This window comes from Litchfieldia stipae, from assembly GCF_014837155.1.
Taxonomy (GTDB): domain Bacteria; phylum Bacillota; class Bacilli; order Bacillales; family Bacillaceae_L; genus Litchfieldia.
Map to the genome: position 1 here is coordinate 1 of NZ_JACYHA010000027.1, position 45,385 is coordinate 45,385.

At 36.1% G+C, this 45,385-nt stretch carries 39 protein-coding genes and 4 tRNA genes; 34 read left to right on the forward strand and 9 right to left on the reverse strand.

Annotated elements, in window-relative coordinates:
- Nucleotides 1–301: 301 nt before the first annotated feature.
- From F7888_RS20090 to dnaA, 8 genes are all read right to left on the reverse strand, one after another.
- Nucleotides 302–1,375, reverse strand: a complete 1,074-nt coding sequence (locus F7888_RS20090) for an HD-GYP domain-containing protein (RefSeq protein WP_191782771.1) — start codon at nt 1,373–1,375, stop codon at nt 302–304.
- Nucleotides 1,376–1,458: 83 nt separating this feature from the next.
- Complete coding sequence (gyrA, locus tag F7888_RS20095) at nt 1,459–3,993, reverse strand: DNA gyrase subunit A (protein ID WP_191782773.1); 2,535 nt, start codon at nt 3,991–3,993, stop codon at nt 1,459–1,461.
- A gap of 117 nt (nt 3,994–4,110) precedes the next feature.
- Entirely contained in the window at nt 4,111–6,039 is a 1,929-nt protein-coding gene (gyrB, locus tag F7888_RS20100) for a DNA topoisomerase (ATP-hydrolyzing) subunit B (protein ID WP_191782775.1), read from the reverse strand.
- 48 nt (nt 6,040–6,087) lie between these two features.
- Entirely contained in the window at nt 6,088–6,363 is a 276-nt protein-coding gene (gene remB / locus F7888_RS20105; protein ID WP_191782777.1) for an extracellular matrix regulator RemB, read from the reverse strand.
- A gap of 12 nt (nt 6,364–6,375) precedes the next feature.
- On the reverse strand, nt 6,376–7,494 hold the full coding sequence (gene recF, locus F7888_RS20110) for a DNA replication/repair protein RecF (RefSeq protein ID WP_191782779.1): 1,119 nt from the start codon (nt 7,492–7,494) through the stop codon (nt 6,376–6,378).
- A gap of 128 nt (nt 7,495–7,622) precedes the next feature.
- On the reverse strand, nt 7,623–7,838 hold the full coding sequence (gene yaaA / locus F7888_RS20115; protein WP_191782781.1) for a S4 domain-containing protein YaaA: 216 nt from the start codon (nt 7,836–7,838) through the stop codon (nt 7,623–7,625).
- Nucleotides 7,839–7,941: 103 nt separating this feature from the next.
- Nucleotides 7,942–9,078 (reverse strand): DNA polymerase III subunit beta, encoded by a 1,137-nt coding sequence (gene dnaN / locus F7888_RS20120; RefSeq protein WP_191782784.1) that lies wholly within the window; start codon nt 9,076–9,078, stop codon nt 7,942–7,944.
- A 215-nt stretch (nt 9,079–9,293) separates the two neighbouring features.
- Nucleotides 9,294–10,640, reverse strand: coding sequence for a chromosomal replication initiator protein DnaA (gene dnaA, locus F7888_RS20125; RefSeq protein WP_191782785.1), 1,347 nt, complete (start codon nt 10,638–10,640; stop codon nt 9,294–9,296).
- Nucleotides 10,641–11,319: 679 nt separating this feature from the next.
- Here dnaA and rpmH point away from each other — a divergent pair.
- The 11 genes from rpmH (at nt 11,320) to F7888_RS20180 (ending at nt 22,084) form a co-directional block, all read left to right on the forward strand.
- Nucleotides 11,320–11,454 carry a 50S ribosomal protein L34 gene (gene rpmH / locus F7888_RS20130; RefSeq protein ID WP_090853918.1) on the forward strand — a complete coding sequence of 45 codons (135 nt, stop codon included), beginning with the start codon at nt 11,320–11,322 and terminating at the stop codon, nt 11,452–11,454.
- A gap of 153 nt (nt 11,455–11,607) precedes the next feature.
- On the forward strand, nt 11,608–11,955 hold the full coding sequence (rnpA, locus tag F7888_RS20135) for a ribonuclease P protein component (protein ID WP_191782787.1): 348 nt from the start codon (nt 11,608–11,610) through the stop codon (nt 11,953–11,955).
- A 188-nt stretch (nt 11,956–12,143) separates the two neighbouring features.
- Nucleotides 12,144–12,926: a YidC family membrane integrase SpoIIIJ gene (gene spoIIIJ / locus F7888_RS20140; RefSeq protein WP_191782789.1), complete on the forward strand. Its 783-nt coding sequence runs from the start codon at nt 12,144–12,146 to the stop codon at nt 12,924–12,926.
- Nucleotides 12,923–13,543, forward strand: a complete 621-nt coding sequence (jag, locus tag F7888_RS20145) for an RNA-binding cell elongation regulator Jag/EloR (protein WP_191782791.1) — start codon at nt 12,923–12,925, stop codon at nt 13,541–13,543. The genes spoIIIJ and jag overlap by 4 nt, the downstream gene beginning before the upstream one ends.
- Before the next feature lie 400 nt (nt 13,544–13,943).
- Complete coding sequence (gene mnmE / locus F7888_RS20150) at nt 13,944–15,329, forward strand: tRNA uridine-5-carboxymethylaminomethyl(34) synthesis GTPase MnmE (protein WP_191782793.1); 1,386 nt, start codon at nt 13,944–13,946, stop codon at nt 15,327–15,329.
- 121 nt (nt 15,330–15,450) lie between these two features.
- Complete coding sequence (mnmG, locus tag F7888_RS20155; RefSeq protein ID WP_191782794.1) at nt 15,451–17,340, forward strand: tRNA uridine-5-carboxymethylaminomethyl(34) synthesis enzyme MnmG; 1,890 nt, start codon at nt 15,451–15,453, stop codon at nt 17,338–17,340.
- A 21-nt stretch (nt 17,341–17,361) separates the two neighbouring features.
- The gene (gene rsmG / locus F7888_RS20160) at nt 17,362–18,078 is read left to right on the forward strand and encodes a 16S rRNA (guanine(527)-N(7))-methyltransferase RsmG (protein WP_191782796.1); all 717 of its coding nucleotides are present in this window, start codon (nt 17,362–17,364) and stop codon (nt 18,076–18,078) included.
- A 247-nt stretch (nt 18,079–18,325) separates the two neighbouring features.
- Entirely contained in the window at nt 18,326–19,219 is an 894-nt protein-coding gene (gene noc / locus F7888_RS20165) for a nucleoid occlusion protein (RefSeq protein WP_191782798.1), read from the forward strand.
- A gap of 500 nt (nt 19,220–19,719) precedes the next feature.
- Complete coding sequence (locus F7888_RS20170) at nt 19,720–20,481, forward strand: ParA family protein (protein ID WP_191782800.1); 762 nt, start codon at nt 19,720–19,722, stop codon at nt 20,479–20,481.
- On the forward strand, nt 20,474–21,331 hold the full coding sequence (locus F7888_RS20175; protein ID WP_191782802.1) for a ParB/RepB/Spo0J family partition protein: 858 nt from the start codon (nt 20,474–20,476) through the stop codon (nt 21,329–21,331). Before F7888_RS20170 ends, F7888_RS20175 begins: the two co-directional genes overlap by 8 nt.
- 18 nt (nt 21,332–21,349) lie before the next feature.
- The gene (locus F7888_RS20180; RefSeq protein ID WP_191782804.1) at nt 21,350–22,084 is read left to right on the forward strand and encodes a DUF554 domain-containing protein; all 735 of its coding nucleotides are present in this window, start codon (nt 21,350–21,352) and stop codon (nt 22,082–22,084) included.
- A 75-nt stretch (nt 22,085–22,159) separates the two neighbouring features.
- Here F7888_RS20180 and yyaC read toward each other — a convergent pair whose 3' ends face one another.
- Complete coding sequence (gene yyaC, locus F7888_RS20185) at nt 22,160–22,786, reverse strand: spore protease YyaC (RefSeq protein ID WP_191782806.1); 627 nt, start codon at nt 22,784–22,786, stop codon at nt 22,160–22,162.
- Between the two features lie 132 nt (nt 22,787–22,918).
- On the opposite strand from yyaC, the gene F7888_RS20190 reads away from it, so the two are divergent.
- The 23 genes from F7888_RS20190 to F7888_RS20300 all read left to right on the forward strand — a co-directional run bounded on the left by F7888_RS20190 (nt 22,919) and on the right by F7888_RS20300 (nt 45,081).
- Nucleotides 22,919–23,938 (forward strand): YkvI family membrane protein, encoded by a 1,020-nt coding sequence (locus tag F7888_RS20190; protein WP_191782808.1) that lies wholly within the window; start codon nt 22,919–22,921, stop codon nt 23,936–23,938.
- 55 nt (nt 23,939–23,993) lie between these two features.
- Nucleotides 23,994–24,890 carry a mechanosensitive ion channel family protein gene (locus tag F7888_RS20195; RefSeq protein WP_191782844.1) on the forward strand — a complete coding sequence of 299 codons (897 nt, stop codon included), beginning with the start codon at nt 23,994–23,996 and terminating at the stop codon, nt 24,888–24,890.
- A gap of 4 nt (nt 24,891–24,894) precedes the next feature.
- Complete coding sequence (locus F7888_RS20200) at nt 24,895–25,092, forward strand: DUF951 domain-containing protein (protein WP_191782811.1); 198 nt, start codon at nt 24,895–24,897, stop codon at nt 25,090–25,092.
- Nucleotides 25,093–25,160: 68 nt separating this feature from the next.
- Nucleotides 25,161–27,212: a molybdopterin-dependent oxidoreductase gene (locus tag F7888_RS20205; RefSeq protein WP_191782813.1), complete on the forward strand. Its 2,052-nt coding sequence runs from the start codon at nt 25,161–25,163 to the stop codon at nt 27,210–27,212.
- A gap of 218 nt (nt 27,213–27,430) precedes the next feature.
- Complete coding sequence (gene ychF / locus F7888_RS20210) at nt 27,431–28,531, forward strand: redox-regulated ATPase YchF (protein WP_191782816.1); 1,101 nt, start codon at nt 27,431–27,433, stop codon at nt 28,529–28,531.
- A 193-nt stretch (nt 28,532–28,724) separates the two neighbouring features.
- Nucleotides 28,725–29,012: a 30S ribosomal protein S6 gene (gene rpsF / locus F7888_RS20215; protein WP_191782818.1), complete on the forward strand. Its 288-nt coding sequence runs from the start codon at nt 28,725–28,727 to the stop codon at nt 29,010–29,012.
- A 56-nt stretch (nt 29,013–29,068) separates the two neighbouring features.
- The gene (gene ssb / locus F7888_RS20220) at nt 29,069–29,608 is read left to right on the forward strand and encodes a single-stranded DNA-binding protein (RefSeq protein WP_191782820.1); all 540 of its coding nucleotides are present in this window, start codon (nt 29,069–29,071) and stop codon (nt 29,606–29,608) included.
- Between the two features lie 36 nt (nt 29,609–29,644).
- Nucleotides 29,645–29,884, forward strand: a complete 240-nt coding sequence (gene rpsR, locus F7888_RS20225; RefSeq protein WP_191782822.1) for a 30S ribosomal protein S18 — start codon at nt 29,645–29,647, stop codon at nt 29,882–29,884.
- Nucleotides 29,885–30,117: 233 nt separating this feature from the next.
- On the forward strand, nt 30,118–31,032 hold the full coding sequence (locus F7888_RS20230) for a YybS family protein (protein WP_191782824.1): 915 nt from the start codon (nt 30,118–30,120) through the stop codon (nt 31,030–31,032).
- A gap of 26 nt (nt 31,033–31,058) precedes the next feature.
- Nucleotides 31,059–33,032 (forward strand): DHH family phosphoesterase, encoded by a 1,974-nt coding sequence (locus F7888_RS20235; RefSeq protein ID WP_191782826.1) that lies wholly within the window; start codon nt 31,059–31,061, stop codon nt 33,030–33,032.
- Nucleotides 33,029–33,475 carry a 50S ribosomal protein L9 gene (rplI, locus tag F7888_RS20240; RefSeq protein ID WP_191782828.1) on the forward strand — a complete coding sequence of 149 codons (447 nt, stop codon included), beginning with the start codon at nt 33,029–33,031 and terminating at the stop codon, nt 33,473–33,475. The genes F7888_RS20235 and rplI overlap by 4 nt, the downstream gene beginning before the upstream one ends.
- A 173-nt stretch (nt 33,476–33,648) precedes the next feature.
- On the forward strand, nt 33,649–35,013 hold the full coding sequence (gene dnaB, locus F7888_RS20245; protein WP_191782830.1) for a replicative DNA helicase: 1,365 nt from the start codon (nt 33,649–33,651) through the stop codon (nt 35,011–35,013).
- 314 nt (nt 35,014–35,327) lie between these two features.
- Complete coding sequence (locus tag F7888_RS20250) at nt 35,328–36,617, forward strand: adenylosuccinate synthase (RefSeq protein ID WP_191782832.1); 1,290 nt, start codon at nt 35,328–35,330, stop codon at nt 36,615–36,617.
- Between the two features lie 377 nt (nt 36,618–36,994).
- Nucleotides 36,995–37,070: transfer RNA gene (locus F7888_RS20255), tRNA-Lys, on the forward strand.
- Nucleotides 37,071–37,084: 14 nt separating this feature from the next.
- Nucleotides 37,085–37,159 (forward strand) — tRNA-Glu (locus F7888_RS20260).
- Between the two features lie 32 nt (nt 37,160–37,191).
- Nucleotides 37,192–37,267, forward strand: a tRNA-Asp gene (locus F7888_RS20265).
- A gap of 108 nt (nt 37,268–37,375) precedes the next feature.
- Nucleotides 37,376–37,448, forward strand: a tRNA-Phe gene (locus tag F7888_RS20270).
- Between the two features lie 537 nt (nt 37,449–37,985).
- Nucleotides 37,986–39,434: a M23 family metallopeptidase gene (locus tag F7888_RS20275; RefSeq protein WP_318246333.1), complete on the forward strand. Its 1,449-nt coding sequence runs from the start codon at nt 37,986–37,988 to the stop codon at nt 39,432–39,434.
- 228 nt (nt 39,435–39,662) lie between these two features.
- Nucleotides 39,663–40,367 carry a response regulator YycF gene (yycF, locus tag F7888_RS20280; protein WP_191782834.1) on the forward strand — a complete coding sequence of 235 codons (705 nt, stop codon included), beginning with the start codon at nt 39,663–39,665 and terminating at the stop codon, nt 40,365–40,367.
- A gap of 9 nt (nt 40,368–40,376) precedes the next feature.
- A complete protein-coding gene (gene walK / locus F7888_RS20285) occupies nt 40,377–42,197 on the forward strand; it encodes a cell wall metabolism sensor histidine kinase WalK (RefSeq protein ID WP_191782836.1) in 1,821 nt (606 codons plus the stop codon).
- Nucleotides 42,194–43,516 (forward strand): YycH family regulatory protein, encoded by a 1,323-nt coding sequence (locus F7888_RS20290; RefSeq protein WP_191782838.1) that lies wholly within the window; start codon nt 42,194–42,196, stop codon nt 43,514–43,516. The genes walK and F7888_RS20290 overlap by 4 nt, the downstream gene beginning before the upstream one ends.
- Nucleotides 43,503–44,279 carry a two-component system regulatory protein YycI gene (locus F7888_RS20295; protein ID WP_191782840.1) on the forward strand — a complete coding sequence of 259 codons (777 nt, stop codon included), beginning with the start codon at nt 43,503–43,505 and terminating at the stop codon, nt 44,277–44,279. Before F7888_RS20290 ends, F7888_RS20295 begins: the two co-directional genes overlap by 14 nt.
- A 7-nt stretch (nt 44,280–44,286) precedes the next feature.
- Nucleotides 44,287–45,081, forward strand: coding sequence for an MBL fold metallo-hydrolase (locus tag F7888_RS20300; protein WP_191782842.1), 795 nt, complete (start codon nt 44,287–44,289; stop codon nt 45,079–45,081).
- The last annotated feature ends 304 nt before the right edge of the window (nt 45,082–45,385 follow it).

Sequence of the window (45,385 nt, forward strand, 5' to 3'; positions counted from 1 at the left end):
GTTCATCCTGAGCCAGGATCAAACTCTCCAAAAAGAGTATTGATTGCTCAATAATTTGTTACTTGATAAAACGTTGACGCTTGTTTATTGTGTTCAGTTTTCAAAGAACTTTTAATGTCGTCTCGTTGAAGCGACTTTATTAATATACCATGTAACCCATTCGTTCGTCAACACTTTTTTATCAAAATGTTTTGTTATGAAAATTGCTGACTCGAAATAGTATACCAGATTATATCATTACTTATCAAGTGAAAAATTAAAAAAGAGAGAATAGAATTTATCTTTCTCTCATTACTAATTATTAATTAATAATTCGTTCTATATGTAGATCTTTCCTTTTCAATAATTGAATGTAACTACCATTAATATCAACCATTGGTCTTGTCGGGTATCGATCATCAATAAAGATTACTTTAGCTATTTGGTTATTTGACAGAATTACTTCAGTTCCAATTGATAGTTTAGCAACCTCATGAGTTAATAAATTGACCAATTGAACATCAAATTTCCCAAATAAATCTTGAGCTATCTCTTCAATGACAACAAAGGGTGATTTCTTCTGACGATAAGCTTTATCACAACACATCGCGTGATATACATCCGCAAGAGCAACAATCTTTCCAAACGGATGAAGCTGTTCTCCAGAGATTTTTAGAAAATAGCCTGAACCATCTATTCTTTCATGATGTTGAAGTACGGCTAGCTTCGCACTTTCTTTTAAGAGTGATAATTTTTCTAACATTTTATAACTTAACACTGGGTGTTGTTTTAATTCATTGTACTCAGCAGAAGATAAATTTCCTCCATTATGAAGAATTTTTGGATCAATTTTAGCCATACCACAGTCAGCCAAAAAGCCCGCAATAGCTAATTGATTATAATCACCTTGCTTATAGTGTAATTTCTTTCCTAGATAAGCGGAAATAATTCCAACTGAAACAGAATGATGATACATATAATCCTCTGGTGTTGAATAACGATGTAAATCAAAAATTTGATGGGGTTCTTTAAAAGCAATCTCAATTAAAGGTACAATGAGAGACCGAATTTTGCTTATATCAATAGGTACACCAGCTTGCCAATTTGAAAAAAGTAATTTATATTCCTTAACTGTATTTATGTAAACCTCATAAAACGAACTATTATCAAGCTTTTTCACATCAGTCGGATCCTCAACCACTTCTTCAGGTAAAAAGGGAAGTCCAGATTCAAGAAATGGTTCAACATAGACATCTCGAATTAAAAAAGCTTTTAATACTTGAAGAGTTTGAGCTGATAATACGGTACTTGATTGAATGATAGGTTTATTGGAGAGCGAAGTTACACTCTCTTTTAGAATACATCCCTCTACTAATTGGTTTATCTTTACTCTCATATGTCATACTACCCCTTTGAAGACCTTTAGTTATAGGACTATTTTACCAAAAAAAGGAACACTATTAAAGTGTTCCTTCATGATTATTCATTCTCTTTATCATTTTCTTCTAATTCTACATTTTCTACTGTTTCTTCTGAGGTAATAATATTTCCTTCTTCGTCCGTTACATCTTCATCATGCTCTTCTTCTTTTTGTACTTTCGCAACCGTCGCAACAAATTCATTTTCCCCAAGGCGAATAAGTTTGACACCTTGTGTGTTACGGCCTAGCTGTGAAATATCCTCAACTGCCATACGAATAAGGACACCAGCACCTGTAATTAACATTAAATCATTTTCAGTAGCTGTTACAGCTTTTACCGCAACAACTTCTCCATTGTTTTCTGTTATTTTCGATGTGATTAATCCTTTACCACCACGGCTTTGTACACGGTACTCACTCTCAGGTGTTCGTTTTCCATAACCCTTCTTCGTTACGATTAATACGTCGACACCTTCTTCAAGTATTTCCATTCCAACAACTTCATCACTGTCGTCTAATGTAATACCCTTAACACCCGCTGCTGTTCGACCCATTGATCTAACATCAGTTTCGTGGAATCGAATTAACATCCCATTTTGTGTACCAATAATAATATCCTTCGTGCCATCAGTTAATTTCACAGAAATTAATTCATCATTATCACGTAAGCCTACGGCAATTAGACCGCTTGTACGAATATTAGCAAATGATGATAATGGAGAACGTTTAGAAATCCCTTGCTTCGTTGTAAAGAACAAGAACCAGTCATCAGCAAATTCAGATACAGGGATTATTGCATTTACCCATTCATCCTTATCGATCTCAAGTAAATTAATAATTGGAATCCCTTTTGCTGTTCTGCTGTATTCCGGAATTTCGTAACCCTTCGAACGATATACTTTCCCTTTATTTGTAAAGAATAGAATGGTATCATGCGTTGAAGTAGTTAATAGGTGTTCAACGAAGTCATCTTCGTTTGTCCCCATTCCCTGAATTCCACGTCCACCTCTTTTTTGACTACGATAAGTGGAAACTGGTAATCGTTTAATGTAGCCATTATGAGTGAGTGTTACGACAATGTTTTCTTGCGGAATAAGATCCTCGTCTTCAATCAACTCAAGACCACCTGCAACAATTTCAGTACGACGAACATCATTGAATCGCTCTTTCACTTCTAGTAGCTCTTCTCTAATGATCTCAAGTACCTTTTCTTCATCAGCTAGAATTGCTCTTAATTCAGCAATTAACTGAACAAGTCCTTGATATTCTTCTTCAATCTTTTCACGCTCTAAGCCTGTTAATCTTTGAAGTCTCATATCTAAAATTGCTTGAGCTTGTTTTTCAGATAATCCAAATCTAGTCATTAAGCCTTCTCTAGCAATTTCAGTTGTTTGAGAAGCTCGGATTAATGCAATTACTTCATCCAAATGATCAAGAGCAATACGTAATCCTTCTAGAATGTGGGCTCTTGCTTCTGCTTTACGAAGTTCAAAAGCAGTTCTACGTTTAATAACAACCTTTTGATGCTCAAGATAATGATATAGACATTGTTTAAGATTAAGTACTTTAGGTTGTCCATCTACTAAAGCTAATAGATTTATCCCGAAGCTCGTTTGAAGAGCAGTTTGCTTATAAAGGTTATTTAATAAGACATTTGCATTAGCATCTTTACGGACCTCCATTACGATACGCATACCGTTTCGGTCAGACTCGTCACGTAAATCTGTAATGCCATCTATCTTCTTATCTCTTACTAATTCAGCAATCTTCTCAATTAATTTAGCTTTATTTACTTGGTATGGAAGTTCGTTAACAATGATAACTTCTTTCCCATTGCTTTTTTCTTCAATTTCTATCTTCGCTCGTAAAATAATCGAACCTCTACCGGTTTCATATGCTTTACGTATCCCACTTCTACCTAATAATAGACCAGCAGTTGGGAAATCCGGTCCAGGGATTAGTTCCATTAATTCTGGGATTGTAATATCTGGATTTTTACTTAATGCAAGAACTCCGTCAATTACTTCTCCTAGCTGATGTGGTGGAATATTTGTCGCCATTCCAACAGCAATTCCCGCAGCTCCATTAACTAAGAGATTAGGGAAACGTGATGGAAGAACAATTGGTTCTCTTTCAGAACCATCATAGTTATCTTGATAATCAATTGTGTCTTTATTAATATCACGGATAAGCTCCATTGATATTTTTGACATACGAGCTTCCGTATAACGCATCGCCGCTGCTGCATCTCCATCGACAGATCCGAAGTTTCCGTGTCCATCAACTAGCATATAGCGATAGTTAAAGTCCTGAGCCATACGAACCATTGTGTCATAAACAGCAGAGTCTCCATGTGGATGGTACTTACCGATTACTTCACCAACAATACGTGCTGACTTCTTGTAAGCTTTATCGGAAGTCATTCCTAAATCATTCATTGCATATAGAATACGACGATGTACGGGCTTAAGTCCGTCTCTTACATCAGGAAGTGCTCTGGCAACGATAACACTCATTGCGTAATCTAAGAATGACGCCTTCATTTCTTGACTTATATTAATTTCAGTAACTTGAGAACCTTGTGTCTCAGACATTCAAAAACCTCCCTAACTAGGGTCAAAAGATATGAATCTATATTTGCTAAATCATGTATCTGCATGATGTAACTAAGGGGATCCCCTTAGCTCAACTGCATAAAACAAACGTTTCTTTTAAATATCTAAATTCTTAACGTAACTTGCATTTTCTTCAATAAAGTTACGTCTTGGCTCAACTTTATCTCCCATTAACATTTCAAAGGTTTCATCTGCTTCAATCGCATCTCTTAAGCTAACTTGAAGCATTGAACGTCCTTCAGGATTCATTGTTGTTTCCCAAAGCTGTTCTGGATTCATCTCTCCAAGACCCTTATAACGCTGAATACCAGGCTTAGGTTGGCTAGGTAACTCCTGCAGTGCTGTTTCAAGTTGACGATCATTATAAGCATATTGAATTTTTTTCCCTTGTTGAATCTTATAAAGAGGTGGTTGAGCAATATACACATAACCACTTTCAATAATTTGACGCATATAACGATAAAAGAATGTTAACAATAGTGTACGAATATGTGCACCATCGACATCCGCATCCGTCATAATCACAACTTTATGATAACGTGCTTTAGAAATATCAAAGTCATCTCCGATTCCGGTTCCTAAAGCCGTAATCATCGCACGAATTTCATTATTAGATAAAATCTTATCAAGGCGTGCTTTTTCTACGTTAATAATTTTTCCTCTAAGTGGTAAAATTGCTTGGAAATGACGATCTCGACCTTGTTTAGCTGATCCTCCAGCTGAATCACCCTCAACAATATAAATTTCACTTATTGCAGGATCTTTAGACGAACAGTCAGCTAATTTCCCAGGTAAGCTTGACACTTCTAGTGCGCTTTTACGTCGAGTCAATTCACGGGCCTTTTTCGCTGCAAGTCTTGCACGAGATGCCATGACACCTTTTTCAACAATTTTCTTAGCCACTGAAGGATTTTCTAATAAAAACATTTCAAACTTCTCTGAGAAAACAGATTCAGTTACCGTACGTGCTTCACTGTTTCCAAGCTTTGTTTTTGTTTGTCCTTCAAATTGTGGATCAGGGTGTTTAACAGAAATAATAGCAGTCAAACCTTCACGAACATCATCACCAGTAAGGTTGGAATCATTTTCTTTGAAAATATGATGCTTTCTAGCATAGTCATTAATTATTCTTGTCAATGCTGTTTTGAAGCCAAACTCATGTGTTCCACCTTCATGAGTATGAATATTATTAGCAAATGAATAGAGATTACTTGTATAGCTATCATTGTACTGTAGAGCAATCTCAACAGAGATCCCTTCGCGCTCACCCTCTACAAAGACTGGTTCCTCATGGATGACTTCTCTTGAGCGATTTAAATGCTCAACATAAGACTTAATCCCGCCTTCGTAATGGTATTCCTTACGTTTATTTTCTTCACGCTTATCTTCAATTGTAATTTTGACACCACGTGTTAAGAATGCGAGCTCACGTAAACGATTTGCTAAAATATCAAATTCATATACTAATGTTTCAGTAAAAATTTCACCATCTGGAACAAAATGAATCGTTGTTCCTGTTTTATCTGTTTCACCAATTACTTCTAAATCAGCAGCTGGAACACCACGTTCAAATTTTTGATAGTGGATTTTTCCATCACGATGGACATAAACCTCAAGGATTGTTGACAATGCATTAACAACTGACGCACCAACACCGTGTAGACCACCAGAAACTTTGTATCCACCACCATCAAATTTTCCACCTGCATGAAGGACCGTTAAGATAACTTCTACAGCAGGACGTCCCATTTTTTCATGAATACCAACAGGAATCCCACGTCCATTATCTGTAACCGTGATGCTATTATCTGCTTCGATTACGACATTTACTTCGTCACAATGTCCCGCTAATGCTTCATCGATACTGTTATCGACAATCTCCCATACTAAATGGTGAAGTCCTTTTGAGCTTGTTGAACCTATATACATCCCTGGACGTTTTCTTACGGCTTCTAAGCCTTCAAGAACTTGAATCTGATTTTCATCATACGCTTGTTGATTTACATTGGTTTGATCTAACGCCATAAATATCACCTACATTCTTTATTGACAAAGCTATGAAACAACTAATGATTATGCCTTCGTAACTTCTTCTTCAACCACTGATTCGATATCTAAAGGAAGCTGTGAACGTTTCTTTAATGTGCTTGAAGATAATGGAGAAAAATAAATCTTTTCAACAGTCACCACTACTGATTTATAGTCAACTGCCGTTAATTCAACAATTGGTTGTGCCTGTTTTTCCAAGAATTCACTTATAATAGAGGAAGATTTAACTAATTGACGGTCAAGTATAGCCACTACATCTTTGGAATGAATAATGACATTCTCTCCTATGTGAATGAACATACATGTTTCACCTCATTTAAGCTTTGTCATTTCACCTTCTGTTACGTTATAAGTTGCTGCTTGCTTCAATGTTTCATGATTAATTCCTTCTACACTTGTGGTTGTCACAAACGTTTGGACCTTGCCTTGAATTGTATTCAAGAGATGTGATTGTCTATAATCATCTAACTCTGAGAGCACATCATCAAGTAACAAGATTGGATATTCACCAATTTCAGACTGAATTAACTCAATTTCCGCTAGTTTCAATGAGAGGGCGGTCGTTCGTTGTTGCCCTTGTGAACCAAAGGTTTGAACATCTCTTCCATTCACAAAAAACGATAAATCGTCTCTATGAGGTCCAGCTAGGGTAACTCCACGTTCAATTTCCCGTTCTCTTATTTTAGCAAACTTCTCTTCATATACTTCTATCATTTTCGACAATTCAATACCTTCTGATACATCAACTGAAGGGTTATATTGAATTTTTAATGATTCTAGCCCTCTACTGATTCCATGATGAATCGGTTCAGCCCAATCCTGTAAGAGTTTCAAAAACTCATATCGCTTAATAACAATTTTTGAAGCTACTTCAATTAATTGAAAAGTAAGTACATCAAGCATCGTTTTATCATGTTGTTTTTTTGTTTGGAGCTGCTTTAAATAATGATTTCGCTGTTGAAGAATTTTGTTAAATTGATTTAGATCATGTAAATAAACAGCTGATACCTGCCCAATTTCCATATCAATAAATCTTCTACGGATCCCTGGACTGCCTTTTACTAGATTTAAATCTTCTGGAGCAAACATAACGATATTCATGCTCCCTATATATTGACTAAGTCTTGGTTGTTCTAAATGATTACTTTTCGCTTTTTTACCTTTTTTGGAAATGACTAGCTGTAACGATAGAGGTCCATTTCGTTTTTGAAGCCTACCCTCTATTTTACCATACTCTTCGTCCCAGCGAATAAGATCTTTATCATTTGATGTACGATGTGATTTTGCCATGGCTAATACATAGATTGATTCCATCACATTCGTTTTACCTTGGGCGTTTTCACCCAATATTACATTCACTTTATTTTCAAACTGCATCTCAAGATTAGAATAATTACGGTAATTCTTTAACTTGATATCTTCAATAAACAAAGGGATTCACCCACTTTTTTGGAAATCTTGGAATATCCAAGACGAAAGGCAAATGATACTCGTCATGGAGGAAGAGTAAATTTGCCTTAAGTACATAATTCTATCATACCTTATTTCTAAATGAGAAATTAGGATTTAATAATAAACGATCCAAACTCTGGAATTTCCACAATGTCATTAGGAACTAACTTTTTACCTCGTCGGTTTTCAAATTCACCATTCACGAAAATTTCATGTTCACTTAAAAACCATTTAGCCATTCCACCTGTTGAAATCACATCAGCTAATTTTAAAAATTGCCCTAATGTTATATAGTCTGTGGAAATTTGAATTTCTTTTGACAAAAGAATTCACCATCTTTCTTTATTTTACTAAAAAAATGAAAAAGAGAAAAGAAAGCTACCAGGTTTCTTTCCCTAGTAGCATAAACTAAAGTTACATCACAAATTAAAATGTTCGAACTGGAAGAATCAGTTGAAGAATAGACTCATCATGGAGTGTACGAATTAAAAATGGTCTCATTGCTCCGGTAAAACTTACACGAATTTCTGATCCTTCAAGTGCTTTTAATGCATCTAACATATATTTTGCACTAAATGATATTTTCAATTCTTCGCCTTCAATTGACTCTGTTTGAACTTCTTCAACTACTTTACCAATTTCAGGAGAGGTTGAGGAAACTTCAATCACATTGTCTGGATTTGTAGAAAGCTTTACAACATTATTTCGACCTTCTTTTGCAAGTAAAGAGGCGCGATCAATTGATTGTAAGAACAGTTTTGTTGAAACAATGACCTCTGTCTTACTTTCATTAGGAATTAATCGAGAGGTATCAGGGTAATTCCCATCTAGTAAACGAGAGTAGAATAGTAAGTGCTTTGTTTTGAATAATACTTGGTTCTCTGTAATAACGATATCAACCAATTCAGTATTATCATCTAGAATTTTACTAAGTTCATTTAAACTTTTCCCTGGAATAACGACATTGTACGTATCTTGTACTGCTGTTTCGATCATAGCTTTTCTTAAAGCTAGTCGATGACTATCTGTTGCAATACAGGTTAATTCGCCATTTTCCACCTTCCAGTTTACACCTGTCAAGATGGGTCTAGTTTCAGAAGTAGAAACAGCAAACACTGTTTGTCGAATCATGTTTTTTAATAAATCAGTTGAGATTTTTATCACATTATTTTCTTCAATTTGAGGTAATTGTGGATATTCATTAGCATCTAAACCATTTAAATTAAATTCCGCACGTCCTGAGCGAATAATTGTTAATAATTGGTTTTCAACTTCAATTTCCACTGAATCACTAGGTAATTTTTTAACAATTTCACTAAAGAAACGAGCTTGAAGAACAATACTACCAGGTTGTTTGATCTCAACAATCTCACTTCCATCTTCTTCTGCAGGAATGAAGGATTCAATCGAAATATCAGAATCACTTCCTGTTAAAGTAACACCCTCTCTAGTCGCAACAATTTTAATCCCAGTAAGAATTGGAATTGTTGTTCTGGATGATACAGCCTTCATCACGTCTTGAACACTTTGAACAAGATTGTCTTTTTGTATGATAAATTTCATGATTAATCCTCCTATTAAAAAAGCTCAGATTCATGCCAATTTTTCTAAGCATATATAGTTATTTAAAAGAATAAAAGATAGTAGAAGTAATAGTAGGGCCTGTTAGTATGTGGATAAGTTAGATTTCTTAAAGGAAAGACAGCCTATCCACATGTGGACAGACTGTGTATAACAGACAGTAAGTTATCAACACTATTAAGGTTCTACTTTTTTAGTTAACTCTTTAGTAGTGAATGTATTTCTTTAAGTTGGTTTTGCAATTGTGAGTCTGTTTGCAATAATTTCGAGATTTTCTCATGAGCATGAATGACTGTCGTATGATCTCGACCACCGAACTCTTCTCCAATCTTTGGAAGGGAGAAATCTGTCAATTCACGTGCTAGATACATGGCAATTTGGCGAGGAAAAGCAACAGATTTTGTTCGCTTTTTCGCCTTGAAATCTTCTAACTTCACACTATAATGTTGTCCAACAGTTTTTTGAATATCAAAGATAGTGATGACCTTTGGTTTTGAACTCGGAATAATATCTTTTAATGCTTCTGCCGCTAAATCAGCATTGATATCTTTATTGATTAAGGACGAATAAGCGACAACTCTTATAAGTGCACCCTCAAGCTCACGAATATTTGTGTCGATTTGATTCGCAATATATAGCATCACTTCATTTGGGATATCTAATCCTTCAGCTTTTGCCTTTTTTCTCAGAATGGCAATTCTTGTTTCCAAATCTGGAGGAGTGATATCAGTGATTAGTCCCCATTCAAAGCGGGATCTTAAACGATCCTCAAGTGTTGGTATTTCTTTTGGTGGACGATCACTTGAAATGACAATTTGTTTGCTTTCCTCATGAAGCGTATTAAACGTATGGAAAAATTCTTCCTGTGTTTGTTCTTTCCCAGCTAGAAATTGAATATCATCTATTAGTAAGACATCAACACTTCGGTATTTATTCCGAAAATCGACAGCTTTGTTATCACGAATGGAGTTAATAAATTCATTTGTAAATTTCTCAGAGGATAAATAAACAACTTTTGCGCTTGGGTTATGATCTATCACATAATGACCAATTGCATGCATTAAGTGGGTTTTTCCTAATCCAACGCCCCCATATATAAACAGTGGATTATAGGCTTTTGCTGGAGCTTCGGCAACTGCAAGTGAAGCTGCGTGAGCAAAACGGTTACCAGAACCGATAACGAACGTATCAAATGTATATTTTGGGTTTAACATATTTTGCTGCAATTCAATTGGATCATCTTGTTTAAGGATCTTTTTTTCAGGTGCCTTAAATTCAAAATCTTCTTCTAACTGATTTTGAGGAATAATAAATTTAATGCTTAGTTCTTCACCAGTCAGACTATAAATTGTTTCAGCTATTAGATGTAAATATCGAGATTCTAACCAGTCACGGGCAAATTCATTTGGTGCAGTAATTATTAATGTATCGTTTTGAAGTGCATGTGCTTTCGTTGACTTTAGCCATGTTTCAAAACTTGGTTTACTTAATTTTTTCTCAATTTCTTTTAATGCCTTAGACCATAAGTCTGCAATATTCTCCAAATGTATCCCTCCTTTTAAGCAAGATTAGCTGAAATTCTTGTTGTGTTTAAGTTTTGTACAACTATAAAATCAATGAATGCATGCCATTTTATAAATATACATTAGGTATAAAATGTGCATAATATATATTATAGTAGAAAAGCATCTTTTCGACAGAATTCACATATTGTGGACAAATTGTTATAAACATCTTTGGAAAAGTGTCCACATTTTATCCACAGGTTGTGGATAATGAAAAATAGGACAAGAAGTTATGAAGAGTGAAAACACAAATATGATATCAAATATTCCCTTGTAAATCAATGGTTTTTAATAAGTTATCCACAATTACTATCCCTTGTGGAAAAAAGATTTCCACAATACTATATAATGTGTGAAGGCTGTCGATAACTTTTGGAAAAGGAGATTTTTGTCGGAAAAAGTTGTCCACAGTCTGAGGGGGGATAAATTAATTTGAAGAACATGTCCTTTGAAGAAACCTTTGTATAGGAGAAACTTACTTATATAATAATATGTTATTACCTCACAATTTATGTTTGATTCTGGGGCTGATCTGAGGTTGTTTTTAGTGTATCCAAAATATAGCACCTAAATAAGGTTGACATTTTACTATGATTTTCTCTATAATTATCTAGACTGTCTTTGAATGATTGTAAATTCCCAAGGGGGGTGTCATATAATGAAAAGAACGTATCAACCAAATAATCGTAAACACAGCAAAGTACATGGTTTCCGTAAGCGCATGAGCACAAAAAATGGACGTCAAGTTCTAGCTCGTCGTCGTCGTAAAGGAAGAAAAGTATTATCAGCATAGACCACTGAAATGTCAGTGGTCTTTTTTCTAGTTTTAAGACAATATGAAAAACAATTATTTTCTTTCATATAAAGGTTTATATAAATCGAGGATATGACTATACTGAAAATAAAATGCGAACTTAAGATGTTACGAAATGTTGGAGTGTTTTTAATGAAAAAGGAATACAGAATAAAAAAGAATAAAGAATTCCAGGATGTATTTCAACATGGGAAATCGACTGCTAACCGTCAATTTGTTGTCTATGTGTTAGAAAAGCAGGATGTAAATCATTTTCGAATTGGTTTATCTGTTAGTAAGAAAATCGGTAATGCAGTTGTTCGGAATCGAATTAAACGATTGATAAGACAGTTCTTTTTAGAACATAAGGATGTTGTAGATCAGCATAAAGATTATGTAATTATCGCTAGAAAACCTGTAGCTGAAATGGATTATGTTGAGGTAAAGGGTAGCTTGCAGCATGTCTTAAAAAGAGCAAAAGTTCTATCAAGGTCGAGATAATTTAGAATGTTCACTTTTTCCACGTAAGAAACCAATGCTATTTTTCATAAATATGATAAAATAGATGTGATATATTTTCATTTTGGGGTCAAAAAATAAATATATACTAATGTATAGTAGAAACATGAATGATCCAGTGAAAATTAGAAAAGCAATACCTACAATACTTACATTAGGAGGAAATACGGTTGAAAAGGCGAATACTACTATTTGGTACATTAATCGTTCTATTAATGATTATGACGGGATGTACCGAAATAAATGAAGAAATAACAAAAGATAGTGAAGGAATTTGGAATCAATACTTTGTATATCCACTATCTTGGCTAATTACATATGTAGCTGTGAGCTTAGGTGATAATTATGGATTATCAATCATTATTGTTACATTAATTATCCGTCTAGCTATTCTACCTTTAATGATTAAACAAACGAGAAGTTCAAAGGCAATGCAAGCGCTACAACCAGAAATGCAGGCATTAAAAGAAAAATATAGTTCAAAAGATCAGAAAACACAGCAGAAATTACAACAAGAAACGATGCAGCTCTTCCAAAAACATGGGGTTAATCCTCTAGCTGGATGTTTACCTCTAATTGTTCAAATGCCAATCTTAATTGGTTTCTATCATGCAATCATGAGAACAAGAGAAATCGCAGAACATAATTTCCTATGGTTTGATTTAGGTGAAAAGGATCCTTACTTTTTACTTCCTATCATTGCAGGGGTTACAACGTTTATCCAACAGAAAATGATGATGGCTGGAAATGCAAATCAAAATCCACAAATGGCAATGATGTTATGGTTAATGCCAATCATGATCGTGATCTTTGCAATTACCTTCCCAGCTGCTCTTTCATTATACTGGGTAGTAGGTAACTTATTTATGATCGTTCAAACTTACTTTATTAAAGGTCCAGAGCTCAAAGAAGCAGCAGCTGCTGGAAAAGCGGGAGGAGCCAAAAAGAAGTGAAACAAATAACTGCTACAGGGCAATCCGTCGATGAAGCAGTGGAATCAGCTTTAGCTCAGTTAAATACAACAAAAGACCGCACAGAAATCGTAATCATTGATGAAGGAAAAAAGGGGATCTTCGGAATATTTGGTTCAAAGCCAGCTGTTGTGAAGGTAACGTTAAAGCCAGATCCAGTTGAAGAAACCGCAGCTTTTCTTCAGAAAACAGTTGATTCCATGGGTGTTACAGCAACTATTGAAATTAGTAGAAATGGAAAGAATGTTACATTTAATCTTTCTGGTGAAAAATTAGCCATTCTCATCGGAAAACGTGGACAAACATTAAATTCCTTACAATACTTAACGCAATTAGTGATGAATCGTTACTCAAATCAATATCTTAATGTCATGATTGATGCAGAGAATTATCGAGGTCGCAGGGAGGAAACTCTTACTCAGCTTGCCGAGCGATTAGCTGCTAAAGCTGTTCGGACGAGACAAGATGTTCCACTAGAGCCAATGCCATCTTATGAACGTAAAGTGATTCATACAGCTCTTATCAATAATAAAAAAGTGAAGACATTCTCTTCTGGAACTGATCCGAATCGTCACATCGTTATATCACCAAATCGTTAAAGCTAACTCAACTAGAGAGTTAGCTTTTTTTTGTGCTTTTTTTAAATCTCCCACTGTCCTCCTCAGGTGGAATTGTAGGTCATATGTCCTAAACCTTATTCTTTTCTATTATAAATCCGTAACGACTCCAGCATGAAAGGCTTCGCTGTAATTAAAAATATTGTTATTCACATGTGGATAAGTTAAAATTGATAACATAAAACAAAAATGAGCGTGAACGTTATCTGTGTGGATAATTAGGTAATAATAGCATTAAAGATGTTATTCACAGCGTTGGTATGTTAAAATGGATTGCTTGTGGAAAAGTAAGCAAAGCCATGTTTAAAACAAGTTGTTAGCTAAAGGCTAAATAGATAGAAGTAAATGTAAGACTGGTAACAAAAGAGGTGAAGGTGAATAGATGGAATTCGATACAATAAGTGCGATCTCAACTCCGATGGGAGAGGGAGCAATCGCAATCGTACGTTTAAGTGGTGAGGAAGCAATTGAAATTGCTGATCGAATATTTATAGCGAAGTCTGGTAAGAGGCTAAGGGAGATGAAGACTCATACGATTCATTATGGGAATATCGTTGATCCTAAGACAGAGGAAGTAGTAGAGGAAGTCATGATTTCCTTAATGAGAGGACCAAAGACGTTTACGAGAGAAGATGTAGTAGAAATCAATTGTCATGGTGGATTGGTTTCAGTCAATCGTGTACTCCAATTAGTGTTAATAAATGGTGCGAGATTAGCAGAGCCTGGTGAGTTTACAAAAAGAGCATTTTTAAATGGAAGAATAGATTTATCACAGGCAGAAGCTGTCATGGATTTAATCCGTGCAAAAACAGATCGAGCGATGAATGTAGCTATTGGACAAATGGAAGGTCGCTTATCCAATTTAATTCGAGGTTTACGTCAAGAGCTACTTGAAATCTTAGCACATATCGAAGTGAATATTGATTATCCTGAATACGATGATGTGGAAGAAATGACACATCAATTGTTAGTTCCTAAGGTTCTTAATGTAAAGAAGGAAATTAATACGTTATTACAAACATCAAGTCAGGGGAAAATCTTACGTGAAGGGCTATCAACTGTAATAGTAGGACGTCCGAATGTTGGAAAATCCTCATTACTTAATAGTCTTGTTCATGAAAATAAAGCAATTGTTACTGATATTCCTGGTACAACAAGAGATGTTATTGAAGAATATGTTAATGTTCGTGGTGTTCCTTTAAGACTTGTAGATACTGCTGGTATTAGAGAAACAGAAGATATTGTTGAGCGAATTGGTGTAGAAAAATCTAGAGAAGTTTTAAAAAGTGCCGACCTTATTTTATTAGTTTTAAATAATAATGAAGAACTATCAATAGAAGATGTTCGTATATTTGAAGCAATAGCTGGCATGGATGCGATTATTATTATCAATAAGACGGATTTAGCTACGAAAATTAGTCTTGATCAGGTGAAAGAATTAGCGGGTAATCAGCCGGTTGTTACAACATCCTTGTTACAAGAAGAAGGCATTGAAGAGCTAGAAGAAGCGATTTCATCCCTATTTTTTTCAGGTTCAATTGAAGCTGGTGATTTAACATATGTATCAAACTCTAGACATATCGCACTCTTAAATCAAGCTAATCATGCAATTGATGAGGCCTTACAAGGGATTGATCAGAACCTTCCAATTGATATGGTCCAAATTGATTTAACAAGAACATGGGAATTACTTGGTGAGATTATTGGTGATGCGGTTCATGAAAGTCTGATAAACCAGTTGTTTTCTCAGTTCTGTTTAGGAAAATAAGCATTAGAAATTCATTTTTAAGTATATAGGCTGAACGAATTATCCTTGTCATTCTAAATGGTTTTTGTTAATACGAGTGATGCAAGGTTTACTTTAGCAGCCTGAATAAGGAGGTTCAAATATGAGTTATAAAGCTGGCTCATATGATGTAATCGTGATTGGAGCAGGGCACGCGGGTTGTGAAGCGGGTCTTTCAGCTGCAAGAATGGGTGCTAGCACTCTTATGATTACGATTAATTTAGATATGGTGGCATTTATGCCATGTAACCCTTCGGTCGGTGGACCAGCAAAGGGGATTGTTGTTCGAGAAATCGATGCCTTAGGCGGAGAAATGGGTAAGAATATCGATAAAACCCATATTCAAATGAGAATGTTGAATACTGGGAAAGGTCCAGCTGTCCGCGCTCTACGTGCACAGGCTGATAAATTTTCTTACCAACATGAAATGAAGAAGACCCTTGAAAATCAGGAAAACTTAACACTTTTACAAGGGATGGTTGAGCGCTTAATTGTTGAAGATGGTGTTTGTAAGGGCGTAGTAACACAAACTGGTGCGACCTATGAAGCCAAAACCGTTGTCATTACGACAGGTACCTTCTTAAGAGGCGAGATTATTTTAGGAGAGCTGAAATACTCAAGTGGACCTAATAATCAACAGCCTTCTGTGAGATTATCAGAGCACTTAGAAGAGCTTGGTTTTGATTTAGTTCGTTTTAAGACAGGAACACCTCCACGTGTTCATAGTGATACGATTGACTATAGTAAAACAGAAATTCAACCTGGTGATGATGTTCCAAGAGCATTTTCTTATGAAACAACTAAATTTATCACTGACCAGCTTCCTTGTTGGTTAACTTACACCAGTGAAGAAACCCATCAAATTATTGATCAGAACTTGCATCGTTCACCGATGTACTCTGGTATGATTAAAGGAACTGGACCAAGATATTGTCCATCTATTGAAGACAAAGTAGTTCGTTTTAGTGATAAACCTCGCCATCAAATTTTCTTAGAGCCTGAAGGCAGAAATACACAAGAGGTCTATGTACAAGGGCTTTCCACAAGTCTACCAGAAGAGGTGCAGCACAAAATTCTAGCATCGATTCCAGGACTTGAGAAAGTTCAATTAATGCGCGCAGGCTATGCTATTGAGTATGATGCTATTGTCCCAACACAGCTTTGGCCAACATTAGAAACAAAGAAAATTGCTAATCTATACACTGCTGGCCAAATTAATGGTACTTCTGGTTATGAAGAAGCTGCCGGACAGGGCATGATGGCTGGTATAAATGCTGGTAGACGTGCTCTAGGCAAAGAAGAAGTCATTCTTAGTCGATCAGAAGCTTATATCGGGGTGCTAATTGATGATCTTGTAACGAAAGGGACAAATGAACCATATCGATTACTAACATCACGTGCAGAATACCGTTTATTACTTCGTCATGACAATGCTGATTTAAGATTAACTGAAAAAGGGTATGAAATTGGATTAATTAGTGAAGAAAGATATCGTCAATTCCTAAATAAAAAGCAAGCAGTAGAGGATGAGAAAATCCGCTTAGCTTCTATTATTATTAAACCAACAGAGAAGGTTCAAGAAATTATTAAATCTGTTGGTGGAAGTGAATTAAAAGATGGGATAAAAGGAATTGATCTTCTCAAGAGACCAGAGATGCTCTATCATCATATCCATCAAATGATTCCAGCTGAATCAGAGATTGATGCAGATGTAGCAGAGCAAGTCGAAATTCAAGTGAAATATCAAGGTTATATTGAAAAATCACTTCAGCAGGTTGAAAAGCTGAAAAAAATGGAGAATAAAAAAATTCCTGAAAACATTGATTATGATGCTATTACAGGACTTGCGACCGAAGCAAGACAGAAATTAAAAGAAGTTCGCCCTTTATCAGTTGCACAAGCGTCAAGAATATCTGGAGTTAACCCAGCAGATGTATCAATTCTTCTTGTTTATATTGAACAAGGAAAAATCGCAAGGGTCTCTAATCAATAAGGTGCTACGAAAGGAAGTACGATGGATACATTACTTTTTACAAAAGAACTTGGGGAGAGGGGAATTACTCTTTCTCCACGTCAAATAGAGCAATTTGAGCAATATTTTCATTTGTTAGTTGAGTGGAATGAGAAAATGAATCTCACAGCAATAACGGACAAGCCTGACGTATACTTAAAGCATTTTTTCGATTCTATAACAGCTGCATTTTACTATGATTTTTCTAAGGTGCAAACAGTATGTGATGTAGGTGCAGGAGCGGGATTTCCTAGCATACCTATCAAAATTTGTTTTCCGCATCTCAATATTTCGATTGTTGACTCATTGCAAAAAAGAATAGGATTTTTAAATCATCTTGCAAGTGAACTTTCATTAGAGAACGTGACATTCTATCATGATCGTGCTGAGACATTTGGTCAAAAGCAAGAGGTACGTGAATCCTATGACCTTGTCATGGCCAGAGCCGTTGCTCGATTATCTGTCTTAAGTGAGCTTTGCCTTCCACTGGTAAAAGAAAAGGGTACATTTATTGCTATGAAAGCTGCTTCCGTTCAGGAAGAAATGAATGATGCGAAAAAAGCGATTCACGTTCTAGGAGGAGAAGTGGAGGAAGTACATCATTTCTTACTACCAATTGAGGAAAGTGATCGTAATATCGTCATTATCAATAAAGTTAATAAAACACCTAAGAAATACCCAAGAAAACCTGGCACGCCTAATCGTTCGCCAATTTCTTAATCATACCGTCGCAAATTAACCATTTCTATAGCGAATATAGTATTGTATTTCCTTCTCTATCCTTGTATCCTTATAGTAGGATTTAAAAGAACTAGATTCTATTTTCGAACTAGAGTTTGCCTAGTGGCGAAATGTTTCACGTGAAACATTTCTATGTTAAAAAGTTACAGAAACTCATTACGTTCCAAAATTATATGTTCAATTAGAAGTTGTAAAAACGGGGAGTATCCTAAGGGGTGGTGTAATTATGAAGCATCCATTTTCGCGATTATTTAATCTAAGTGAAAAAGATGAACATATAGATCAGAGCCAATTAGAAATAGAGACAGAGCTTAACTTAGATCTAATAGATAATGAAGAAACTAAAAATGATGAAGTGAAAAATATACCGATTTCAAGTATTGTTCCCAATCGTTTTCAGCCTAGAACATTATTTGCAGAAGACAAAATTAATGAACTAGCTTTAACGATTCGAACACATGGGATTATTCAGCCTATTGTGTTAAGAGAATTTGAGGAAAATCAATATGAAATCATTGCTGGGGAAAGACGTTGGCGTGCAGTACAATCACTTGGGTGGGAAACTATTCCTGCTATTATAAAGAATTTCAATGATACAGAAACAGCTTCTGTTGCTCTTATTGAAAATCTTCAACGTGAGGAATTATCAGCCATTGAAGAAGCGGTTGCGTATGGGAAATTACTTGAACTACATAACTTAACCCAGGAAGCATTGGCTCAAAGACTAGGTAAAGGTCAGTCTACCATTGCAAATAAGTTAAGACTATTAAAGTTGCCTACTGAAGTTCAAGAAGCACTTATGCAAAAAATCATTACTGAAAGACATGCTAGAGCACTTATCCCTTTAAAGCATCCTGAGAAGCAAATTAAGCTCCTACAGGAAGTTATTGAAAGACAATTAAATGTTAAGCAAACAGAAGACCGTGTTGTTAGACTATTAGAACAAGACAAACAGAAGCCTAAGCCTCAAAGAAGAGCATTTAGTAGAGACACAAGAATTGCAATGAATACAATTAGACAGTCATTAACAATGGTTGCTGATAGTGGGGTAACGATTGATTCTGAAGAAGAAGAATTCGAAGAGTACTTTCAGTTTACTATCAAAATCCCAAAGAAATAAATCATCATCTAAGGCTATCCAAAAGGGTATCATATCTCAGAAAACATCTTTTATCATTCCTATCTTTTTATTTAGATGTTGCAGGACATGTCATATTCTTTTTGGATAAGCCTTATTTTGTTTCACGTGAAACATTCCCGGATGATCTCTATGGTCATTAATCCTCTTAAATAATCCACCCTATAGTAAAACACCTAGTGTATCTATTTATTCCTTTCCAAAGATGTAAAACTCCAAGTAATCAATTAAAACTAGCAAAAAAAGAACTATTAATAGGAAGAATGATGCTTTTTATGTTTATTTTTTTAAAAAAAGATTATCACAATCAAAATTCATGATAAAATAGTGAAAGTGAACAATAAATCGTTGTCTGTAAATCTGTTTATGAAGTTCTATTAAAACCATATGATCGTCCTACGTTGAATGAATAGGGTTGAGTTCATAAGGTTATACCATTTTATAGAAAAATTACTATAGCTATATAGAAGGTAGGTGACATCGTGGGTAAAATCATCGCGATTGCAAACCAAAAGGGTGGAGTTGGAAAGACAACTACTTCCGTAAATTTAAGTGCGTGTTTAGCGTATATTGGTAAAAGAGTGTTATTAGTAGACATTGACCCTCAAGGTAATGCAACTAGTGGTACTGGTATAGAGAAAGCTGAAGTCGAACAGTGTATTTATGATGTTTTAGTAGAAGATGTTGAGGTAAAGAATGTTGTCAAACCTACAGCAGTCGAAAATTTATCAATTATACCTGCTACGATTCAATTAGCGGGTGCTGAGATTGAATTAGTACCAACTATTTCTCGTGAAGTGCGTTTAAAAAGAGCTCTTGAAGCCGTCAAGGAAAATTATGATTATATCATTATTGATTGTCCACCTTCATTAGGGTTACTTACAATCAATGCTTTGACAGCATCTGATGCCGTATTAATTCCAGTTCAGTGTGAATATTATGCGTTAGAAGGATTAAGTCAGCTTTTAAATACGGTTCGCCTCGTTCAAAAGCACTTAAATACTGAATTGATGATTGAAGGAGTCCTTTTAACAATGCTTGATGCAAGAACAAACTTAGGCATTCAAGTTATTGATGAAGTGAAGAAATATTTCCAAGACAAAGTATATAAAACGATTATTCCAAGAAATATTCGCTTAAGTGAAGCGCCGAGTCACGGTGAACCAATTATCATCTATGATCCAAAGTCTAGAGGAGCAGAAGTGTATTTAGATCTTGCGAAGGAAGTGGATGGAAATGGCTAAAGGTTTAGGAAAAGGAATTAATGCTTTGTTTACCAATATAGAAGTTGGTAGAGAAGAGGTTGTCCAAGAGATAAAAATCAGTGAAATACGTCCTAACCCTTATCAACCAAGAAAAACATTTCAACCAGAGGCAATAGAAGAATTAAAAGAGTCGATTCTCGCTCACGGAATATTACAACCTATTATCGTTAGAAAGAGTATAAAAGGGTTTGAAATTGTTGTAGGTGAAAGAAGATATCGTGCAGCAAAACAAGCAAAATTATCATCTATTCCTGCTGTTGTGAGAGATTTGTCAGAACAGCAAATGATGGAATTGGCTCTTTTAGAGAATCTACAAAGAGAAGACCTTAATCCAATTGAAGAGGCGATAGCATATCAATCTCTTATAGATCACCTAAAGCTAACACAGGAACAATTAGCACAACGATTAGGGAAGAGTAGACCTCATATTGCTAATCATCTTCGTCTTCTAACATTACCTTCTAATGTTCAACAGTTAATCTCCGATGGGAAAATCTCCATGGGACATGGAAGAACTCTATTAGGATTGAAAAAGAAAGACAAACTAAAGCCTTTAATTGATAAAGTGATCAAGGAACAATTAAATGTTCGTCAATTAGAAGATTTAATTCATCAGCTAAATCAAAATGTTCCACGTGAAACAGTCAAACAAGTACCGAAAAAAGATGTGTTTATTAGAGAAAGAGAAAATCTATTAAGAGAGAGATTTGGTACATCTGTTACGATTAAGCAAAATAAGAAAAAAGGAAAGATAGAAATAGAATTCTTTTCAAAAGAAGATCTAGAAAGAATTTTAGAGATGCTAGATTCTCAAGATGCTTCGCTCTAGTGTTAGGGGATATGATCGGTGGTATTACTAGGAACAATTGTTAATGGTTTATGTATTATTCTGGGAACCTTATTGGGTAAACTCCTTAACAGGATCCCAGAACAGATTAAACAAACCGTGATGCAAGGTATCGGTTTGGCAGTTATCATTTTAGGGATACAAATGGGGTTGAAAAGTGAGCAATTTTTAATTGTTATCTTTAGTTTAGTATTTGGTGCGATTCTAGGTGAATACTGGGCACTTGATGATAAATTAAATAAGTTGGGCCAGTGGATTGAAACTAAGGTTGGTAGAAAAGGAAAAGATTCTATTGCTAAAGGCTTTGTAACTGGAACATTAATATTCGTTATAGGAGCAATGGCGATTATAGGTGCATTAGATAGTGGGTTAAGACAAGATCACCGAGTGCTCTATACGAAGTCAATTCTTGACGGTTTTACTAGTTTAATTTTAGCTACAACCCTTGGAATAGGAGTTCTATTCTCTGCAATACCTGTAATTGTATATCAAGGTTCAATTGCACTTTTTGCAACTCAAATTGAAAAATGGGTACCACAAGCTCTAATGGACTCGTTTATTGTCGAAATGACTGCAACGGGTGGCATTATGATTCTAGCTATTGGGTTAAATTTAATAGGTTTAACAAAAATTAAGGTAGCAAATTTTTTACCAAGTATCCTTATCACTACAATATTAGTAACAATTATCTACTTTTGGACAGATGTGGTTCAATTTGTCCAAGGGATTTATTAATTAAATGAAGTTGTCCTTTAAATAGTGATTGATTCATCAACTCTGATGACACACTTTTTGAGGGCAACTTTTTTGTTATATTGATTTCTTTGGTTTTAGTATAGTTTGTTGCTCTTTAGTTAGAACTTGTTTTCGATCATGGAGAAGATCAGCATGCAGGATACTTTTTACAATCGTATCTGACATCTTCATAACCAAACTTAGACGTGTATTTTGTAGAACCAAAAACTCCATAAATCCACTTACATTCACAATCCCTGTAATATGCATATTTCCTACTGGTGTTAATGTCTTATTTACACCTGCTCCTGGTTTCACAGGACCATTCGCTACAGAAATGATTCCCACACTTTTTAATCGCCCTAAACAGGCATCTATCCCAATGATAAAAGGGTCCTTGTATGTTTGATGTATCCAATTCATTTGATCTTCTAAATTAACTGCATGTATAGGATCGTCCAACGTGCCATATACATGGAATTGAGACAACCTTTTTTCTGATAATTTAGTGCCAACAAGTGGGCCTAAGGAGTCACCAGTTGATCGATCTGTTCCTATGCAGATAATGATGATTGGTTGATTAGTAGAAGGGAGCATGGATGAAATTTGTCTAGCAATAAGTGTTTGGGCATCTTCAAGATCATATGGAAAGCGGGTATTTTCACCTTTTATAGATTCAAAAAGATTTTGTTTTAGATTCATAGGTTTCACCCCTTTTTAATAGTAGTAACAGTATACGGAAGAAATGTAGTTTCTATACATATGTAAGAGAATATATTTCCTCCTCTTTTAAGGAGATGAAAAAGTTTAATCAAAGAAAATGGAGGGAAGTTTGTGTGGAATTCTGGGTTTAAGTGGATGCTTTTAATCATGGGGACGACCATTGGAGCTGGATATGCTTCGGGAAGAGAGTTATGGCAGTTCTTTGGTGATCAAAGTGGAGTGGCTATTGTATTATTTACGATCATTTTCTCAATTTGTTGCTTTGTTATAATGAAAGTAAGTTACACAGAGCAATCTGAGCACTTTATTCCTGTCCTGCAAAAAATAATAGGGAAAAGGTTAGCTCATGTGTACGATATTTTAATTGTCATCTATTTATTTACGACAACCATCGTTATGTTGGCTGGTGGTGGTGCTACTCTAGAAACCTTTCAAATTCCTTATTGGTTCGGAGTCGTGTTTATTTGTGGACTACTAGTTCTCTTGTTTGTTTGGGGAGTTAAGGGTATGGTTACAATGAATGTGGTTATTCTACCAGTTCTTATCTTAGGACTAATCATTACCTTGCTGCTATTTATTAACTCGAGTGATAACCATTTTACCTTTGATTGGAAAGCTCAGAGTAATTGGCCAGCTGCATTTACATTTACCGCATTAAATATTCTTCCACTTGTTGCTGTCTTATCTGCCGTTGGAAGGGAAATGAAACAGATTGGAGAAGCATGGGTTGCAAGCATTGGAAGTGGGCTGATTTTAGGTGTTATTTCATTTATTTATAATGAATCATTAATACAAGTCGCAGAAGAAATTATGTTATATGAGATTCCGTTGTTTGCGATATTAAAGTATTATCCATATCCAATGCTCGTATTTATGTCATTTTTATTATTTGCAGCCATTTTTACGACAGCAGCTTCAGGAGTATTTGGGATTACAACAAGATTTCGAGAGCTTGTTAAACTTCCGTTATGGTTATGGGCAATTATTGCATTAGTAATCATGATACCATTTACTACATTTGGATTTGCTACACTCGTATCGGTGTTGTATCCAATATATGGAATAGCGAATTTGTATTTACTAACTTCAATATTGTTATATCCAATCATGAATCGCTACAAATTGGATTGAAATATTGGTAAAATAGAATGAAGAACGTGTAGAGAGGTAGATTTCGTTGGAATGGATGATAGAACAATTTGATGATAAGATAATACCTTATTTTTATAATGAAGATTTATGGATTTCATTAGGTATGGGGTTAATCAAGATTATTGCCATTTTAGTTGTTGCTGCACTTATTGTGAGGATAGCAAAGATTGCGATTAGAAATATTTTTAAAGTAAGGGCAAAAGGTCCCTTACAGATGACTGAGAGAAGAGAAGCGACTCTAGTAAAATTATTAGAGAATATCTTGACCTATGTTGTCTACTTCATTGTGATCATTATGATATTAGAAACAATGGATATAGAAATTCGTGCATTACTAGCAGGGGCAGGGATTTTAGGACTTGCTGTTGGTTTCGGGGCACAAAACCTTGTTCGAGATGTCATTACAGGCTTCTTTATTATTTTCGAAGATCAGTTCTCAGTTGGAGATTTTGTTAGAATTGGTCAGTTTGAAGGAGTAGTAGAGGAAATTGGATTAAGAACAACTAAGATTAAAAACTTTACTGGAGAGTTACATATCTTACCTAATGGAAGCATCATTGAAGTTACAAATTTCTCTATCCATAATAGTGTGGCGATTGTTGATGTGAGTATTGCTTATGAAGGTGATATTGTCAAAGCAGAGCGGGTTCTAGAGGAATTATTAGAAGAGCTGCCAAATAAGTATGAAGATATGATTACAACGCCCGAGTTATTAGGTGTTCAAAGCCTTGGCGCATCTGAAGTGGTACTGAGGGTTGTAAGTGAAGTTCAACCAATGCGTCACTTTCATATAGCAAGAATGCTGCGTAAGGAAATTAAAAATCGACTAGATGAGTATGGCATTGAGATTCCTTTCCCTCGTTTAGTGATGTACAGTCGCCAAGATGAAAATAGTCAAAAGAGTTCGGGGAATATCCAGGAAAGGGGATGAGGAGATGGATAAAGAGTTCGATCTATATGATGTTGTTGAAATGAAGAAAGCCCATCCATGTGGACATAATCAATGGAAGATTATCAGAATGGGAATGGATATAAGAATCAGATGTGAAGGGTGCTCACATAGTGTCATGATTCCAAGAAAAGAATTTGCAAGAAAAATGAAGAAGGTATTAGTCAAACATGAGGGTGAATGATTCATTCCTCATGTTTTTTTGTGTTGGTAAAGTATTCTTATTGATTGCAGAAAGTACAGAAGACTTGTATGCTACTTGTAATAAAGAATGTAAGTTTGGGAGAGGTGAAACCATTGGTATCATATAAATCAGCTTGTCCATTGAACTGTTGGGATAATTGTGGTTTCCAAGTAGAAGTAGAGAATGGAAAAGTGAAAAAAATTGACGGAGACCCGGATCATCCAATTACTCAAGGAAAGATCTGTGGCAGAGGGCGAGCGCTTGAAGCACGTGCAAACTCAGATCTGAGACTATTATATCCGTTAAAAAAGATAGATGGTGAATTTCAGCAAATTTCATGGAATCAGGCATTAGATGAGATAGCAAGAAAGATGGACGAGGTAAGAAAGAGCACCGGATCAACCTCTATCCTTCATAGTCATGATTATTCTAATAGCGGTCTTCTTAAAAATATTGATAAACGCTTCTTTAATTGTCTTGGGGGCGTAACTGAATTAACGGGAAGTATTTGTTGGGGTGCTGGGATTGAAGCTCAGACATGGGATTTTGGAAATGCTTTTAGTCATTCTCCAGATGATCTAGCAAATAGTAAAAATATTGTTATTTGGGGCAGGAATGTAGCCAGAACAAATATGCATTTATACCAAAATCTTATTACTGCAAAGAAAAATGGTGCGAATCTGATTGTTATTGATCCTATCTTTAACGCAACAGCAAAAATTGCTCATTCTTATATTAGTGTTAAGCCAGGAATGGATGGAGTCCTTGCTATTGGTATTATGAAAGAAATGATTAGATTAGAGCTTCATGATCGAATGTTTATCGAGCACTATTCAACAGGGTTTTCTGATCTTATCGAGCTTCTAGATTCCATTTCAATTGATGAGATTGAACGATATACGGATGTTTCACGTGAAACATTACTCGAGCTTGCTAGGATATATCATAAAGGGCCAACCTCGACATTTTTAGGATTAGGGATGCAGAGATATGCAAATGGAGGAAATACAATTCGACTGATTGATGCGTTAATAGCTATCAGCGGGAATATTGGTGTTCCTGGGGGTGGAGCTAATTTTGGTCATTTACAGGTAGGTCAAAGCTTTGCCGTAAATCAATTATCTCTTCCTGAACGTAAGAAAGAGCATCGAACGTTTACAATGATGAAGCAAGCAGAAGGAATTCTTGAGGCGGTGGATCCGGAAATCAAAATGGTGTTTGTGACATGTGGAAATCCGTTAACACAAGTGCCAGATACAAATCTTGTTAAAAAGGCCTTTGAATCTGTAGAGACGTTGGTTGTTGTTGAACAATTCATGACAGATACAGCAGAATTGGCTGATTATGTACTGCCAACAACCATGGTGTTTGAAGAAGAGGACCTATATTACTCATCCATGTATCATCATTATGTTAATTATGGTCCACAGTTAGTTTCAGCACCAGGAGAAGCTAAATCAGATTTATGGATTTGGACAGAGCTAGCGAAGAGACTAGGATTTGGTGAGGATTTTAATTATTCAAAAGAAGAATGGATTGAGATGGGATTAGGTGGTCTTCAGGAGAAAGGGATCACATTAGAGAAGTTGAAAGAAATGAACCATCTCCCACTACCAGTAGATGAGATTCCATGGGAAGATTTTCAGTTTGGAACACCAAGTGGGAAGTATGAATTCACTTCACAAACTGCATCATCAAAAGGATTAGATGGGAAATTAAAGCTATTATTTCCTAAGGAATCTTCTTATAGCAATAAAGAGCTTTCTGAGAAATATCCATATACATTATTAACAATCCATCCAATGCGTTCTAACCATTCACAGCACTATCACCTGATTGAAAACCTACAAACCATTAAAATTGAAGTATCTAAAGACATTGCTGAAGAAAAAGGATTAGTAGAAGATGAGGTTGTACGTGTATTTAATGATAGAGGAGAGTTAACCGGAAGAGTACGTATTCTTCCAAAGGCCCATTCGAAAATTGTTAATATTGATGAAGGGCAATGGAGGAAATTTGGTGGTAGTGTAAACCTACTAACACCAAATGGTGAGTCTGACAACAAACAGGGAAGCACATTATACGATTGTCTTGTAGATTTGGAAAAAGTAACTTCATAAAAGAGGATAACTAGGTGTACTCTACACTTATAAGACCTTGATAAAGCTTGTTTTTTTTTCTTTTACTATCTATAATTGTGAAAGGTTAGCTATGAGCGTGATTACATTAGTGATCTAAAAGGGTTCATTTTTCAAGTGATTATTATTTGGAAGATAACTTTTGGTTAAATAAAGTAAAAATAGAGTGACAAGGCTATGTAAAATGAGGAGTGAAGGAAATGGCATTAACAGCTGGAATCGTTGGGCTTCCGAATGTAGGGAAATCAACGCTTTTTAATGCAATTACACAAGCAGGAGCAGAATCTGCAAACTATCCATTCTGTACAATCGATCCTAATGTAGGGATTGTTGAAGTACCAGACGAGCGTCTAAATAAATTGACAGAACTTGTTCAACCGAAGAAAACAGTACCTACAGCATTTGAATTCACAGATATTGCTGGGATTGTTAAAGGGGCAAGTAAAGGAGAGGGACTTGGAAATAAGTTCTTATCTCATATCCGCCAGGTTGATGCGATTTGTCATGTGGTTCGTTGTTTTGCTGATGATAATATTACACATGTATCTGGTAAGGTAGAGCCAATCGATGATATCGAGACAATCAATTTAGAATTAATTTTAGCTGACTTAGAATCTGTTTCTAAGCGTTTAGAGCGAGTAGCGAAGTTAGCAAAGCAAAAGGATAAAGAAGCGTTAGTTGAACACGAAGTACTTGTGATGCTTAAGGAAGCCTTTGAGGATGAAAAGGCTGCTCGTACAGTGGAATTTACTGACGAACAGATGAAGATTGTAAAAGGCTTACACTTACTTACTATTAAGCCTATGCTATATGTTGCAAATGTAAGTGAAGACGATCTAGCGGACTCTTCTTCTAATGAATATGTTGCTAAGGTTCGCGAATTTGCTGCATCTGATAATGCAGAAGTAATCGTGATCTGTGCGAAAATTGAATCTGAGATTGTTGAGCTTGAAGGAGAAGAGAAGGCGATGTTCCTTGAAGAATTAGGAATTGAGGAATCAGGTCTTGATCAACTTATTAAAGCTTCTTATAATCTTCTAGGCTTAGCGACATACTTCACTGCGGGTGTTCAAGAGGTTAGAGCTTGGACCTTTAGAAAAGGAATGAAGGCTCCACAATGTGCAGCGATTATTCATACCGATTTCGAAAGAGGATTTATCCGAGCTGAGACGGTTTCTTATGAAGATTTATTAAATAGTGGATCAATGGCAGCAGCTCGTGAAGCTGGTAAGGTCCGTTTAGAAGGAAAAGAATATATTGTTAAAGACGGAGACGTTATCCACTTCCGTTTCAACGTTTAAACAAATAAAAATGACGATACTAACACTCATATAGAGAGGATGTTGGTATCGTTTTTTTTGTAGACTATAGTCAGAAATAATCGCTATTGCTTATTAGCGATGGGTGTGCTATAATTCTACATTGTGAGTAATTGAAAGATTGCTCCTTGCCCTTTTTGTTTAAGGGCCGTTAGTCCAAAAGGAGGTGAACGAGATGAGAAAATACGAAATTATGTATATCATCCGTCCAAACATTGAAGATGAAGCTAAAAAAGCTCTAGTTGAGCGTTTTAATGGCGTTTTAACTGACAATGGTGCGGAGATTACAAACGTAAAAGAATGGGGTAAACGTCGTTTAGCATATGAAATCAATGATTTCCGCGATGGTTATTACATGATTCTTAACGTAATGTCTAATTCTGCTGCTATCAACGAATTCGATCGTTTAGCGAAGATCAGTGAAGACATTATCCGTCACATCATTGTAAAAATAGAAGAATAATTGTAAGAAAATAGGTTATATTTTCTTTAGAAATATGGTTGAAGGAGTGGGTTCTGATGATGAATCGCGTAATTCTCGTAGGCAGACTTACGAAGGATCCTGAACTACGCTATACCCCAAGTGGAGTAGCTGTAGCAACTTTCACGTTAGCTGTTAACAGAGCATTCACGAATCAGCAAGGTGAACGTGAAGCGGATTTTATAAATTGTGTAGTTTGGCGTAAACCTGCTGAAAATGTTGCTAACTTTTTGAAAAAGGGTAGCTTGGCTGGAGTAGACGGACGAGTTCAAACTCGTAACTACGACGGACAAGATGGTAAACGTGTTTATGTAACTGAAATTTTAGCTGAAAGTGTTCAATTTTTAGAACCAAGAAATGCTAACAATGACGGACAGCGTAGTGGTGGAAGTTCTTACGGTAATCCAGGAGGCTCTTATGGTGGCGGAAATCAAAACCAAGGGCAAGGGTATGGTGGATATGGTCAAGATCAGAACCAACAACGAAACAACAATCAAGGCTTTACAAAAGTCGATAATGATCCATTTGCAAATGATGGACAACCAATTGATATATCAGACGACGACTTACCGTTTTAAGTTGATCGGATAAAAACAGGAAGGAGGAGATTTCTAATGGCAGGTGGACGCAGAGGAGGACGTGCAAAACGTCGTAAGGTTTGTTATTTCACAGCACATGGTATTACACATATCGATTACAAAGAGGTTGACATGTTAAAGAAATTCGTTTCTGAGCGTGGAAAGATTTTACCTCGTCGTGTAACAGGAACAAGCGCTAAGTACCAACGTAAATTAACGATTGCTATCAAACGCGCTCGTCAAATGGCTTTATTACCATATGTTTCTGGTGAATAAGTAAAAAAGCAGTGAGATTTCCTCACTGCTTTTTTTTTATCCTCTAAGCATTTGAGGTTTATCACGTTCTTTATTAGGAAAAAATAGATAGATTGAAATAATAAAGAGGCAGGCCTCGTTTTATTGTACAAATCCTCTTTTCTTGTTTTATGATGATACATAATAGACTCTAATAAGAGGAACGGAGATCCTGTCTAGTAGCTTAGTAGCAAGATCAAGTGAGAGGTGAAAGTATGAAGAAACAGAAATTTGTGGTTGATGGTGGACTCTTTCTTGCCATCTATATTTTACTGTTAATAGGATCAATTTTTCTTCCATTTGTAGGAATCTTTTTAACCTTTTTATTACCGATTCCTTTTATTATTTTTGCTAGTAGGTATAGTATCAAACAGTCTTTACTATTCTTACTTGCAGCCGCAGTATTATCGTTATTGTTTACATCTGTGACTGGTTTAATCTTCGCCTTCATTTTTGGAGTGGGTGGAGTAGTATATGGTACCCTTGTTCAAAAAGGTAGGAAACCATTGGAGGTCATGCTTGGCCTTACAGTTTCATTTATTGTTACTTTTGTGGTTTTCTACATCATTGCTAGTAGTTTGTTTGCTTTTGATTTTTCAGCACTTGTGAAGCAATCTGCTGAGGAATCGATTGAAATGCTAGAGAACTATGCTCCTCAAAATGAAGAGGTGATCCAGCAATTTAATGAGTCATTAGAGTTATTTAACTATTTAGTACCAAGTTTATTAGTGATTACGGCTTTTTTCTTTGCTCTTATTACACAACTCATTTCTTATCCAGTATTGAAAAGAGTCATGAAAGATGCGATCAAGTTTCCGGCGATAAGAGATATCACTATACCGATAAGTATTCTATGGTATTACTTAGTGGTACTCATCCTCATGTATTTTGATATGGAAGTGGGTTCCTTTTATTATATGGCTGTGGTGAATTTGTATTATATTCTCCAATTGTTGATGGTCATTCAAGGGATTTCGTTTGTCTTCTACTTTAGTCATGTAAGAGGGTTACCAAAAATAGTACCAATTATCGTATTGATCATGACACCTTTTTTACTTTCTATTATACGAATCTTAGGTATAATTGACTTAGGGTTCCGATTAAGAAACAAGGTAAAACCAAAAAGCTAGAATTTTGCATAGGGAGCTAAAAAGACATGCCTGACTTTTATAAAAAGAAAGTATTTCGCTATCCAATCTATGCTCTACTTATTGTGACAGGGATTCTCTTAGGGGTGATCCTTTACTATCATTACATTATTGGTATAGCAGGATTTCTGCTCCTTGGTCTCATATTATATTTCCTATATCGAGCTGACAGATTGTTAAATGAAGAAATGGAAACCTACATTTCAACATTATCCTACCGGTTAAAAAAGGTGGGAGAAGAAGCGTTAATGGAAATGCCTATTGGAATCATGCTCTTTAATGAGGAATATACGATTGAATGGACCAATCCATTTATCTCATCATGCTTTGATGAAGATACATTAGTAGGTCAGTCATTGTATAGTGTGGCAGATTCACTCATTCCACTGATTAAACAAGAGGTTGATACCGAAATAATCACATTGTATGATCAAAAGTTCAAAGTGATTATTAAGAGAGAAGAGAGACTTCTTTATTTCTTTGATGTGACGGAACAAACTGAAATCGAGAAATTATACGAGGATGAGCGTACCGTGTTAGGCGTTATTTTCCTGGATAATTACGATGAAGTGACACAAGGAATGGACGATCAAAAGAAAAGTCAAATTAATAGCCAAGTCACCTCAATTCTTAACAACTGGGCAAGTGAGAATGGAGTCTATCTGAAAAGAACGTCTTCTGAACGATTTACAGCTGTATTAAATGAACACATCTTAACACAGCTTGAAAAAGGGAAGTTTACCATCCTTGATGAGGTGAGAGAGCAGACTTCAAAGGATAGCATTCCACTTACGCTGAGCATTGGAATTGGGTCTGGTGTACCATCATTACCAGAGCTTGGTGCATTAGCACAATCAAGTCTAGATCTTGCTCTAGGCCGAGGTGGGGATCAGGTTGCAATCAAGCAGGTTAATGGAAAAGTGAAATTCTTCGGAGGAAAAACCAATCCGATGGAGAAGCGTACAAGAGTCCGAGCACGAGTGATTTCCCACGCGTTGAAGGAGCTCGTGATTGAAAGTGACCAAGTCATTATCATGGGTCATAAATATCCAGATATGGATTCAGTTGGTGCTGCAGTTGGGATCTTAAAGATTGCACAAATGAATCAAAAACAAGCCTATATCGTGTTAAATACAAATGAAATTGACTCAGGCATCTATCGTCTGTTAGATGAAATTAAGGAGCACCCTGAATTATGGGCCCATTTTATCAATCCTGAGCAAGCATTAGAGATGTCTACAGGTGATACATTATTAGTTGTAGTTGATACACACAAGCCATCACTTGTGATTGAAGAAAGATTATTATCAAAGATTGATCATGTTGTCGTTATTGACCATCATCGAAGAGGAGAAGAATTTATTGATTCTCCACTACTTGTATATATGGAACCTTATGCATCATCAACAGCTGAGTTAGTCACTGAGTTGCTTGAATATCAGCCTAAGAAAATGAAAATGAATATGTTAGAGGCTACGATTCTTTTAGCTGGTATTATTGTTGATACGAAAAGTTTTACTTTAAGGACAGGTTCACGAACTTTTGATGCGGCTTCATATCTTAGGACTCAGGGAGCGGATACGGTATTAGCACAAAAGTTTTTGAAAGAGGATATTGACCATTTCAAAAAACGGATCAATCTTATTAACTCTTCATATCTCTATCGAAACGGGATTGTGATTGCAAAAGGTGAAGAGGGTGTTGCTTATGATCAAGTCCTAATTGCTCAAGCGGCAGATACCCTATTGACGATGAGTGAAATTGTTGCATCATTTGTGATTTCAAATCGAAATGACAACTTAGTAGGTATAAGTGCAAGATCTTCTGGTGAAGTGAATGTCCAGGTAATTATGGAGAAGCTTGGTGGGGGTGGGCATTTAACAAATGCAGCCACACAATTACAGCAAGAGAGCATTGAAGAGGTAGAAAAACGTTTACAAGAAGCAATAGATGATTATTTAGAGGGAGGCCAAAAATCATGAAAGTCATTTTTTTAAAGGATGTTAAAGGAAAAGGCAAAAAAGGCGAAGTAAAGAATGTTCCAGATGGTTATGCAAATAACTTTCTATTGAAGCAAGGTCTTGCAGTTGAAGCAACAAATGGGAATGTGAAAACACTTGAAGCAAAGAAGAATAAAGAGAAGCAAGAAGCTGTTGAAGAATTAAATCAGGCGAAGAAATTAAAAGAAACGATCGAAGCACTAACAGTTAAATTAACAGCTAAATCAGGAGATGGTGGTCGCTTATTCGGATCTGTAACAAGCAAACAAATTGCCGATGAATTAGCGAAAACACATAAAATTAAAATCGATAAGCGTAAATTTGATTTACCTGATGGTATTCGTGCATTAGGATTTACAAATGTTTCTGTGAAGCTTCATCCTGAAGTAGTTGCAACAGTTAAGGTGCAAGTCACTGAACAGTAATTACCATTGCAACTTTTTTAAAATAAGATAGAATTAGTAAATGTGATTTTGTTTTTTTAAAACAGGTCACATTTTTCATATAATAGATGAATGAACTGATTCTTATAAACAAATATTGAAACCATTTTATTATAGATTACTAGAAAATAAGACTAAAGGGGAGTGGAGATAATATGAATGAGCTTTTAACCGATCGTATTCCTCCGCAAAATATAGAGGCAGAGCAAGCTGTATTAGGAGCCGTCTTTTTAGAGCCAGCTTCTTTAACCATGGCTTCAGAGGTATTAATACCAGAAGACTTCTACCGTGCTGCCCACCAAAAGATTTATAAAGCGATGCTAACGCTCTCTGATAGGGGAGAGCCTGTTGACTTAATCACAGTGACCTCAGAGCTTGCTGATACTCAGCTACTTGAAGAGGTTGGTGGTGTTTCTTATCTAAGTGATATAGCTAACTCGGTGCCGACAGCTTCTAATATCGAGTACTATGCAAGAATTATTGAAGAGAAGTCGATCTTAAGACGTTTGATTCGTACAGCAACGACGATTGCTCAAGATGGTTTTTCACGAGAAGATGAGGTTGATGCGCTTCTTAATGAAGCTGAAAAAAACATCATGGAAGTAGCACGTCGAAAAAATGCCGGTGCGTTTAAAAATATTAAAGATGTTCTTGTAGAAACGTATGACAATATTGAAACCCTCCATAATCGTATTGGTGATGTCACAGGTATTCCTACAGGCTTCGTTGAGTTAGATAAGATGACAGCTGGTTTCCAGCGAAATGATTTAATTATTGTGGCTGCTCGTCCATCAGTTGGTAAAACAGCCTTCGCTTTGAATATCGCTCAAAACGTTGCAACGAAGACAGATGAGAATGTAGCCATCTTCAGTCTCGAGATGGGAGCTGAGCAGCTGGTTATGCGTATGTTATGTGCTGAAGGAAATATCGATGCACAGCGACTTCGTACAGGCTCTCTTACTGCAGAGGACTGGGGTAAATTAACGATGGCTATGGGAAGCTTGTCGAATTCTGGTATATTCATTGATGATACTCCTGGGATTAAAATTAATGACATTCGATCAAAGTGTCGTCGACTAAAACAGGATTCAGGCTTAGGAATGGTATTGATTGATTATCTACAATTAATTCAAGGGAGCGGAACAAGTAAAGATAACCGTCAGCAAGAGGTATCAGAAATTTCTCGTTCACTTAAAGAGCTTGCTCGTGAATTAAAAGTACCCGTTATTGCCTTATCACAGCTCTCACGTGGAGTGGAGCAACGTCAGGATAAAAGACCAATGATGTCTGATATTCGTGAATCAGGAAGTATTGAGCAGGATGCTGATATTGTTGCCTTCTTATATCGTGATGATTATTATGATAAGGAATCTGAGAATAAAAATATCATTGAAATCATTATTGCAAAGCAACGTAACGGTCCAGTTGGAACCTGTTCATTAGCATTCGTAAAAGAATACAATAAGTTCGTAAATCTAGAGCGGCGATTCGATGACATGAATATGCCACCTGGAGCTTAGAAAAACTACCGAGTCATTGGTAGTTTTTTTGTTTTTAAAATTGTGCAGTAATATCCATTCTTTTGGGAAAAGTAAAGAGGAGAAGGTCCATATTTTGTTGCATTAATATGTCCTACATATGATATATCAATACTATAATGAAAAATAACTGAAGGAAAATGTTCGAAAAATTGTTATATTACGAACAAATAGCTTGTAATATAATTTTAATGTTCGTGTTTTGTTGACACGTTAATGCGTTACTGTTAAACTTACTATGTTTGGTAAAAAGTTCGTTAAAAGATGTATTAGATAATGGTGGAGGTGCCAAAACTATGGCTTCAGTTGTAGTAGTAGGAACACAATGGGGAGATGAAGGAAAGGGCAAGATTACTGACTTCCTTTCTGAGAATGCAGAAGTAATTGCAAGATACCAAGGTGGAAATAATGCAGGTCACACGATCGTATTTAATGGTGAAACATATAAACTACATTTAATTCCTTCAGGTATTTTTTATTCAGATAAGATTTGTGTTATTGGAAACGGAATGGTTGTTGATCCAAAAGCACTTGTTACAGAGTTGAAATACCTACATGACCGTGGTGTAAGTACAGATAACCTAAGAATTAGTAATCGTGCACATGTGATTCTGCCATACCATCTTAAATTAGATGAAGTGGAAGAAGAGCGCAAAGGTGCTAATAAGATTGGTACAACTAAAAAAGGAATCGGACCTGCTTATATGGACAAAGCAGCGAGAGTCGGAATCCGAATGGCTGACCTTCTAGATCGTGAAGCATTTGAAGAAAAGCTTACAATTAACTTAGCTGAGAAGAACCGCTTATTTGAAAAAATGTATGAAGTTGAAGGCTTCAAGATTGAAGATATTCTTGATGAATATTATGAATATGGCCAACAGGTTGCAAAGTATGTAACTGATACATCAGTTGTATTAAATGATGCACTTGATGAAGGACGCCGCGTCTTATTTGAAGGGGCACAAGGGGTTATGTTAGATATTGACCAAGGTACATATCCATTTGTTACATCATCAAACCCAGTAGCGGGTGGAGTTACAATTGGTTCAGGTGTTGGTCCATCAAAGATTAAGCATGTTGTTGGTGTATCTAAGGCATATACTACTCGTGTTGGTGATGGTCCATTCCCGACAGAACTTTCAAATGAGATTGGTGACCGAATTCGTGAGGTTGGTCGTGAATATGGAACAACAACAGGGCGTCCACGTCGTGTAGGTTGGTTTGATAGTGTTGTTGTAAGACATGCACGTCGTGTAAGTGGAATTACAGATTTATCATTGAATTCAATTGATGTGTTAACAGGAATTGAAACATTGAAGATCTGTGTTGCTTATAAATACAACGGCAAAGTGATGGAAGAGTTCCCTGCAAGCCTAAAAATATTGGCACAATGTGAGCCAGTATATGAAGAGCTGCCAGGCTGGACAGAGGATATTACAGGGGTACGTAACTTAAGCGAACTACCTGCTAATGCTCGTCATTACATCGAGAGAGTATCACAATTAACTGGTATTCCATTGTCTGTTTTCTCTGTAGGACCAGATCGTAAACAAACAAATATTGTTCGTAGTGTATACGCAAATTAATTAACAAAAGGAGCTTATAAGGTTGCCCTTGTAAGCTCCTTCTGTTATAGTAGGACAAGTGAGTTTTAAGTTTTTAAAAAAAGACTTGCTTTATATCAGAACTCTATGATATGATAATAAACGTCGCTGAAACAAGATGACAAAAAATGAGGTTCTTCTACAATCTCATATGAACCAAGTATTACTTCAAAATGTAATCATATTTTGAGCCATTAGCTCAGTTGGTAGAGCACGAATGAATATGCTTCACTGAGACTCTACAGAGTACCACTCGAGCTGCTGCTTGCTTAAGCTTCCTGAGAGTGGGACGTCACTAGATGCTCTTTCTATAACACAATAATAAAACCAAGTATTACTTCAAAATGTATTTATATTTTGAGCCATTAGCTCAGTTGGTAGAGCATCTGACTTTTAATCAGAGGGTCGAAGGTTCGAGTCCTTCATGGCTCACCATTTTTACCATTTGTGGCCCGTTGGTCAAGCGGTTAAGACACCGCCCTTTCACGGCGGTAACACGGGTTCGAATCCCGTACGGGTCACCAATTTGTCCTTAGAAAAAATACATAAAGTAAGAGGTCCCGTGGTGTAGCGGTTAACATGCCTGCCTGTCACGCAGGAGATCGCCGGTTCGATCCCGGTCGGGACCGCCATTTTTTTCTACATAAAAGAAGAAACACTGGTAACAATTATCTTTATGATATTGGGATGATCAAGTTTTTGTAACAATTGTCTGTTTTATTATTATCATTTTTAATTATGGCTCGGTAGCTCAGTCGGTAGAGCAATGGACTGAAAATCCATGTGTCGGCGGTTCGATTCCGTCCCGAGCCACTCTAAAAGGGCTGTCCCATAAGTGCATTGCACTAAATATGGGGCAGTTTTTTTATTTTTGTCTGTTTTCTCAAAGTTTGTTGCTTTTGAGTTAAATTAATTGAGAATAGATTTCTAGCAGACTGAATATACGGAGACTCCCGTGGGATACGTGGCCAAAGTGAGACCCCGCAGGAGCCTAAGCGACGAGGAGGCTCACCAGTCATCCCACAGGACGCGGAGTGTATTCAGGCTGCGGGGATTAAAAGCAACAATGTATACGAAACCAGCCTTATTTTTTATAAGAGTATCGACAAATTAAATGTCTTTGTTTAAAAGCGAAATAGTAGCTTTGTTGCAGAATAAGTAAATAAATGTCAGTTATACTACAATTATGTTACATTATTCGTGATAGTATTCTACTATTTACCCATATATGATAAATTAATAGAGTAAAAAATTGAGAGAATTGTCGAATAAACACCCTTTCGCACTACAAGGATAGATCAACGTACATAAATATGTCGGGAAGTAAGCCTTTGTTTAGGAGGAAAGACTGTGGAAAAAGGTACAAGTATGAATTTTATACAATCAATCTCTAATAAGAGACTTATAAAGAAAATAGCGATATCAACGGTTGCGTTCACAACATTAATTATTGGTTCTGCAGTAGCAGATAATCAAATTTCAACAGATTACCATGTATATGTAAATGGTGAGAGAATGGGAACTGTTGATAATGAACAGGTTATAACAAGTCTGATAGATGAAAAGATTTCTAAATTTGAAGAACAGTATAAAGGCAAGGATCTAGAATTTGTTCCAGATGACATTGTTTTTGTACCTGAACATGTCTTTCGTTCAAACGTAAATAATACAGAGACGATTGAAAAAGTTGAATCAGAGCTTCAGATTGTTGCAAAGGCTTCTGCCATTGTTGTTGATGGTGAGCCAGTGGCATATGTAAAGAGTCAAGAAGATGCAGATGAAGCTATTAAACAATATAAGCTTAAATATGTCAGTGAAGAGGATCTCACTGATTTAGAAGCTAGGGAAAAAACTCCTGATACAGAGTTACCAGAACTAAAAGTAGGTGAGTCTCGTATATTAGACGTTTCTATCACTGAAAAAGTTTCATTTTCAGATGAAAAAATTAATCCAACTGATGTTTTATCTGTAAAAGAAGCGGTGAAGCTTTTAGAAAAGGGAACATTAGAGGAGAAAAAGTATAAGGTTCAACCTGGTGATGTTCTAGGTTCTATTGCTGTAGATCATGATTTAACGATGAAAGAGATTCTGAAGTTGAATCCGAAAATTTCTGAGGATGAATTATTACAAATTGATCAAGAAATTCATGTAACAGCATTTAAACCATTATTAACCGTATTAGTGAATATGGAACAATCGAAATCAGTTGAAATAGATTATACAATTAAGACTGAAGAAGATTCTAGTATGTTTAAAGGTGACCAAAAGGTCAAGCAAGAAGGAAAAGAAGGCGAAAAGATTGTTACGTCTTCAATCACCAAGAGCAATGGAGCAACAGTCGAGACGAAGCAGCTTAGTGAAGAAATCATTAGCGAGCCTGTAGATAAGATTGTCTTAAAGGGAACAAAAGTCGTTCCTTCTAGAGGCACTGGTCAGCTTACTTGGCCTGCAGTTGGTGGTTACATCTCAAGTCATGTAGGCTATAGATGGGGACAAATGCATAAAGGAATTGATATTGCACGTCCAAGTGACCGTACAATCAAAGCAGCAGACAATGGAACAGTTGTATCAGCAGGTTATGATGGAGGATATGGGAATAAAGTTGTTATCAACCATAACAATGGTTTAAGAACAGTATATGCTCACCTTTCGTCTATTTCCGTTAGCGTTGGACAAACCGTTTCACAAGGTCAGAAAATTGGTGTGATGGGATCTACAGGTAATTCCACTGGTGTCCACTTACACTTTGAAGTATACAAAAATGGTAATCTACAAAATCCAATGGATTACTTGAAGTAAAAAGCAAAACCTCTAGTACTAGGCTAGAGGTTTTTGTTTACCATCATAAATAAGAACAAACCTACATTAGACCCTCTAGTTTGAAAGCTAGAGGTTTTTTAAATCAATTTGAGAATGACTTATGGTAATGGGTGAATTAACAGAGGCTTTTTGGTAAAGTAGAGATAGCGTAATGTTACTGAACATGTTTACCTTTAAGGCAATCTCATAAAAAAGGAGATCAGAGAGATGGATAAAGTGATTTTGGTTGTTGATGATGAAAAACCAATTGCAGATATTTTACAATTTAATCTTCAAAAAGAAGGATATAAAGTGATTTGTGCGTATGACGGGCAAAAAGCGATTGAAAAAGTGGAGGAAGTGAAGCCTGATTTAATTTTATTAGATATCATGCTTCCTTTTAAAGATGGAATGGAAGTATGTAGAGAGGTCAGAAAGAAGTATGATATGCCAATTATCATGCTAACTGCGAAGGATTCTGAAATTGATAAGGTGCTTGGCCTTGAGCTTGGCGCTGATGATTATGTAACAAAGCCTTTCAGTACTAGAGAGTTATTAGCTCGTGTGAAGGCGAATCTAAGACGTAGTAATCATAAGACAGAGGCTGATGAGGACCAGACAAATGAAATCGTCGTGGGTTCACTTGTGATTCATCCAGATGCCTATGTTGTATCTAAAAGAGGGGAAATGATTGAATTAACGCATCGAGAATTCGAGCTTCTTCATTACCTATCAAAGCATTTAGGGCAAGTGATGACAAGGGAACATTTGCTTCAAACGGTTTGGGGATATGATTACTTCGGAGATGTACGGACAGTCGATGTAACTGTTAGACGTCTTAGAGAAAAAATTGAAGATAGCCCAAGTCACCCAACTTGGATTGTGACTAGAAGAGGTGTAGGTTATTACCTTCGCAATCCCGAGCAGGAGTAATCAGATTACATGAGAAAAATGAGATTCTTTCGATCGATTCATTTTAAATTTGCTCTAATTTATGTATTACTGATCCTCATTGCGATGCAAATTATTGGGGTATATTTCCTAGGGAAATTAGAAACACAGCTTGTTGAAAATTATCAAATCTCTATAAATGAACGGGTGAATTTACTCGCTTATAATCTTGAACAAGAAGTGAAAAAAGAAAGAGAAGAAGAGTCTACAACGATTGAATCTGATATCCGAATTCTCTTAGATGATTTTGTATCAGAGGATATTAAAGAAGTGATCTTCTATGATAATAAGAGTAGAGTACTAGGGACATCAAGTCCATATAATCAAAACATCATTGGCCGAAGAACGACAGAGCTGCTTGTGAAGCGAACTCTGCTGGGAGTTGGTGACAAAAAGATTCAATTGGAAGAAACAACGAACCAACGATTATATGTTTCCTATATTCCAGTAAGATCGAATAATGAAGTTATAGGTGTCATTAAACTAACAGCGTGGTTAGAAAATGTTTATGAAGACATCAAGGAGATTAATGATATCTTCGTTACGGGAACAGGAATTGCGATGTTAATTACAGCATTATTAGGGATTCTTGTCGCACAAACTATTACAAGGCCTATAACTGCGATGAAAAAACATGCGATTGATCTCACAAAAGGAAATTTCTCGAAAAAGGTAAAGGTCTATGGTCATGATGAAATAGGACAGCTGGCGATGACCTTTAACAATCTGACAAGAAAACTGAAGGATGCTCAAGCGACGACAGAAAGTGAGCGTCGAAAGCTAACCTCAGTCTTAACTCATATGACTGATGGTGTGATTGCAACAGATAAGAGAGGACGCGTCATATTAATCAATGATCCTGCGTTAAGTATGCTGAATGTTTCACGTGAAACAGCCTTTAATAAACCAATTTTATCGTTGCTTAATTTAGAGGAAAAATATTCTCTTGATGATCTTAATAATGACTTAGATGCGGTAGTCCTTGATTTTAGCACAGAGAAGAAGCCATATATTCTGAAAATCAATTTCTCTACGATTCAAAAAGAATCAGGTACGACAAATGGTATTATCGCTGTTCTCTATGATATTACTGAACAGGAGAAGATTGATCAGGAGAGAAGAGAGTTTGTTGCGAATGTGTCGCATGAACTAAGAACACCATTAACGACAATGAAAAGTTATCTTGAGGCGTTAGCAGATGGTGCTTGGACGGATAAAGATATTGCTCCTCAGTTTATTGATGTAACACAAACAGAAACTGAGCGAATGATTCGATTGGTTAATGATTTGCTACAGCTTTCAAAGCTTGATAGCAAGGACTACCGATTAACAAAGGACTGGGTAGAGTTTTCTTCGTTCTTCCATAAAGTCATTGATCGTTTTGAGATGACTAAAAATCAAGATGTTCACTTTAATCGTCGTTTTCCAAATGATCCAGTCTATATTGAAATGGATAAAGATAAAATCACCCAAGTATTAGATAACATCATTTCAAATGCGCTTAAATATTCACCTGAGGGTGGAGAGGTAACATTTCATTTAGTTGAGTACGAAGATAAGATTGAGGTTCAAATTAAGGATGATGGAGTTGGAATTCCGAAAGAAAACCTAAGCCAGATTTTCGAGCGTTTTTATCGTGTGGATAAAGCACGAACAAGAAAGCTTGGAGGGACTGGTCTAGGGTTAGCCATTGCGAAAGAAATGATTGAAGCACATGGCGGAAAGATTTGGGCGAAGAGTAATGAAGGGGCAGGTACAACAATCTATTTTACCTTACCTATTGATCAAGAAATAGAGGATGACTGGTCATGAGTTATGAGTCAATAAAATCATTCGTGCTTACTATTCTAGTCTTAGTCAGTATTTTGCTAACGTGGGCGTTATGGACGTACCAGCCAGAATACGAAACGATTGATAATACGAATATTGTCAACAATGTGCCAATTAGTAATTCTAGGGATCTTTCGAGTTTGATTAAACCTACCAAAATTTTGTTCCATACGAGTGGAACACATTATGGTACGATAGAAGAAACAGAGATTAATTCGATAATCAAAGAAGTGAGCAATTGGGAGTTCTCTGAGTTAACTAATATCTCAGGTTCTCTTTCGACAAATGGATTTTCTCCTTTTTTAAAAGAGGATGGACATGTGGAAATTCTCTTTGTGGATGAGATTCCATTAACCATTTATCGAGCGATGTTCCAATTTAGTGATCAAGAATTTCCAACAATAACCTTTGATCGAATGATTGTTAATATGAATACGGCTGCTGAAGATTATGGGATTGTCTATTTTGTGTCAGGAAGAGATATGAAGGTATTCGAAGCGAAGGTTAATCGTGAATCAATCCGGGATTTCGAGCAATATGTCAATCAATCAACTAACTATCCAGAATACTTCCCATATCATGTGACAGAAACGAAATCTATTTTTCTACCTGTCCAAACGACAACTATGAATAGTGTGCAATACTACACGGATTATTTAGATCCAGAAATGTTCAAGGATGCGCTCTTTACTGATCCTAGCATTGTTAAAAAGCACAACTTAACCTATGGTGAAGAATATACGGATGGTTCAAGATTACTAAGAGTGAGTACTGGCAGACAAACATTTCAGTATATTAATCCTGTCAATAACACTGAAACTGACTCCATTGGTGTTTCTGAATTAATAAGAAGTAGCATCGACTTTATTAATGATCATGGAGGATGGACTGATCGATATCGCTATTTCACGACGGATAAATATGAACAGAGAACGGTATTCCGTTTGTATATTAATAACTATCCTGTCTTTAATAAGAGTGGTTTAACAGAGATCCATCAAGTATGGAATAAAAATGAGGTATTACGATATCAACGTCCACTACTTGTGTTAGAAATTCCGATTCCTTCCTCTCCAATCGACCTGCCTCGAGGTGAAACGGTTGTGGAGATGCTTAAGGAGCAGGAAGGCTTTGATCCACTCTTATTAGGAGATATTACCATTGGTTATGAACTAATTGAAAATCAAGAGAAAACAAATGTTGCAACCCTTGTACCGATATGGAGCTATTTTTACGATGGTCGATGGAGAAAGCTAGAATTTAAGCAGGATACAGGAGGGAATGTAGGTGGATTGGAGTAAAACAAAGACGATATTTATCATTACATTCCTGATTCTTAATTTGTTCTTAGCCTTTCAATTTATCGAGAAACGAGATCGAAGTGAATTAGATATTATTTCAGAAGCTAGTATTGAGGAGCAATTAGAGGTTGAGCAAATTACGTATGATGAGTTACCGAAGGAACCAAAAGAAGGTAGTTATATCAGTGGCAAGCCAAAGTTCTTCACAGAAGCAGATGTGCAGCAAATGAAGGGGCAGGAAGTGAATATTGATAGTCCTGCTCTTCTTCAGTCGAAATTAGTTGAACCGATTACCTTAACGGAAGCGAATCTCACTACGAAGCTGCAGCAGTTTTTGAAGGACTATGTGCTAAATGGTGAGTTATATACGATCTGGGAAGTGGATCAAGAAGGAAGTATTGTGTTTTTTCAGCAATATGAAAATAAAGTGTTTTTCAATGAAGCTAGTAATATAAGTGGGTTGCTCGTTGTTGATTTGAATGAAAATAGTGAGATTGTTTCATATAAACAGACCATGCTAGTTGATTTTGAAGAATATGATCAAAAGGAAATTCTTCCGGCTATACGGGCAATTGAAAACTTATATGAAAATGGACATTTAAAGTCAGGTAGTCATGTAACGAAGATTGAGCTTGGTTATTATCCTCTTGTTCAATTATCGGAATCTCAAATCTTAGCCCCGACATGGCATATTGCTGTGGACGAGAAGACTGATTACTACGTGAATGCCTTTGAGGGACAAATTTTAGAAATTATGGAGTGATTGTATTATGAGTTTGCATTTTAGTGTACTGGCAAGTGGTAGTACAGGAAATGCGTTCTATGTGGGAACGGACAAGCACTCCCTATTAGTGGATGCAGGTTTAAGTGGAAAACAGATGGAGCTATTATTTAAAGGAATTGATCGAAGTGTCAGAGATTTATCAGGCATATTAGTCACACATGAGCATAGTGATCATATTAAAGGCCTTGGTGTTCTAGCTAGAAAGTACAAATTACCTGTGTATGCAAATGAGAAGACGTGGAAAGCAATGGAGAAGAACATTGGGGAGATTCCACTTGATCAAAAGTTTATATTTGATATGAACACGGTGAAATCATTTGGTGGATTAGATGTAGAATCGTTTGGTGTGTCACATGATGCTGCTGAGCCTATGTTCTACGTCTTTCATCATGAAGGCAAGAAAATTGCTTTAATTACAGATACAGGATACGTGAGTGACCGAATGAAGGGTACCATTTCCAATGCGGATGTGTATGTGTTTGAAAGTAATCATGATGTGGAAATGCTGAGAATGGGACATTACCCATGGAGTATTAAGCGTCGTATTCTAAGTGATGTTGGGCATGTATCGAATGAAGATGCTGCACTAGCGATGACTGAGGTCATTGGAGATCGGACAAAACGGATTTATTTAGCTCATTTAAGCACGGATAACAATATGAAGGACTTAGCAAAGATGGCTGTAGCACAAACCATTGAAAGTAAGGGCTTTGTGATTGGTGACCAGTTTGACCTGTATGACACAGACCCAAAAGTACCAACGAAGCTAGCATATGTTTAAGTCATAAATACTGAAAAAAATGGGACCACTTGTGAAGTGGTCTTTATTTGAATTTAGGATGTACAATTTATTATAATTATTTTTAGAGAAAAAAACTAAGCTGTTTTCTTTTTGAGTCATGCTTATACAACCGCAGCCTGAATACACTCCGCGTCCGGCGGGGTGTCTGGTGAGCCTCCTCGTCGCCTTAGCTGAGGCCACTGAAAAACTATCGTTTTTTGATAACTTTAATTTCCAAAGAAAAAAACAAGCCTTTTTTTCTCAAATAAGATCAAAAAGGCTTGTTTTAAAGGGGGAATTCCCC

What these genes read in the sequence shown, in the direction of transcription:
- F7888_RS20090 (WP_191782771.1), bottom strand. Translation starts at nt 1,375, where the DNA reads ATGAGAGTAAAGATAAACCAATTAGTAGAGGGATGTATTCTAAAAGAG.
- gyrA (WP_191782773.1), bottom strand. Translation starts at nt 3,993, where the DNA reads ATGTCTGAGACACAAGGTTCTCAAGTTACTGAAATTAATATAAGTCAA.
- gyrB (WP_191782775.1), bottom strand. Translation starts at nt 6,039, where the DNA reads ATGGCGTTAGATCAAACCAATGTAAATCAACAAGCGTATGATGAAAAT.
- remB (WP_191782777.1), bottom strand. Translation starts at nt 6,363, where the DNA reads ATGTTCATTCACATAGGAGAGAATGTCATTATTCATTCCAAAGATGTA.
- dnaN (WP_191782784.1), bottom strand. Translation starts at nt 9,078, where the DNA reads ATGAAATTTATCATACAAAAAGACAATCTTGTTCAAAGTGTTCAAGAC.
- rpmH (WP_090853918.1), top strand. Translation starts at nt 11,320, where the DNA reads ATGAAAAGAACGTATCAACCAAATAATCGTAAACACAGCAAAGTACAT.
- rnpA (WP_191782787.1), top strand. Translation starts at nt 11,608, where the DNA reads ATGAAAAAGGAATACAGAATAAAAAAGAATAAAGAATTCCAGGATGTA.
- mnmE (WP_191782793.1), top strand. Translation starts at nt 13,944, where the DNA reads ATGGAATTCGATACAATAAGTGCGATCTCAACTCCGATGGGAGAGGGA.
- mnmG (WP_191782794.1), top strand. Translation starts at nt 15,451, where the DNA reads ATGAGTTATAAAGCTGGCTCATATGATGTAATCGTGATTGGAGCAGGG.
- rsmG (WP_191782796.1), top strand. Translation starts at nt 17,362, where the DNA reads ATGGATACATTACTTTTTACAAAAGAACTTGGGGAGAGGGGAATTACT.
- noc (WP_191782798.1), top strand. Translation starts at nt 18,326, where the DNA reads ATGAAGCATCCATTTTCGCGATTATTTAATCTAAGTGAAAAAGATGAA.
- F7888_RS20175 (WP_191782802.1), top strand. Translation starts at nt 20,474, where the DNA reads ATGGCTAAAGGTTTAGGAAAAGGAATTAATGCTTTGTTTACCAATATA.
- yyaC (WP_191782806.1), bottom strand. Translation starts at nt 22,786, where the DNA reads ATGAATCTAAAACAAAATCTTTTTGAATCTATAAAAGGTGAAAATACC.
- F7888_RS20195 (WP_191782844.1), top strand. Translation starts at nt 23,994, where the DNA reads ATGATAGAACAATTTGATGATAAGATAATACCTTATTTTTATAATGAA.
- F7888_RS20200 (WP_191782811.1), top strand. Translation starts at nt 24,895, where the DNA reads ATGGATAAAGAGTTCGATCTATATGATGTTGTTGAAATGAAGAAAGCC.
- F7888_RS20205 (WP_191782813.1), top strand. Translation starts at nt 25,161, where the DNA reads ATGCTACTTGTAATAAAGAATGTAAGTTTGGGAGAGGTGAAACCATTG.
- ychF (WP_191782816.1), top strand. Translation starts at nt 27,431, where the DNA reads ATGGCATTAACAGCTGGAATCGTTGGGCTTCCGAATGTAGGGAAATCA.
- rpsF (WP_191782818.1), top strand. Translation starts at nt 28,725, where the DNA reads ATGAGAAAATACGAAATTATGTATATCATCCGTCCAAACATTGAAGAT.
- ssb (WP_191782820.1), top strand. Translation starts at nt 29,069, where the DNA reads ATGATGAATCGCGTAATTCTCGTAGGCAGACTTACGAAGGATCCTGAA.
- rpsR (WP_191782822.1), top strand. Translation starts at nt 29,645, where the DNA reads ATGGCAGGTGGACGCAGAGGAGGACGTGCAAAACGTCGTAAGGTTTGT.
- F7888_RS20230 (WP_191782824.1), top strand. Translation starts at nt 30,118, where the DNA reads ATGAAGAAACAGAAATTTGTGGTTGATGGTGGACTCTTTCTTGCCATC.
- F7888_RS20235 (WP_191782826.1), top strand. Translation starts at nt 31,059, where the DNA reads ATGCCTGACTTTTATAAAAAGAAAGTATTTCGCTATCCAATCTATGCT.
- rplI (WP_191782828.1), top strand. Translation starts at nt 33,029, where the DNA reads ATGAAAGTCATTTTTTTAAAGGATGTTAAAGGAAAAGGCAAAAAAGGC.
- dnaB (WP_191782830.1), top strand. Translation starts at nt 33,649, where the DNA reads ATGAATGAGCTTTTAACCGATCGTATTCCTCCGCAAAATATAGAGGCA.
- F7888_RS20250 (WP_191782832.1), top strand. Translation starts at nt 35,328, where the DNA reads ATGGCTTCAGTTGTAGTAGTAGGAACACAATGGGGAGATGAAGGAAAG.
- yycF (WP_191782834.1), top strand. Translation starts at nt 39,663, where the DNA reads ATGGATAAAGTGATTTTGGTTGTTGATGATGAAAAACCAATTGCAGAT.
- walK (WP_191782836.1), top strand. Translation starts at nt 40,377, where the DNA reads ATGAGAAAAATGAGATTCTTTCGATCGATTCATTTTAAATTTGCTCTA.
- F7888_RS20290 (WP_191782838.1), top strand. Translation starts at nt 42,194, where the DNA reads ATGAGTTATGAGTCAATAAAATCATTCGTGCTTACTATTCTAGTCTTA.
- F7888_RS20300 (WP_191782842.1), top strand. Translation starts at nt 44,287, where the DNA reads ATGAGTTTGCATTTTAGTGTACTGGCAAGTGGTAGTACAGGAAATGCG.